Source organism: Streptococcus sp. k-402 (assembly GCF_013277515.1).
Classification (GTDB): domain Bacteria; phylum Bacillota; class Bacilli; order Lactobacillales; family Streptococcaceae; genus Streptococcus.
The window spans coordinates 17,239-74,909 of record NZ_VMNB01000008.1 but is presented as its reverse complement, the minus strand read 5'-3'; the positions used below and the strand labels follow the sequence as shown (position 1 = coordinate 74,909).

56 protein-coding genes and 3 pseudogenes (1 of these 59 running past the window's edge) are annotated in these 57,671 nt (G+C 36.4%); 53 read left to right on the top strand and 6 right to left on the bottom strand.

Going from position 1 to position 57,671, the window contains the following annotated elements:
* From HT724_RS06430 to HT724_RS06185, 48 genes and pseudogenes are all read left to right on the top strand, one after another.
* Positions 1 to 109, top strand: the 3' end of a protein-coding gene (locus HT724_RS06430; protein WP_001007670.1) for a phage terminase small subunit P27 family. Its footprint begins 365 nt before the window's first position; 109 of the gene's 474 nt are visible here — the last part of the coding sequence; its start codon lies off the left edge, out of view; it ends in the stop codon at positions 107 to 109.
* Positions 106 to 1,698, top strand: a complete 1,593-nt coding sequence (locus HT724_RS06425) for a terminase TerL endonuclease subunit (protein ID WP_173276744.1) — start codon at positions 106 to 108, stop codon at positions 1,696 to 1,698. The genes HT724_RS06430 and HT724_RS06425 overlap by 4 nt, the downstream gene beginning before the upstream one ends.
* A gap of 65 nt (positions 1,699 to 1,763) precedes the next feature.
* Positions 1,764 to 2,057, top strand: coding sequence for an antitoxin (locus tag HT724_RS06420; RefSeq protein WP_045615998.1), 294 nt, complete (start codon positions 1,764 to 1,766; stop codon positions 2,055 to 2,057).
* Positions 2,050 to 2,388, top strand: a complete 339-nt coding sequence (locus HT724_RS06415; RefSeq protein WP_173276745.1) for a type II toxin-antitoxin system RelE/ParE family toxin — start codon at positions 2,050 to 2,052, stop codon at positions 2,386 to 2,388. The genes HT724_RS06420 and HT724_RS06415 overlap by 8 nt, the downstream gene beginning before the upstream one ends.
* Positions 2,389 to 2,457: 69 nt before the next feature.
* Positions 2,458 to 3,744, top strand: coding sequence for a phage portal protein (locus tag HT724_RS06410; protein ID WP_000505994.1), 1,287 nt, complete (start codon positions 2,458 to 2,460; stop codon positions 3,742 to 3,744).
* On the top strand, positions 3,737 to 4,435 hold the full coding sequence (locus HT724_RS06405) for a head maturation protease, ClpP-related (protein ID WP_173276746.1): 699 nt from the start codon (positions 3,737 to 3,739) through the stop codon (positions 4,433 to 4,435). The genes HT724_RS06410 and HT724_RS06405 overlap by 8 nt, the downstream gene beginning before the upstream one ends.
* Before the next feature lie 18 nt (positions 4,436 to 4,453).
* The gene (locus HT724_RS06400) at positions 4,454 to 5,659 is read left to right on the top strand and encodes a phage major capsid protein (protein ID WP_173276747.1); all 1,206 of its coding nucleotides are present in this window, start codon (positions 4,454 to 4,456) and stop codon (positions 5,657 to 5,659) included.
* A gap of 2 nt (positions 5,660 to 5,661) precedes the next feature.
* The gene (locus HT724_RS06395) at positions 5,662 to 5,919 is read left to right on the top strand and encodes a head-tail connector protein (protein WP_006153583.1); all 258 of its coding nucleotides are present in this window, start codon (positions 5,662 to 5,664) and stop codon (positions 5,917 to 5,919) included.
* Positions 5,919 to 6,272, top strand: coding sequence for a head-tail adaptor protein (locus HT724_RS06390; protein WP_173276748.1), 354 nt, complete (start codon positions 5,919 to 5,921; stop codon positions 6,270 to 6,272). Before HT724_RS06395 ends, HT724_RS06390 begins: the two co-directional genes overlap by 1 nt.
* Complete coding sequence (locus tag HT724_RS06385; RefSeq protein WP_173276749.1) at positions 6,250 to 6,618, top strand: HK97 gp10 family phage protein; 369 nt, start codon at positions 6,250 to 6,252, stop codon at positions 6,616 to 6,618. The genes HT724_RS06390 and HT724_RS06385 overlap by 23 nt, the downstream gene beginning before the upstream one ends.
* A gap of 7 nt (positions 6,619 to 6,625) precedes the next feature.
* Positions 6,626 to 6,952, top strand: a complete 327-nt coding sequence (locus HT724_RS06380) for a hypothetical protein (protein WP_173276750.1) — start codon at positions 6,626 to 6,628, stop codon at positions 6,950 to 6,952.
* Positions 6,953 to 6,954: 2 nt separating this feature from the next.
* On the top strand, positions 6,955 to 7,524 hold the full coding sequence (locus HT724_RS06375) for a major tail protein (RefSeq protein ID WP_045616007.1): 570 nt from the start codon (positions 6,955 to 6,957) through the stop codon (positions 7,522 to 7,524).
* A gap of 11 nt (positions 7,525 to 7,535) precedes the next feature.
* A complete protein-coding gene (locus HT724_RS06370) occupies positions 7,536 to 7,955 on the top strand; it encodes a hypothetical protein (protein ID WP_173276751.1) in 420 nt (139 codons plus the stop codon).
* Between the two features lie 182 nt (positions 7,956 to 8,137).
* Positions 8,138 to 11,191 carry a phage tail tape measure protein gene (locus HT724_RS06365; RefSeq protein WP_173276752.1) on the top strand — a complete coding sequence of 1,018 codons (3,054 nt, stop codon included), beginning with the start codon at positions 8,138 to 8,140 and terminating at the stop codon, positions 11,189 to 11,191.
* Positions 11,188 to 11,910, top strand: coding sequence for a phage tail protein (locus HT724_RS06360; RefSeq protein WP_173276753.1), 723 nt, complete (start codon positions 11,188 to 11,190; stop codon positions 11,908 to 11,910). Before HT724_RS06365 ends, HT724_RS06360 begins: the two co-directional genes overlap by 4 nt.
* Positions 11,911 to 16,245, top strand: coding sequence for a phage tail spike protein (locus HT724_RS10245; protein ID WP_240156727.1), 4,335 nt, complete (start codon positions 11,911 to 11,913; stop codon positions 16,243 to 16,245).
* Positions 16,211 to 16,417, top strand: coding sequence for a hypothetical protein (locus tag HT724_RS06345; protein WP_049520298.1), 207 nt, complete (start codon positions 16,211 to 16,213; stop codon positions 16,415 to 16,417). Before HT724_RS10245 ends, HT724_RS06345 begins: the two co-directional genes overlap by 35 nt.
* A complete protein-coding gene (locus HT724_RS06340) occupies positions 16,417 to 16,668 on the top strand; it encodes a hypothetical protein (protein ID WP_001162702.1) in 252 nt (83 codons plus the stop codon). The genes HT724_RS06345 and HT724_RS06340 overlap by 1 nt, the downstream gene beginning before the upstream one ends.
* Positions 16,669 to 16,680: 12 nt before the next feature.
* Positions 16,681 to 17,109 carry a phage holin family protein gene (locus HT724_RS06335; RefSeq protein ID WP_045616014.1) on the top strand — a complete coding sequence of 143 codons (429 nt, stop codon included), beginning with the start codon at positions 16,681 to 16,683 and terminating at the stop codon, positions 17,107 to 17,109.
* Positions 17,099 to 18,043 carry an N-acetylmuramoyl-L-alanine amidase family protein gene (locus tag HT724_RS06330; protein ID WP_000451462.1) on the top strand — a complete coding sequence of 315 codons (945 nt, stop codon included), beginning with the start codon at positions 17,099 to 17,101 and terminating at the stop codon, positions 18,041 to 18,043. Before HT724_RS06335 ends, HT724_RS06330 begins: the two co-directional genes overlap by 11 nt.
* 153 nt (positions 18,044 to 18,196) lie before the next feature.
* A complete protein-coding gene (locus tag HT724_RS06325) occupies positions 18,197 to 18,325 on the top strand; it encodes a putative holin-like toxin (protein ID WP_173276792.1) in 129 nt (42 codons plus the stop codon).
* A 344-nt stretch (positions 18,326 to 18,669) separates the two neighbouring features.
* Positions 18,670 to 19,911: a recombinase family protein gene (locus tag HT724_RS06320; protein WP_173276754.1), complete on the top strand. Its 1,242-nt coding sequence runs from the start codon at positions 18,670 to 18,672 to the stop codon at positions 19,909 to 19,911.
* Entirely contained in the window at positions 19,874 to 21,166 is a 1,293-nt protein-coding gene (locus HT724_RS06315; RefSeq protein WP_345890311.1) for a recombinase family protein, read from the top strand. Before HT724_RS06320 ends, HT724_RS06315 begins: the two co-directional genes overlap by 38 nt.
* Before the next feature lie 81 nt (positions 21,167 to 21,247).
* A complete protein-coding gene (locus HT724_RS06310) occupies positions 21,248 to 22,981 on the top strand; it encodes a DUF262 domain-containing protein (protein WP_173276755.1) in 1,734 nt (577 codons plus the stop codon).
* A gap of 26 nt (positions 22,982 to 23,007) precedes the next feature.
* Positions 23,008 to 23,781 (top strand): hypothetical protein, encoded by a 774-nt coding sequence (locus HT724_RS06305; protein WP_173276756.1) that lies wholly within the window; start codon positions 23,008 to 23,010, stop codon positions 23,779 to 23,781.
* A gap of 343 nt (positions 23,782 to 24,124) precedes the next feature.
* Positions 24,125 to 24,292 (top strand): hypothetical protein, encoded by a 168-nt coding sequence (locus HT724_RS06300; protein ID WP_006153932.1) that lies wholly within the window; start codon positions 24,125 to 24,127, stop codon positions 24,290 to 24,292.
* An 81-nt stretch (positions 24,293 to 24,373) separates the two neighbouring features.
* A complete protein-coding gene (locus HT724_RS06295; protein WP_173276757.1) occupies positions 24,374 to 26,080 on the top strand; it encodes a kinase in 1,707 nt (568 codons plus the stop codon).
* 151 nt (positions 26,081 to 26,231) lie between these two features.
* The gene (locus tag HT724_RS06290) at positions 26,232 to 26,576 is read left to right on the top strand and encodes a hypothetical protein (RefSeq protein ID WP_173276758.1); all 345 of its coding nucleotides are present in this window, start codon (positions 26,232 to 26,234) and stop codon (positions 26,574 to 26,576) included.
* Between the two features lie 75 nt (positions 26,577 to 26,651).
* Positions 26,652 to 27,935 carry a cellulose synthase gene (locus tag HT724_RS06285; RefSeq protein ID WP_173276759.1) on the top strand — a complete coding sequence of 428 codons (1,284 nt, stop codon included), beginning with the start codon at positions 26,652 to 26,654 and terminating at the stop codon, positions 27,933 to 27,935.
* Between the two features lie 51 nt (positions 27,936 to 27,986).
* Positions 27,987 to 28,757: a hypothetical protein gene (locus HT724_RS06280; protein WP_173276760.1), complete on the top strand. Its 771-nt coding sequence runs from the start codon at positions 27,987 to 27,989 to the stop codon at positions 28,755 to 28,757.
* 28 nt (positions 28,758 to 28,785) lie between these two features.
* The gene (locus HT724_RS06275) at positions 28,786 to 29,403 is read left to right on the top strand and encodes a DNA alkylation repair protein (protein WP_173276761.1); all 618 of its coding nucleotides are present in this window, start codon (positions 28,786 to 28,788) and stop codon (positions 29,401 to 29,403) included.
* 378 nt (positions 29,404 to 29,781) lie between these two features.
* Positions 29,782 to 30,348, top strand: coding sequence for a hypothetical protein (locus HT724_RS06270; RefSeq protein ID WP_173276762.1), 567 nt, complete (start codon positions 29,782 to 29,784; stop codon positions 30,346 to 30,348).
* Positions 30,349 to 30,381: 33 nt separating this feature from the next.
* A pseudogene (locus HT724_RS06265) lies at positions 30,382 to 31,236 on the top strand (ADP-ribosylglycohydrolase family protein).
* 110 nt (positions 31,237 to 31,346) lie between these two features.
* Positions 31,347 to 32,231 (top strand): diacylglycerol kinase family protein, encoded by an 885-nt coding sequence (locus HT724_RS06260; RefSeq protein WP_173276763.1) that lies wholly within the window; start codon positions 31,347 to 31,349, stop codon positions 32,229 to 32,231.
* 162 nt (positions 32,232 to 32,393) lie between these two features.
* Positions 32,394 to 34,139, top strand: a complete 1,746-nt coding sequence (locus HT724_RS06255) for a glycoside hydrolase family 13 protein (protein WP_173276764.1) — start codon at positions 32,394 to 32,396, stop codon at positions 34,137 to 34,139.
* Between the two features lie 78 nt (positions 34,140 to 34,217).
* Complete coding sequence (locus HT724_RS06250; protein WP_173276765.1) at positions 34,218 to 35,090, top strand: DUF4300 family protein; 873 nt, start codon at positions 34,218 to 34,220, stop codon at positions 35,088 to 35,090.
* Positions 35,091 to 35,102: 12 nt separating this feature from the next.
* Entirely contained in the window at positions 35,103 to 35,282 is a 180-nt protein-coding gene (locus HT724_RS06245) for a hypothetical protein (RefSeq protein WP_173276766.1), read from the top strand.
* Between the two features lie 112 nt (positions 35,283 to 35,394).
* The gene (locus HT724_RS06240) at positions 35,395 to 35,706 is read left to right on the top strand and encodes a hypothetical protein (RefSeq protein WP_173276767.1); all 312 of its coding nucleotides are present in this window, start codon (positions 35,395 to 35,397) and stop codon (positions 35,704 to 35,706) included.
* A 3-nt stretch (positions 35,707 to 35,709) separates the two neighbouring features.
* On the top strand, positions 35,710 to 36,438 hold the full coding sequence (locus HT724_RS06235) for an alpha/beta hydrolase (protein ID WP_173276768.1): 729 nt from the start codon (positions 35,710 to 35,712) through the stop codon (positions 36,436 to 36,438).
* Between the two features lie 478 nt (positions 36,439 to 36,916).
* Entirely contained in the window at positions 36,917 to 37,768 is an 852-nt protein-coding gene (gene ylqF, locus HT724_RS06230; RefSeq protein ID WP_173276769.1) for a ribosome biogenesis GTPase YlqF, read from the top strand.
* Entirely contained in the window at positions 37,755 to 38,534 is a 780-nt protein-coding gene (locus HT724_RS06225) for a ribonuclease HII (RefSeq protein WP_173276794.1), read from the top strand. The genes ylqF and HT724_RS06225 overlap by 14 nt, the downstream gene beginning before the upstream one ends.
* A 15-nt stretch (positions 38,535 to 38,549) precedes the next feature.
* Positions 38,550 to 40,100, top strand: a complete 1,551-nt coding sequence (locus HT724_RS06220) for a ClC family H(+)/Cl(-) exchange transporter (protein ID WP_173276770.1) — start codon at positions 38,550 to 38,552, stop codon at positions 40,098 to 40,100.
* 166 nt (positions 40,101 to 40,266) lie between these two features.
* Positions 40,267 to 41,658 carry a peptidoglycan-N-acetylglucosamine deacetylase PgdA gene (gene pgdA / locus HT724_RS06215; protein ID WP_173276771.1) on the top strand — a complete coding sequence of 464 codons (1,392 nt, stop codon included), beginning with the start codon at positions 40,267 to 40,269 and terminating at the stop codon, positions 41,656 to 41,658.
* 265 nt (positions 41,659 to 41,923) lie between these two features.
* On the top strand, positions 41,924 to 42,766 hold the full coding sequence (locus HT724_RS06205) for an aldo/keto reductase (RefSeq protein ID WP_173276773.1): 843 nt from the start codon (positions 41,924 to 41,926) through the stop codon (positions 42,764 to 42,766).
* 271 nt (positions 42,767 to 43,037) lie between these two features.
* Positions 43,038 to 43,805, top strand: a complete 768-nt coding sequence (locus HT724_RS06200; RefSeq protein ID WP_173276774.1) for an elongation factor Tu — start codon at positions 43,038 to 43,040, stop codon at positions 43,803 to 43,805.
* A gap of 192 nt (positions 43,806 to 43,997) precedes the next feature.
* Positions 43,998 to 44,915, top strand: coding sequence for a glycine--tRNA ligase subunit alpha (glyQ, locus tag HT724_RS06195; protein WP_000038736.1), 918 nt, complete (start codon positions 43,998 to 44,000; stop codon positions 44,913 to 44,915).
* Between the two features lie 211 nt (positions 44,916 to 45,126).
* Complete coding sequence (glyS, locus tag HT724_RS06190; protein WP_173276775.1) at positions 45,127 to 47,163, top strand: glycine--tRNA ligase subunit beta; 2,037 nt, start codon at positions 45,127 to 45,129, stop codon at positions 47,161 to 47,163.
* A gap of 41 nt (positions 47,164 to 47,204) precedes the next feature.
* Positions 47,205 to 47,462: a DUF896 family protein gene (locus HT724_RS06185; RefSeq protein ID WP_173253493.1), complete on the top strand. Its 258-nt coding sequence runs from the start codon at positions 47,205 to 47,207 to the stop codon at positions 47,460 to 47,462.
* 311 nt (positions 47,463 to 47,773) lie between these two features.
* Here HT724_RS06185 and HT724_RS10240 read toward each other — a convergent pair.
* The 5 genes and pseudogenes from HT724_RS10240 to HT724_RS10405 form a co-directional block, all read right to left on the bottom strand.
* Positions 47,774 to 48,620, bottom strand: a pseudogene (locus HT724_RS10240) (IS630 family transposase).
* A 35-nt stretch (positions 48,621 to 48,655) separates the two neighbouring features.
* Entirely contained in the window at positions 48,656 to 48,820 is a 165-nt protein-coding gene (locus tag HT724_RS06175; RefSeq protein ID WP_173227177.1) for a hypothetical protein, read from the bottom strand.
* A gap of 248 nt (positions 48,821 to 49,068) precedes the next feature.
* Positions 49,069 to 49,884, bottom strand: coding sequence for a TIGR03943 family protein (locus HT724_RS06170; protein WP_173212279.1), 816 nt, complete (start codon positions 49,882 to 49,884; stop codon positions 49,069 to 49,071).
* Complete coding sequence (locus HT724_RS06165) at positions 49,881 to 50,786, bottom strand: permease (protein ID WP_173276776.1); 906 nt, start codon at positions 50,784 to 50,786, stop codon at positions 49,881 to 49,883. The genes HT724_RS06170 and HT724_RS06165 overlap by 4 nt, the downstream gene beginning before the upstream one ends.
* Positions 50,787 to 50,918 (bottom strand): SPJ_0845 family protein, encoded by a 132-nt coding sequence (locus HT724_RS10405; protein ID WP_049511209.1) that lies wholly within the window; start codon positions 50,916 to 50,918, stop codon positions 50,787 to 50,789.
* Between the two features lie 263 nt (positions 50,919 to 51,181).
* On the opposite strand from HT724_RS10405, the gene HT724_RS06160 reads away from it, so the two are divergent.
* The 3 genes from HT724_RS06160 to HT724_RS06150 are packed head-to-tail and all read left to right on the top strand — an operon-like array spanning position 51,182 to position 54,078.
* Positions 51,182 to 53,311, top strand: a complete 2,130-nt coding sequence (locus HT724_RS06160) for a Tex family protein (RefSeq protein ID WP_173276777.1) — start codon at positions 51,182 to 51,184, stop codon at positions 53,309 to 53,311.
* A complete protein-coding gene (locus HT724_RS06155) occupies positions 53,298 to 53,747 on the top strand; it encodes a SprT family protein (protein ID WP_173276778.1) in 450 nt (149 codons plus the stop codon). The genes HT724_RS06160 and HT724_RS06155 overlap by 14 nt, the downstream gene beginning before the upstream one ends.
* A gap of 58 nt (positions 53,748 to 53,805) precedes the next feature.
* Positions 53,806 to 54,078: a PspC domain-containing protein gene (locus HT724_RS06150; protein WP_033685104.1), complete on the top strand. Its 273-nt coding sequence runs from the start codon at positions 53,806 to 53,808 to the stop codon at positions 54,076 to 54,078.
* A gap of 152 nt (positions 54,079 to 54,230) precedes the next feature.
* Here HT724_RS06150 and HT724_RS10235 read toward each other — a convergent pair.
* Positions 54,231 to 54,414 (bottom strand): annotated as a pseudogene (locus tag HT724_RS10235) (hypothetical protein).
* Between the two features lie 426 nt (positions 54,415 to 54,840).
* On the opposite strand from HT724_RS10235, the gene HT724_RS06145 reads away from it, so the two are divergent.
* Positions 54,841 to 55,599, top strand: a complete 759-nt coding sequence (locus tag HT724_RS06145; protein ID WP_000173372.1) for an ABC transporter ATP-binding protein — start codon at positions 54,841 to 54,843, stop codon at positions 55,597 to 55,599.
* 1 nt (position 55,600) lies between these two features.
* Positions 55,601 to 57,589, top strand: coding sequence for an ABC transporter permease (locus HT724_RS06140; protein ID WP_173276779.1), 1,989 nt, complete (start codon positions 55,601 to 55,603; stop codon positions 57,587 to 57,589).
* The last annotated feature ends 82 nt before the right edge of the window (positions 57,590 to 57,671 follow it).

Sequence of the window (57,671 nt, the reverse complement as noted above, 5' to 3'; positions counted from 1 at the left end):
TTGTGAACAATTTGGTCTAACCCCATCCGCTAGGAATCGTTTAGCTACTATGGATTCAGAGGTTGGTAACGGTGACGAAATGGAAGATTTGTTGGGAGGTTTACTATGACTTTTCATTATGAACCAACTCCTTTTATGCTAGCTACATCACATTATGATAAAAGTAAAGCTGATAGAGCAGTGACTTTTATTCAAAACCTTTGTCATACTAAAGGAAAATGGGCAGGTCAGAAGTTTATGCTTTTACCTTGGCAGGAACAGATAGTACGAGATCTATTTGGGATTGTTAAAGAAGATGGGAATAGACAATTTCTAACTGCTTATATTGAAATTCCAAAAAAGAATGGAAAGAGTGAACTAGCAGCAGCAATCGCTCTTTATCTCCTTTATGCAGATAATGAAGCTAGTGCAGAAGTTTATGGTGCTGCATGTGACCGAAATCAAGCTTCTATTGTATTCGATGTAGCAAAACAAATGGTACTAATGAGTCGACCTTTAGAGAAACGTTCAAAAATAATGGGTGCTACGAAACGAATTGTTAACTACTCTAATGCAGGTTTCTATCAAGTTTTGTCCGCTGAGACTGGTACAAAACATGGCCTCAACGTTTCAGGACTCGTGTTTGACGAAATTCATGCGCAACCCAATCGCCACCTCTATGATGTCTTAACCAAAGGTTCAGGGGATGCACGAGAACAACCGCTATTCTTTATCATTACTACTGCAGGAACAGATAAGAATTCAATTTGTTACGAGTTACATACAAAAGCACTTGATATTTTAAACGGCAGAAAGAAAGATACATCTTTTTATCCTGTCGTTTATGGTTTATCTGATGAAGAGGACTGGAATGACGAAAGTAACTGGTTAAAAGCAAATCCGTCATTAGGTCATACCATTGGCTTAGACCGTGTCAGAGAAGCTTATAAACAAGCACTTGATAATCCTGCTGAAGAAAATGTATTCAAACAACTACGGCTAAATATGTGGACAAATTCTACGGTTGCTTGGATTCCTGAACATGTATACAACAAAGGGGATGCACCAATCAATTTTGAAAGTTTGAAAGGTCGTGAATGTTATGCAGGACTAGACTTGTCTAGTACCTCTGATATCACAGCCTTTGTTTTAGTTTTTCCACCTAGGAGTGAACTAGAAAATTACATCATCCTACCCTATTTCTGGCTACCAAAAGATACTCTTGAACTTCGTTGCCGTAGAGATCATGTTTTGTACGATGTATGGGAAAGGCAAGGTTATCTAAAGACGACAGAAGGTAATGTTGTTCATTATGGCTTTATTGAGAAGTTCATTGAGGAATTATCAAAGCTATACAATATAAAAGAAATCGCCTATGATAGATGGAATGCAACACAAATGGTGCAGAATCTAGAAGATATGGGAATGACGATGATTCCTTTTGGTCAGGGATACAAGGATATGAGTCCACCGTCAAAGGAATTATTCAAACTCATGATGGAAGGTCGTATCCAACACGGAGGACAACCAGTTCTAAAATGGATGTCGCAAAACGTAGTCATGCGTCAAGACCCTGCAGGCAATATTAAACCAGATAAGGAGAAATCAACTGAAAAAATCGATGGAATTGTTGCTCTTATAATGGGGATTGATAGATGTATTCGACACCAAAATAATGATAGTAGTATTTATGACGAGCGAGGGATATTGAGCTTTTAGTTGAATTTTAAATCTAAAGATGATACAATGTATTTACAAATCATCTTTACAAAGAGGTATTAATCATGGCAAGTACTCAACCTGTTAATTTTAGAGCAGATTCGACTTTTTACCAACAAACAAAAGAAATCTTAGCTGATGAAAAGTTAACCCTGTCAGATATTTTTAATGCTGCACTTCGTAAAATTGCGACAGGTGCGGTTGACCCCAAAGAGTTCGTATTTAGTGATTCACAAGAGACTCAATATCAGGTTGCTTTTGAAGATTTGAAAAAGGAAATCTTGTTGGGACATCAAGAAATTGAGCAAGGTAAACTAACGTCTTTAGCAGATGTAAGAAAGGAATTTGGACTTGAGTAATCATAAACGTTACCATGTTTCTCTTACGGATCAAGCTAAGAAAGACTTGAGAGAAATACATGATTATATTGTACTGAATTTTTACAGCCAACAATCTGCCGATGGTAAACTAGACCTTATTCTAACGGCACTAGAAACTTTGGAAACCTTTCCAGAAGCATGCCCTTTGGTGTCGAGTCGAGGTTACGGTGAATTAACAGATGACGGAAAACGTTATCGATATATGCCAATTGAAAATTACTTAGCTTTTTATTATATCGACAAATATGAGGTTTATGTCTCCAGAATTTTAAATTCCAAGCAGAATTGGGCTAAGTTATTCAATAAATAAATTCAATTATAATTCATAGAGCATCTCATAAATGAGGTGCTTTTATTGTACTCAAAAATGGAGGATTAGATGGGATTCTTAGATTTCATTGGAAGAAAAAGATCACGAGATAAACCGCATAATAGCTATGAGGGACAGGACTTTTCCTATCTCTTTGGACGAACTTCTAGTGGTGAAAATGTAGATGAATTTAAAGCGATGCAGACTACAGCTGTTTATGCTTGTGTGCGAATATTAGCCGAAGCTGTCGCCTCTCTACCCATTCACATTTACGAAAGAACATCTAATGGGAGAGAGAAAAAATTTGAACACCCACTATATTTCTTACTTCATGATGAACCAAATCCAGAGATGTCATCTTTTGTCTTTCGTGAAACTTTGATGACTCATCTTTTGATATGGGGAAATGCCTATATTCAAATCATAAGGGATAAGAGCGGTCAGGTTATCAGTTTGTATCCCTTGCTACCGGATAAAATGTCAGTACACCGTGATGAAAATGGGAAACTTTACTACAAATATCAACGTCAGACCGAAGAAAATCCAAATTTCAAGGATAAAGGCAGTGTTATTTTAAAACAAGAAGATGTCCTTCACATTCCAGGACTTGGTTTTGATGGACTAATTGGATATTCTCCCATCGCATTAGCAAAGAATGCAATTGGGATGACTTTGGCTACAGAGAATTACGGAGCATCATTTTTTAAAAATGGTGCAAATCCAGGTGGTGTATTGGAACATCCAGGGATTTTGAAGGATCCAAAAAGAGTACGTGATTCTTGGAACGCTGTTTATAACGGAGTCACAAATGCACATAAAGTCGCAGTCCTAGAAGAAGGGATGAAGTACACTCAAATAGGTATTCCTCCAGAAGAAGCGCAATTCTTACAGACTCGAAAGTTTCAAATCAATGAGATTGCACGTCTGTATAGGATACCACCACATATGATTGGTGATTTAGAAAAATCTTCATTTTCAAATATCGAGCAACAATCACTAGAGTTTGTTAAATACACATTAGACCCTTGGGTAGTTCGTTTAGAACAGGCCTTCAAGAGGTCTCTTTTTTTACCTGAAGAAAAGAAGAAATACTTTGTTAAGTTCAATGTAGATGGTTTATTACGTGGAGATTATCAAAGTCGTATGAGTGGGTATGCTATTGCAAGACAGAATGGCTGGCTATCTACAAATGATATTCGAGAACTTGAAGATTTAAATCTTTTAACAGATGAAGAAGGAGGAAACCTTTATTTGATTAACGGAAATATGACTAAATTAAAAGATGCTGGTGGTTTTATGACAAAACAGGTAATTGAACAACCTCAAGAAAAACCAAAGGAGGAAGAAGATGCGTAAATTTTGGAGTTTTTCAGACGAAGGGAATTTTCGCACTCTTCGTATTGAAGGACAGATTGCTGATGAAACTTGGTTTGGAGATGAAGTTACTCCACAACTCTTTAAAAATGATTTAAATGCAGGAAAAGGTGATATCACCCTCTGGATTAATAGTCCAGGGGGTGATGTTTTTGCTGCAGCCCAAATCTATAACATGCTGATGGATTACAAGGGAAATGTGCATGTCATTATTGATGGCCTTGCTGCTAGTGCTGCCAGTGTCATTGCCATGGCTGGAACAACAGTATCCATGAGTCCTGTTGCAATGATGATGATTCACAATCCATGGACAATTGCACAAGGTAAAGCAAAGGATATGGAAAAGATTATTGAAATGTTGGGGGAAATCAAAGAGTCCATTGTGAATGCCTATGAGTTAAGAACAGGATTATCTAGGGCAAAAATCTCACATTTAATGGATTCTGAATCATGGTTTAATGCGAGAAAAGCAGTTGAACTTGGCTTTGCGGACAAGATTTTATTCGGTAAAGATGAACCTAAAGAAGAGCTAGAACTTAGCAGTTATTCATTTAGCAGAGCCACTGCGGATCATAACCTTGTTGTTAAACTTCAAGCCAAAATAGATAGCTACAAACCTTTATCAACAACTCCTCTTAATCAGTTAAGAAAACGATTAGATTTATTGAAATAATGAAAGGAAAACTAACCTATGTCTAAATTACTTGAATTAAAAGAAAAACGAAATCAAGCTTGGGAACAAGCAAAAACTTTCCTTGACTCAGTGCGAACTGAAGATGGTTTAGTCTCAGAAGAAGATTCTCAACGCTATGATGAAATGGAAAGTAAAATCAATCGCTATAATCAAGAAATCGCTCGCTTAGAACGACAAGAAAAGATTGATCTAGAACTTGCTCAACCAACTTCTCAGGCTTTGACAAGACAGCCTACCACTGTCTTAAAAGATAGTGAGGTAGAAGATGAGAAGAAGGGAACTAAGTCTGATATCTATTCCAAAACCTTTTGGACGAATGTCCGTAAGCGTAACTTCTTTGATGTTAAGGATGTTCTTCGTGTTGGAGAAGATACAGAGGGCGGCCATTTAGTACCTGATGAGTATGAGAAAAAACTAGTACAAGGTCTTCAAGAAGAGAATTTCTTCCGAAGTCTAGCAACCGTCATTAAAACATCAAGTGGAGAGCGGAAGATTCCAGTTGTTACAGGGCATGGAACTGCGTCATGGATGGATGAAAATGGACTTTATCCTGAAACTGATGAGACATTTGGTCAAGTAACACTTGATTCACATAAGATTGGAACAGCTATTCGAATCTCAGAAGAATTATTAAATGACTCAGTATTTGATTTAGAATCCTATATGACTAGTGAGTTTGCTCGACGTATTGGTACAGAAGAAGAGAAATCATTCCTTATTGGAGATGGCTCAAAGAAACCAACAGGAATCTTTACGCAAGCAAATGTTACTGGTCCTACAACAACGACTAAAGACATTACGTTTGATGACATGATTGAATTGTATCACTCACTCCCTGCTCCGTATCGTAAAAATGCAGTATGGATTCTTCATGATACAACTGTCAAAGCAATCCGTAAACTGAAAGACAATAACGGAAATTACATTTGGCAACCATCTACACAAGCTGGACAACCAGATTTAATTCTTAACCGTCCATACTATACATCTACCTTTGCACCTCTACCTGAACAGGGGAATAAAGCCATCGCATTTGGTGATTTCTCTTATTACTGGATTGCAGACCGCCAAGGACGTACATTTAAACGTCTTAATGAACTTTATGCTAATAATGGTCAAATTGGTTTTCTTGCATCTCAACGTGTTGATGGGAAATTAGTATTACCAGAAGCAGTGAAAATTTTAACTGTGAAAGCAAAATAATCATGATAAGTCTAGAAGAAGCAAAACTTTACCTTAAGGTAGAAAACACTGATGAAGATGATTTGATTACGCAATTGATTGATACGAGTAAAAAACTCTGTGAAGAAACATTAAGGCAGAATACTTACAGTGAGGTTCTAAGAATGGCAATCCTGTATGGGGTTGCCTATCTTTATGAACACCGTGAAACAGCTAATTATAAAGAGTTAAAACAAATGTTATATCACCTACTATTAGCTGATAGGAAGGATATCTTTTGATGAAAATTGCTCCGTTACGTGACCGTCTTACATTTGAAGTGCGTAAAATTGTGGTTGATGAAATTGGAAATGAATCTTCAGTTTGGAGCACAGTTTTCCAAAGATGGTGTTCTAGTCGGCCATTGACTTTAACAGAAAATGAGGGGAGCGTGTCTAAACTCCTTTATAACAAAATCCAATTTACACTAAGGTACGACAAAACGGTACTAAATCTAAGTTCATTAAAAGCTAGGATAAAGTACAGAGACGCCTACTTTACGATAGATTCAATTGATGGTGATAGCGTTCCTAGGCAATTGATTTATATTGTAGCAACTAAGGAGAATGACTATGAACAGGATAGGAATGGATGAGTTGGAAAAAGTAATTGATCAAGAGTTGGGTGATTACATTAAAGAGACGACATCTACAATGCGAGAGGTAGTGGAAGAAGTAACAGACAGTGCTGTAGATACTTTAAAACTCTTATCTCCACGAAAAACTGGTAAGTATGCACGAGGTTGGAAAAGCAAGATCACAAGTGATAGTTCTACAGGCTTAACAAAGTCTATTCACAACCGAACACCAGGCTTAACTCATCTCCTAGAAAATGGTCACGCTAAACAAAATGGTGGACGAGTAGAAGGGCAAAAACATATTGAAATCGTTGAAAAAAGTGCTGTTAAGTCACTTGAAGATAAGCTGAGACAAAGATTGTGAGGAGTTTATGACATTAAAAGAGTTCTATAACATTTTAATAAAATCAAAGTTGCCAGTAGCTTATCATCATTTTGAAGAAGGAAGAAGTCCAGCACCACCATTTATTGTATATCTTGTTAAGGACTCAGAAAATGCTGGAGCTGATAATTGGAGCTATCATAAGACTCTTAATCTTCAAGTGGAACTATATACCTTAAAGAAGGACTTAGAAATTGAAACTAAGATGGATGACTTATTTGATAGTCATTCAATTTTTTTTGACAAAGTAGAGACTTATATCTTAACAGAAAAACTCTATCAAATTACATATTACATTTCATTAAACGGAGGATAGTTATGACTGAAAAAAATAAAGTTACCTTTGGACTACAAGATGTTCATTGGGCAGAAGTTACGACTGAAGCTTCAAATGGTGCATTGACTTATGGAACGGTTGAAAGATTACGAGGTGCAGCAGAACTAACCTTAGAACCGACTGGTGACAAAGGTTCATACAAGGCAGATAATATCAACTTTTATACTTCGGAATCAAATGATGGTTATGAGGGAACATTGAAGCTCGCCTTATTAACTCAAGAATTTTTAACTCGTGTGTTGGGAGAAAAATTGGATCCAACAACGAAAACAATTTCTGAAATCGCAAATGCTGAAAAGAAGAATTTTGCTCTGATGTTTCGTTTTGAAGGAGATAAGAAAGAAACGCTTCATGTTTTGTATTACTGTTACGCATCACGTCCATCAATGGGATCAAAAACAAAATCTGGTTCAGATATTAATGAGGTTGAGCTAAACTTTACGGCAAGTCCTCGTCCACTTGATAAGGTGGTTCGTCGCAAAACGACAGAAGAAACAAGTGATGAGATTCGTCAGAATTGGTTCAAGGAAGTCTTTGAACCTCGTGAATAAAGGAGTTACAGATGAGAGATAGTATTACAATTTCAGGAAAGACCTATGAATTGGCTACTAATGCGTATACACCCATTGCCTATAAAGAACAGTTTGGTAAAGATTATTTTCAAGACTTGTTTTCAATGGTGAGTTCGCAGTCAATTCTTGATAAGATTGAGCACCTAAATGAGGAAGAAAATCTTGAGACTGGTGATATTGATTTGTCCATCCTGACTAATTTTGATATGACTTTTTTTCACAGAATTTTTTGGGTGTTTGCGAAATCTGCTAATCCAAAAATTAAACCATTCAAAGAATTCTTTATGGAGATGGAGGAGTTTCCGGTTCAAGAAGTAGCAACTATCTTAATGAACATGCTTAATCAAGGGATGAATACAAGAAAAAAGCAGATCAAACAGAAACAGCAAGTGAAGAAATCTTTACGGTAGAAAGCTATCTATTTTGTTGTAAGGAAACTGGTTTATCCATAGATGACTTAAAGCATATTTCAATTGGGATGGCTCTTGATTATCAAACTGACTATGTAAACTTGCGGACAAATGAAACAAGCAACACAAGAAAAGCGAATCAAAGTGATTTTGATAATTTTTAATAGAAAGGAGATGTGAACATGGCTGGGAATATAAAAGGCATCACAATAGAAATTGGTGGTGACACACAACCCTTGCAAAATGCCTTAAAAGGGGTAAATAAACAAGCCGCTGAATCAACTAAAGAATTGAAACAAATTGATAAGGCTCTTAAGTTTGATACAGGAAATGTCACACTCCTTACTCAAAAACAAGAAGTGCTTGCTAAACAAGTTGAAACTACTAAAGAAAAGTTAGCTACCTTAAGGCAGGCACAAGCTCAAGTTGAAGCTCAATTTAAGTCAGGTAATATTGGGGCGGAACAATATCGAGCCTTTCAAAGGGAAGTAGAAACTACTCAGACAGTACTGAAAAGTTATGAAAGCAAACTAGAGGGTGTCAATCAAGCCTTATCGGAAAATGGAAATCGACTAAGTAGTACTAAAAGTCAATGGGATAGCTTGAAACAAGAACAAGCTCGTCTAGCTTCTGAGAGTGAAAAATTAACGAGTCAATTTAAATTACAAGAAAGTGAACTTTCTTCAAATGCTAGTGAATCTGAAAAGCTAGCTTTAGCTCAGAGAAAAGTAAATGAAAGTTCCTCTTTACTAGAAAAACAGATTCAGAATTTAGAGAAACAGCTAGAACTAACAAAATCTCAGTATGGCGAAAATTCGATTGAAGCCAATAAACTGGAACAGACTCTAAATAATACCAAAACGGCCTATAATCATCTTCAAAATGAGATGGAAGAGATGGGCACTAGTTCAACAAGTGCGAAGGATAATCTATCAGAAATCAATCATCTCTTAAAGGCAGATATCCTAATGGAATTCAGTGACCGTTTAGCAGAATTATCACAAAAATTGATTGATTTTGGAAAACAGTCGCTTGAAGCTTTTAGTGAAGTTGATGAAGGGATGGATATCATTGTCACTAAAACTGGAGCAACTGGCCAAGCTTTAGAAGAAATGACAACTATCGCAAAGAACCTTGCTACAGAAATTCCTACAGACTTTAACACTGCTGGAAGTGCAGTCGGAGAATTGAACACTCAGTTTGGTTTAACCGGTGATCGTTTAAAATCAGCTTCAAGTTATCTCATCCAATTCGCATCCATAAATGGGAGTGATGTTACCTCATCAGCTATTTCAGCTAAAAAAGCTATAGAAGCCTATGGCTTACAGGCAACGGATTTGTCTAGTGTACTTGATACGGTGACCTTTACCAGTCAAGCTACTGGGGTTGGAGTTCAAGATTTGATGGATAAGGTTGTTTCTGGAGCACCACAAATTAAGGCATTAGGACTTTCATTTGATGAGGGTGTTGCCTTAATGGGGAAATTTGAAAAGGCTGGTGTGGATTCATCAGCCTCTTTATCATCCTTATCAAAAGCATCTGTGAAGTATGCGGCATCTGGAAAGACCCTACAACAAGGTTTAGCTGAAACCATCGAAAAAATTAGAAATTCAACTAGTGAAACTGAAAAGTTAACCCTCGCTTCAGATATATTTGGAACTAAGGGTGGTCCACGAATGGTGGATGCTATTAGTCGTGGAGCTTTATCTTTCGATGACTTAGCTGAAACAGCAAAGAAAGCGTCAGGAACAGTCGGCTCAACTTATGAAGCGACACTAGATCCAATTGATAAATTTACAACTACTCAAAATGAAGCTAAGTTAGCATTAGCTGAAGTAGGAGATGCTATAGCTGTCACTTTTGCACCAATACTAGAGATTCTAGCTGATTTGCTACGTTCAGTTGCTGAGTGGTTCTCTGGTTTATCAACGCCAGTCAAACAATTTATTGTTATTGTGGGTAGCCTTATTGCTGGATTAGGCTTATTACTCCCTATATTTTTAGCGCTTCAAGCAGCTGCCTTAGCAATGGGTGTCACAATTGGTGGCTTAATAGCAAGTGTAGCACCAGTTATTGCTATAGTCTTAGGAATTATAGCTGTTCTTGCTTTGTTAATTGTAGGAATAAAAGAACTTTGGGAACATAACGAGGGATTTAGAACAGCAGTAACGGATATTTGGAATGCTATTTATTCTTTTATATCTACTATCATTCAAGAAATATCAGACTTTATTTTAAGTATCTGGGGAACACTGACTTCGTGGTGGAGTGAAAACCAAGAATTAATTCTTGCAGCTGCAACCACAGTTTGGAATGCAATATCAACAGTTATAACTACCGTTATGTCTATTCTAGAACCTTATATTCAGGCAGCATGGGAAAACATAAAACTAATCATCAGCACAGCTTGGGAAATCATCAAACAAGTAGTTGAAACGGCAATCAATCTAGTCTTAGGCATTATTAAAGCAGTAATGCAAATTATTACAGGAGATTGGTCTGGTGCATGGGAAACAATAAAGGCAGTTATTTCAACAGTATGGGAATCCATCAAGTCAATTGTAAGCTTAGTTCTAAGTACTATTAGTCAACTTATATCAAACACCTGGAATGGGATTAAGAATACAATTAGTAATCTCTTATCAGCAATTAGTAACGTTGTCAGTACAATTTGGAATAGTATCAGTTCAACTATTTCAGGTATTTTAAATGGAATTTCAAGCACAGTGGCCAATGTTTGGAACGGTGTAAAAAACACAATTTCGAATGCAATTAACACTGCCAAAAATGCAGTTTCAACTGCTATAACTGCTATCAAAAATCTCTTTAATTTCAGATTTCAGTGGCCACACATTCCTTTACCTCATTTTAGTGTGTCAGGATCTGCAAACCCTCTGGATTGGTTAAAGGGACAAATTCCTAGAATCGGAGTTGAGTGGTATGCAAAAGGGGGAATTTTAACCAAACCAACTGCCTTCGGAACAATAGGGAATTCCCTAATGGTAGGAGGAGAAGCAGGAAACGAAGCGGTACTCCCTTTAAATGAATCTACTCTTGGGGCAATCGGAAGAGGTATTTCAAGAACGATGGATTTAAGAATGCCAGACATCAACATTTCGATTACTGGAAATATTATCCGAGAACAGGCAGATATTGAAAAAATAGCAAATGAAGTAGCAAGTCGAATCGCAGAAGAATTAGCACGTCAAAAACAATTGAGAGGAGCCACTATATGATTAAAAGAAACGAGTTAGTCATAGATGGAATTGGAACTTCTAGTTTTCCTTTTAAGGTGATTGTCCACGAATCGCCTTCTGTTATTCTAGCGGAGAGTAAAACGAGTTTATTAGAACATAAAGGAATGAGTGGCGCTCTTTCGCAAACAAATCAGCACCGTGATTTAATTGAAAAATCATATACGATTTACATTGTTAAGCCCTCAGAAGAACAACTCCATCAATTTATGGGTCTATTTATCAAGGAGCAGTTTTGGCTTGAGAGTGAACGGATGAAAACCACACGTCTTTGGTGTTACCGAGTAAAATGTACTGAGGTAAAACAAGAGAGAGATGGTGTGTATGCGACAAAAGCTACCTTTATTTGTCATCCTACAAAGTTTTTTAAATCAATAGATAGACAAACTTTGACATCAAACGGAGTGCTAAGAGTTCAAGGTACGTCTCTAGCATTTCCTAAAATAACAATAATGGGAAATTCTACAACTGAGACGCAGTTTACGATTGGTGATCAGGTTATTAAAATTGAAAAACTTACAGAACCTCTAGTGATGGTAAACGAACCAAAAAGTCCAAGTTTTTTAACGACTAGCAAAAAGTACATCAAATGGTCTGGTGATTTTATCACTATTGATCCAAGCGCTAAAAAAGAAGTAGGTGTTGTTCTTGGTAGAGGTATTACTTCTTTAAGCTTTGAAACAAATTGGGGGTGGGCTTAAATGTTATTTTTGTTGAACAAAGATATTAGAACTGCAAAGTGGAATGGATTACCTCTTCATGAAACTAGCACTGCTATTGTAAAAGAAACCCTGAACGGTGATTTCACCTTATCTATTCGCTATCCAATTACCGATTCTGGTATCTATAAACAAATAAAAGAGGATATGCTTATCAAGGCTCCTGTGCCTGTCTTAGGATTTCAGTTATTTCGTATTAAAAAGCCAATTGAAAACGATGATAGTTTGGATATAACCGCCTACCATATTTCAGATGATATTATGCAACGGTCTATCGAACCAATTAGTGTTGCTAATCTTACATGTGGTATGGCCTTATCCCAAATGGTTCAAAATACTAAGACCAATCTTGGTGATTTTTCATTTACGAGTGATGTTACAGATCGCCGTACTTTCAATACAAATGAAGCAAAGACACTCTATGCTGTCTTAATGGATGGTGCTCATTCTATTATAGGAACTTGGGAAGGGGAGTTGATTCGTGACAATTTGGCTCTGACAATCAAGAAGAATAGAGGTGAAAATAGGGGTGTTGTCATAACAACACATAAGAATCTAAAGTCTTACAAGAGAACCAAATCAACTCAATCAATCATTACTCGTATTCATGCAAAATCAACATTTAAACCGGATGGTAAAGATAAAGACCAGACAATTAAAATTACTGTCGATAGTCCTCTAATCACTTACTATCCATATATCAATGAAAAAGAGTACGAAAATAATACTCTTAAAAGCATTGAGGAGTTAAGGAAGTGGGCTGAGGCTAAGTTTAAGAATGAAGGAATTGATAAGTTATCGGATGCTATTACGATTGAAGCCTATGAACTCGATGGGCAGGTAGTACATTTAGGTGATACCGTATATATCAAGAGTTTGAAACATGAGATTGATATTCCAAAAAAGGCAGTCGCTTATGAATTTGACGCACTGACACAAGAATATATCTCGATTACTTTTGATGATAAACCAATGGTAGGTAGTTCAACTTCGAATAGTGGAATTTCAACTGTTGCAAATGCAATTTTAGACTCTGGTTTCACATTACAAGAAGTAGCAATTAAAAAAGCTTTGAAAAATGCGAACACAGCCTTTGATGCCGAATTCACTAAACAAAAAGAATCACTCCTTGATGATATTGAAAAAGTCAAAGCGAGTGCCGAAGTCTACGCAGATGGTATTCGTCAAGAGATTGAAGGAAAGATCGCTGATGTTGGTTCTAAAGTTCTATCTAATGAATCACTTAATGAAAATAGATACAACGATGTATTGGCTAAAGCAAATAGTAGTAGAGATTTAGCTAATCATGCCTTAGAGGTCAGTAAAGAAGTTAAAGAAACTACTAATACAGTACTAACAGATACCTTAAACTATAAAAAAGAAGCTATTGCTGAAGCAAATCGGTTAGTTGAACTCAGCAAGAATAGCTTATTGAATCAAATTACGACAGTAGAATCTTCAATTGATAAGCTTAAGGGGGTTATTACTAACAAGGTTTCAAAGACAGACTTCGATGCTATCAAAAATACCGTAGAGCAACAACGAACAGAAATATCACAAGCCAAGGATAAAATAAATCTAAAAGCTGAAAAGACCTATGTAGAAAATATTAAACAAACAGCTAGTGAAGCACTCCAAAGAATATCAGAGAACACATTAGCAATATCTAAAACTAAAGCTGATTTACAAGTTGCTGCAGATGCTATAAAGACTAAAGTATCACAAACAGATTTTAATCAAACGACAAATCGACTTGCTAGTACTGAAACAACAATTAAAATTCAAGCAGGTGAAATAGCCAAACGATTGACCAGTAGTCAGGTAGAGTCCGTAATAAATTTAAAAGGATTTCAAACTAAATCAGATGTTGATAAAAATATTTTAGATAGAGGTTATGTAACGAACTCTAGCGTGCAAAACTTAGTTAGAGAAACATCTAATAGTTTCACTCGGACTATTAGTGAAACTAAAGCTTTAATACCAACTAGTGTTTCTCATCGAAACTTAGCATCTGGTTCCAGTGATAGTTGGACTTCATACAAAGAAATAAACTCGAAACTCAATTGGATTCAAACATTAGGAAAAATTCCTTATGGTGATTCGACTGGCATTTATTCAGGGACAAAAATCAATCTATTTGTTTATATTTCTGTCGATAATGTTGTATTAGATTCAACTGTTACTCCTAGAATTATCTTACAAGGTCCAGGCTATAAAAAATCAGATAATAGTGCTGTATGGAGTGTTCATTCTAATCCCTTTCATACCTCTTGGTCTACTACATTAAAAACTGGTACAAACTACCATATTATTAAGATTTCTCGAATCGTAACAGATGAGATGTTCAATAATTTTAAAAACTTTGAATTACAATTTCGTATTGATGGAGCGAGTTCAGGTAAGTTTCATTGGAGAGCTTTAATGATTACTACTGGAGATATCTTCCCAAATTATTGGACTAAACCTATCGAAGATTTAACAACTGTAACGGCTTTTAACGAAGTAAAAGATACTCTAAGTAGTCATACAAGAACTATTAGTGAACAAGGCAAAACAATTAGTCAGGTTGTACAAACATCCGAAGGACTGATTACAAGAGTCAGTGATTTAATTGATAACCAAAACTTAGTATACGATCCAACCAATTTTAGTAAATATAGAGAACGTGAACCGAATTCGAATTTAGTTATGACTGGAACTAATGAATACAAGCTGCTAAGAATTGCACAAAGTGGTAGGACAACAAATGGTTGGCGTGGTTTCCAAATGCCTCTTCATAGTCAAAAATTTGTTGCTGGTGAGAAACTTTCTTATAGGGTCAATTTATGGATAGATGTACTACCTGATGGAAAAGTTGGTTTTGAAATCAAATCAGGTAACTCAATAGGAGGTTTCACCATCAGTCCGACTAGAACGGGCGCAGCTCAAATTTTTACAGGAACTTTTACGATAAATAAAACCGTGACAAAAACAGATGATTTTGGGCTTCATATTTGGCTAGAAAAGAACGGCACTGTGGCAGTTGGCCAAATTTCAATTGTTCGAGGTAGTCAGCCACCTAAAAACTTTGTAGATAGTACATCCTTTCAACAAATTGCAACAGAAAGTCTTGTTCAGCAACATCAAGGTTCCTATTCGATTCAAAATTTAACTAATGCAGGCTCTTTAATTTCAGGTATTAATCTAGGCGCAAATGGAATTAATAGAATCATTGGTAAGGCAACTCATATCACTGGGGATACTTTAATTGATAGAGCAGTCATTAAATCAGGAATGATTGATAAATTAAAGACATCAAACTTTGAATCTGGGTCTGTAACTACTATGGTATTAGCGTCAAATTCAGTAACTGCAGATAAAATTGTCGTGGATCAAGCGTTTTTTAATAAGTTAGTTGCAAATGAAGCTTATTTACGACAGCTGTTTGCTAAGAATGCTTTTATCAATAGTGTACAAAGTGTTAGGATTGATGCTAGTCAAATAAAGTCAGGCTTACTAAGTGGTGACAGAATTCAGGGTGGCACAATAACTGGAACCACAATTTCTGGTGGATTATTAACTGGAGAAACAAAAATTAAGTTAGGTGCTTATGGTTCATTTGACGCTATCAACGGTGGATTACAGATTAATGTTCCTCGTCAGTTTAATTCTAAAGATGGTTTAGGCGTACAATTTATAGGTTCTTATGGCCGAGGGGACAATGTTCCTTACGGCTTATTTATTTACAAAGATTCAGATTTTACTACTGGAAACACTGCAAGTGATAGTGATGATTTTCTATTGACGGTCGAAGGATACATTAAGGCAAAAGGAATTGGCTGGTTAAAGTACGGCAAAAGTAGCATTAATGGCTCAACTACAGGAACTATTAGTTATTGGAATTCTAATAATGTGTCTCTAGACTTTGGTGGATCAGGAAATGATATTTACTACTCATATAACGGAAATGCTTATAGCTTATGGCAAATTGTTAACCAACATTTTTCTGATAAAAACTTAAAAGAGAATATAGGCTTATCTAACTATAAAGCACTCGATTTTATCAAAAGATTTCAATTTAAAGAGTATGACTGGAAGAAAATAGGGAATCGTATTCAAAAGGCTCATACCAAAATTGGACTCATCGCTCAAGATGTTCAACAAATTGATTCGTCACTGGTGTATGAAAATGGTGGTTTTCTGAATCTTGATAATACAAGATTAACGAATATCGCTTTAAAAGGGATTCAAGAGTTAATACTTGATATTCGAAAATTAAATAAACGATTGGAGATGTTAGAAGATGAACACAGATTTAATCCATCAATTAGCAGTTGACTCATTGACTAAAAAGTTGGCGCAAGCTGAAAGTCAAGCATCTCAGAGCGAGGCACTTTACTTAGTTGCTGCGAGTGAACTACAGTTGATGAAAGATGTATTAGATTATGACTCAGACCTCAAGGATTTATTTGAGGAAGTAAAAACTAAAAGAGAGAAAGGAGAAAGTTAATGGCGTTAGAAATTACTAAAACAACACGTTTGGTTGGAAATTTGAAGATTGGTGATGAAGTAGTTAAGCAGTATACTGTTGATGTTGATGAACATGGTGTTTCTACAGTATCTGAGTTTCTCTATCATTCAGAGCTCTATGCGGAGCATCGTCTCGAAATGAGAAACCAAGAAAAATTGTTCCGAGATAAACGATATGAATTAGAAGATGCTGTTTTAGCTGAAATTGAGTCAAATAAAAAAGAACAATAGGGAGTATTAAAAATGGATATTGAATTGTTTAATTTTTTAAGAAAGCTCATCGAAACAGAAGATGGGCTTATTTTGTATGCGTTAGCGTTAATTGTCATCATGGAAATTGTAGACTTTGCATCAGGCACATTTGCTGCAATTGTAAATCCTGATGTTGAGTATAAGAGTAGAATTGGAATCAATGGATTAATTCGAAAAGTCTTAGGGATTTTTATGTTACTGTTATTGATTCCGATGTCTGTTTTGTTGCCTGAAAAAACTGGATTTATGTTTCTGTATTCGATTTATATCGGATACCTAGTTTTTACTTTCCAATCACTAATTGAGAACTATCAAAAAGTAAAAGGGAATATTCTACTTTTTAAACCAATTTTAAAAGCTTTTGAACATCTAACTGAAGGAAAGTCTAACGATGATAAGGAGGATAATCATGGAAGTTGATAAAAGTAGATTACGAACAAATCTTCCTCAAATCGGTGAGCAACCCTATCGACAAGTTCATGCTCACTCTACAGGTAATCCTAACTCAACAGCACAAAATGAAGCGGATTACCATTTGCGTCGTCCAGTTGAGTCAGGATTTTTCTCCCATGTGGTAGGGAATGGTCGTATCATGCAAACTTGGTTAGTAGACCGAGGTGCTTATGATGTTGGTGGCGGATGGAATGTTGAAGGTTACGCTCAAGTTGAACTAATAGAAAGTCATGAATCTAAAGAAGAATTCATGAGGGATTATCGACTTTATGTCAAGCTATTACGTGAGTTAGCTGACGAGGCTGGAATCCCTAAAACTCTAGATTCTAGTAGTCTTGCTGGGATTAAAACTCATCAATTTTGTACTTACAACCAACCAAATAATGGAAGTGATCATGTAGATCCCTATCCATACCTTGCAAAATGGGGCATTAGTAGAGAACAGTTTAAGAAAGATATTGAATCTGGTCTAACTGAAGGAAACTGGAAACGAAACGAAGTTGGTTGGTGGTGGGAAGAAGCAGATGGCTCTTATCCAAAATCTCAATGGAAAAATATCAAAGGAGAATGGTTCTACTTTGATAATAGAGGCTACTGTTTCATCAATAAATGGTTCAATGATGGCAAGGATTGGTTTTATTTAGATAAGCGTGGTGCCATGGTTACTGGTTGGATGCATATCGATCATCGTTGGTACTATTTTAAGTCGGATGGTAGAATGGCTAAAGGTTGGGTAAAATATCGTGAAACTTGGTATTACTTGGATGAAAAAGATGGGGATATGAAATCTAAGCAATTTATTAAATCAGGAAACGGATGGTACTATCTCAAGTCTGATGGTTCGTTATCAGTAAAACCAGAATTTACGATTGAACCTGATGGTTTGATTACTACTAACTAAGATTTTGTAGATACTACTCTTAAAATAAATCTTTAAACAAAATAAACCACCGAAGTTGGTGGTTCATGTGGTATAATATCTATTGTAGAAAAGTGAAGACGGTGGCTCCTTATACCGAAAGAGAGGTGATGCCTATGGGCAGTTCATCAAAATCTGACGGAAAGGAGGGGCACTCTTTTGACCGCATTTGAAGTTGTACAGACAATACTTGGTTTTGGTAGTTTTGCCATTACTTTGATTGGCTTGTGCTATAAAATCTTCAAAGACAAGGACAAAAAATAATCCGTCCCCACTTTTGAGCGAGTAGGACGGATTAAATCTGTTATACGAGCTACCGTCTTTTTAACGGTTCTACATTGGAGTTGAGTTGGTAGCTCAGCTCCTTTTTCTATGTTTATTATAACATATTGCGATTAAATTTCAAATAAAAAATCTAAGCCTGGTGAAGTACATCAGGCTTTTTCTTTTTGATTTTTTCTTAAAACCGGAAAAATCTATCTTGAAAGTACCTATTTAGGTAAGAGGACAATAAAGACATTTTGTTAAAGTACAGGGTTGCTGATTACTTGACTAATATTGCGTTTAGAGGGATATATAGTGTGTAAAAACTTCTTGTAGGAGGAAAAATGAATATAAGAAAAATTGAAGCAAAGAATAACAATAGAAAAAAGAGAATTTGTGCATATGTTCGAGTTTCTACAACCAACGGAAGTCAACTTGATTCGCTAGAGAATCAAAAAGTCTATTTTGAAAAGTTGTATGCTGAACGTGATGATGTTGAGTTTTTGGGTGTTTTTTGTGACAAAGGGATTTCAGGTTCAAAGTATGATAGACCTGATTTTCAAACTATGCTAGATGCTTGTAGAAAAGGACAAATTGACGTTATCCATACTAAGTCAATATCAAGGTTTGCAAGAGATTTCATCAATGTTCTTGAAATAAGTCGAGAATTAAAAACTCTTGGTATTGATATCTTTTTTGAAGAGCAGAATATCCACACTTTATCCAATGAAGGTGAAGTCGTCTTGACTGTGTTAGCAATTTTGGCTGAGGAAGAGTTACAAAGCATGAGCGGAAACCAACGATGGAGTTTTCGTAGAAAGTTCCAGAAGGGAGAATTACTCATTAATGCTAAACAGTTTTTAGGGTATGATTTAAACGAAAAAGGTGAACTTGTTATAAACAAAGCAGAAGCCCAAATAGTAAGAACCATCTTTTATAGTTATTTAGAAGGGATGGGTACACATAGGATTGCTAAAAAACTTAATGAGGGCAAGGTTCCAACTGTAGCAGGAAAGAAATGGTATGACAGCACAATTCGTAATATCTTAAAAAACGAAAAATACAAAGGATCTTTACTACTTCAAAAATACTTTCATGACGGTGTAAACGGTCCAAAGAAATTAAATCAAGGACAGGTTGAACAATACTATATCGAAGATAATCATGAAGGAATTGTTTCTAAGGAAATATGGGAGAAGGTTCAGGTAAAAATGAAAAGCCGTTCTCGGATCCAAGGTACAAATAAAACCTATAAATTTTCCAGAATGCTAAAATGCCAATATTGTGGTTCAACATTAAAAAGACAGGTATCTTATAAGAAAAAGATTGTTTGGTGTTGTTCCAAATATATCAAAGAAGGAAAAAATTCATGTAAAGGGATGAGAGTCCCTGAAAGGGATATTGAAGATTGGAAACTAAGTTTACCAGTAATTGTGTTAGAAAGGATAGAAGATGGAGAAAAACATTACGGTTATACCGGCCAAAAACCCTCAGCAAACGGTCATATCTCAAACTCGGAAAAAAATCAGAGTAGCCGCTTATTGTCGAGTGTCTACAGACCAAGACGAACAGCTATCAAGTTATGAGAATCAGGTTAATTATTACCGTGAATACATCTTAAAACATGAAGATTATGAGTTAGTAGACATCTATGCGGATGAAGGGATCTCCGCAACTAATACAAAAAAACGTGACGCTTTTAACCGCCTAATACAAGATTGTAGAGGTGGTAAGGTGGATAGAATTTTAGTTAAATCTATTAGTAGATTTGCCAGAAATACATTGGACTGCATCAAATATGTAAGAGAACTGAAAGAACTAGGCATTGGAGTAACGTTTGAAAAAGAGAATATTGATAGTCTAGATTCAAAAGGAGAAGTACTACTTACCATTCTATCATCACTCGCACAGGATGAATCGAGATCCATTTCAGAAAACTCAACTTGGGGAATTCGTAAGAAATTCGAGCGTGGTGTGGTTCAGGTAAATACTACAAACTTTATGGGATATGACAAAGATGAAAAAGGAAATCTTATTATAAACCATGAACAAGCAAAGGTCGTAAGGTATATATTTGATAGATTTCTAGAAGGATACAGTCCAGAATTTATTTCCAAAGAGTTAAGAGAACTGGAAATACCAGGTTGCACAGGTAAAGCAAAGTGGTGCCCTAGTGCTATATGGAAAATGCTTCAAAATGAAAAATACAAGGGTGATGCTTTGCTTCAGAAAACCTATACCGTTGATTTCCTGACGAAGAAACGAATTTATAATGATGGACAAGTTAATCAATACTATATCGAGAACAATCATGAACCAATCTTAGATAGAGAAAAGTGGGAGATTGTTCAGTTAGAAATAGCAAGAAGAAAGAAATTTAGAGAACAACATAAGCTCCAATTTTATATCATGCAGAAAGAAAACAATTCCTTTACAACAAAAGTATTTTGTGCCGAATGTGGATCAGCATTTGGTAGGAAAAATTGGACTACAAGTCGAGGTAAACGTAAGGTGTGGCAGTGTAATAATCGATATAGGATTAAAGGCCAGGTTGGATGTTTAAACAATCATATTGATGAAGAAATGCTTGAGAAAGCTGTTATGATGGCTGTAAGTATTCTTAAGGAAAATAGAGAACTTCTTCAAAGTAAATGGAACAAACTTATAGAAACTGATAGTCGTTTAAAACAGTATTACAGTAATCGACTTAGAGACATAGTTTCTAGAAAAAAATGGAATTTTAATGGGGTTGAAATGTGCCGGATTTTAGATAGTATCACCATTTCAGAAAAAGGGGAGATTAGTATTAAATTTCTTGAAGGTACAGAAGTAAATTTGTGAGTAACTGTAACTAGTAAGTTGCAGTTTTTTATTTTGAATAATGATATAATAGTATAAAGTAATATTCAAGGGGATGTTAATATGCCAAAGGGTTTTCAAACTCCTATAACCATTAAAGAAGCTATTGATAAAATTGATGAAAATAAATATGTTTTGCCAGGGATTCAACGACGTTTTGTTTGGGGAAAAAATCAAATTGAACTACTTTTCGACAGTATTATGAGAGATTACCCTTTTAATTCATTGATGTTGTGGGAAATAAATTCTCCTCAAATAAAAAATAATTATAACTATTATTCTTTTTTGAGAAAGTATAAACAAAGATTTGAAGTTGAAAATGAAATGATTAATAAAACAGCTTCCGATGATGATTTTTTTGCTGTTATTGATGGGCAACAAAGACTAAATAGCTTATACCTTGGTTTAAAAGGAAGCTATACAATGAAAAAACCTCATAGACCTTGGGTAGATAAATCTGATTACTTTGAAGAACAGTTTTTATATTTAGATATTACTTCGGAATACCAAAGTGAATCAGATATCGACAGAGCATATAATTTCAGATTTTTGCCGAAATCTGAGGCTGAGAATAGTAAAGATAAAACTTGGTATAAAGTCGGTGATATTCTTCAAATAAATCCTGATGACATATTTGAAGAAATTAGTGATTTTGTTGAACAACAAATAAATATAAAAGATAAAAAATACGCACGTAATACACTAAGAAAATTAAATAAAGTAATTAGGGAAGATAAAATTCTTAATTACTACTTGGAAACCGAACAAGATCTTGATAAAGTATTAGATATATTTATACGCACAAACGACGGTGGGACTAAATTAACATTTTCAGATTTGTTAATGTCAGTTTTAACAACTCATTGGAAAGAGAGTAGGGATGAGTTCGATGAATTGATTAAAGATGTCCGTAGCTTTGGTGATTTTAATATTAGTTCGGATTTAATAATTAAATCTATTTTAATGTTGTTTTCTAATGATATTAAAAATAGAGTAAAAAATTTTGATGAAGAATTATTAAATTCTGTAATTAAAAATTGGTCTAGAATAAAATTAAGCATTTCCAATACTTTCCAAATGTTTTACAGGATGGGATTTAATTCTCAAACTTTTCCAGCACTAAATGCTGCAATTCCCATTATTTATTATGTTTATAAAAATAACTTAGAAGAAGAGATTATTAAGGTTAGATTCTTTGGTAGCACAAATCATAAATTGATTAAACATTGGCTTATTTTATCTTTCCTGAAGAGAATATTTGGTGGTCAATCCGATACTGTTCTTGTTGATCTTAGAAAGATTATTAATGAGAATAGCAGTCCTAGTTTTCCTTTGCAAGTTATTATTGATAAAGCTAAATCAAATCCAACAAAAAACTATAACTTCGACACTGAATTTATTGAAGATTTGTTTGAACGGACATATGGTGGAGATGTATTTTTTGTACTATCATTATTCTATCCTGATTTAGATTACTTTAACCAAAATTTCCATGTTGATCATATTCATCCTCAAACACTATTCAAAAGAAAAAATAGCCCTTATAGTGCCATGATTAAAAGAGTTGGTAAAAATTGGAATAAATTGGGTAATTTGCAACTATTAAATAGTGAACTTAATACAGCAAAAAGTGATAACGATTTACCTATCTGGGTTAAAAATAATGGTATTTCTAAAAAACGATTATTTATTGATGAGTCAGTAAGCTTGGATTTTTCTGATTTTGAAGAGTTTTATACAAACAGAGTTCTTAATATGAAAGCACATTTGAGAACTATTTTAAATGATAAGTGGTAATATAAAAATAAGCTTGGAGAAATCACATGAGCATAGATAAAATATGTTTAAAAGAACAATTTAATTACGACGATATATCAGAATCTGAATTAAAAATTATTTTTGAAAAAAGACTAGAAGAAGCAATAGAAAAATCAGTCTTTGAACCTTTCTGTATACCATACAGTCATAGTAATTTTAAAGAGGATATTATTCTTAATGATGAGGTTGTTCATAACAAATATTTTACTTTTAAAATTCGTTCAGAAAGTGAACTAGTAGAAGATGCGTTAAAGCATCGAAATAACAGCCAATTACATATCAATTCTATGTCAGATTTGTGGCTGGATGAATATCCAGCACCAAATGAATCAGGTCGTATATTTATGGTATCCACTAATGGACGGCATCGTAGTTTAGTTTTTAAATGCTTAGGTTTGAAATTTATAGAGGCCAACATTCAATATCTAAATAAAAAGAGAGGTAGTTGGAGATATTACTTTTATAGACCAAATAGCTTTATGATAAAGTTATTAAATTGGATGATTTTTAACAAAAGGATTGAGGTTGAGTATTTAGATAGTCAAACTTATTTGATAACAGATTCTTCGAATCTAATTCCATGGATTTTACCAAATTCAGAAATTTTTAAACCATCAGATATTCGAAAAGATATCTTGAAACGATTAAACTTAGTAGAAAAATCATTCGGAAAACAAGATTTTGATGATGGTTCTATACGAAAATCATTCTTTTTGTGGTATGTAAATATTCTAATAATAAATTTTATTATGTATCTAAAAAAAGATAATTTGTATTAATTTTACTTTGGATCAGAATCTGTATGCTATGCTACTAGTATCAGATTAATACTTTTTACTGTCTATTCAAAAACTTAGACTCGTTAGTTTTCAGTTAAATGATTAACAGGTTTAAGAATAAGACCTTAGTGGTTTCTTATTCTCTTAAATTGATTTAATATATTTTCCACGATTTAAATATACTCTGTTTCATTACCAATTTTAGTGTATTACGCTTTAAAAACATTGACAGATTTAAATCTCTAAAGTATACTAAAGTAGTCCAGTGGCAACATTGGATAGGGCGACAATATACCCACCTATATATATTTTTGGCTTTAAAGCCTGAAAGGAGGTGTGTGTTATGAACTTAACTGTCTTAATTGACTGGAAGTTCGTTGTTGCCCTTGGCACAGCTGCGGTTGGAACCATTTTCGCTTTGAATATGGATTCTTCAGCAGCTGAGCGTGTTTCAATCCATGCGATTGAAGCTACTAAGGAGTTTGCAGTTGCTACTAAAAGCAACTGTTAACTCCTATATACTTGGAGAAGCACATAATCTTAGGATTTTATGCTTTTTTTGTTTCATAAAATATTCAAGGATAGAAAAATAATGAAAAAAATTGACTGTTCATTTATCTATAAAGAAGAAATTAATAAAAATTTAAACATGCTAAAGCATTTCATAGAAGCGTGGGTGAAATCCCAGTCTATTCGGAATGAAGAACTTTTTCAATTAGCTGATGATGATTTCTATTTTTATCGTTTCGCAGTAGAAAGACAGGAAAAAGCTGCTAAAATATTACTAACTAACATCCTTTGGCGAGTACTGAAGGAGTATAATATACATGTAGAATATTCACATGATGCTCCATTTATTTTTATATTTAAAGAAAACCATGAACGAATAGGATATAGGTTAGCAGATTTCCTTGAAGATGAAGATATCAATAGTATTCTTAAATCTAATCATGTCGATAAAGCGATTATCCTTAGAACTTCAAAAGGTAAGCAAACAAATAAATTAATTGAGCTAGAGAATCAACAATATAAAGATGCAAATGTAAATATAAGAGCATTATCTATTCATGAATTTTATTTAAAACAATTTGGTGAAGAAGAATATAAAGAGTTTATTGATTCTATTGATAATTACCTAAAAGTTACAAAGGAAATCACAGGTTATAAATCTGTTAAATTTCTTTCTAAAATGAACCTGGCTTCAATAAAAATTTTTGAACAGAAAAAGCTTAGAGATTGGGATTATTTGAATTACAGGTATCAGATTATTAATGCAAGTGATAAGAAAGTCCAGAACTATTTATATCTCACTCAAAAAGATATTATTTTTGAAAATCTGGATGATATGCATAAATCATATATTTTCGATAAATTATATGAAACAATGGTAAGTTCGAACGAATATGCTACAAGTTTTATAACATCGGAATGGCTTTATGATTCGTTTAAGGGTAAAAAGAACTTTGATTACACCTCTGTCGTAAGTGGATACTTAAAGTCTATTGAACAGTTATTGTATAAGATTGTTATGCTCAATATTGATAACGATTGTAAAATAGCAATGAAACGAGATATGTTGAAAAAAGCTTTCAGACAGAATATCCCAGTTTTTAAGCTGATTGATAACAAATTTAATAAAGTTCCCGGAAACAATTATAGGTTCACAAACTATCCATATATCGAATTTACGGAACATCAAAAAGAATTCATGGATAGTTCTATTGGAACTTTTGAGTATTTTTTAAGATGTAATAAGCATATTTTTTCAAATCCGGATAATGCAAAAACAGTTACTGACATGATTAGTTGTTTTAGAATTGAATGTCGAAACGGTTTCTTTCATACTCATAATTTAAATGATTGGGATTTAGTAGAAAAAATACGTAGAAATGCAATCTACCTTTATTTCGTTTTATTGGGATCATGTATTATTCCAGAAGAGAGGAAACATGAGTTAAATCTTATTCACCATGATCAATTTGATGAACTTTGTAAAAAAATCCGAGAATTCAAGAAGTATAATATATATTTTGAATTTGAATATGACGATGGTATAAAACAAAATCTAGTATATGATATTCATAATAACACTATTGAATTTAATGATGATGGTGTAGAACATTATGATGGCCTTTTATTCTATAAAGTAGACGAATTTCAAGATTCTCTTAAAAAGATTGATAAAGGTGAATTAGAAGATAAAAAGTTTTATTTAACTAGAGATAATTTACCGAAAAAGATTTTTGGAATCCATAGAAAACATCGTAACTATGAATCCGAGGAGATTAGTTTTGATTGATAGTAATTTTTAATTGAATAGATTATTAGCCTTCGGAGTACTATGTGCCACATATTAATTTTATAGTTAAGGAAAGCACTATACAGCATTCTATCAAGATATTTTTACATAGATGATATTGCATTTTGAATTATAACAAAGGAGAACTAACATGCCGAAATATACCGACGAAGATATTAGAAAATTAAATAAAATCACATTAAAAATTGCTGGTGATTATTTAGGTATAAGTTCACAGGCAGTTGCTATAGGTCTTAGAAATAATCTTCTTCCAATTGGTTTTGCTATTCATAACGAAGAAAGAGATAGACGTTTCACTGAGAGTTGGTCATATCATATTATCGCTGAAAGACTGATTTCTTACAACCACGGAAAACTATCAGAGATCCGTGTTGAGAATATTGAAACTAGTTTAGATAAAATTATAGAGGAATTTAACGCTTTAAAACAAGATTTACTTTTTATATTAAGCGAAAATGCAGAAGTGAAGAATTAGAAATTTTTGAATTTGCGTTTTCGCTTGGTAAATATAAAAACGGTGATGTAAAGTATAAGGGTAAAGGTGTTTCAAATGAAGATGATAAAGACCTTCTCTAGAGAAGAACTCTATGAAGAAATCTGGGAGATAAGTGCAAAACAAGTTTCATTGAAATATGATTTAAGCTATTCAGACTTACTTAGGAAATGCAAAGAATTTGAAATTCCAATTCCAAATGGTAGTTATTGGTATCGTAAGAATACTGGACAAGATTTAAGTGAGCTTATTGTTCCATTACCACAAAATGACGTAAATGAAGTACATATTGATAGAAAAAGTCTAAAGAACAATAGAATAAAACCTGCTAAACATAAAGAAGAGAGTTCGGAAGATAAAAATAAAGATATTTTTAAACTTGATACAACTAGTATAAGAAGTTCATTATCATTTTTAGAGGACGATAAAATAGAGCTTATTATCGAAGCCGTTTCAAACCTAAACCAGTCTCCAAATAAGAGATTACATAAATCTGTAGCTAATCTAAGAGATAAAATCGCAGAGTGGAATAAGAGGGAAAAAGCTGCTTCCTATCCTTACTTTGATTCTAGACACAGATATAATAATTTAAAAGAACCTAAGTTTGTAAAAAATATTTCACCAAATTCTCTACCACGTTTATATCGCTTTTTAGATACACTAGTTACTGTAATTGAAAGAATCGGTGATAATGTAACTTCAAATTGGGATATTCAAATTGATAAGGATATTGTTCGTTTTGAAGTTATAGAATCAACAGACAAAGTTAGTCATGAATTAACAAAAGAAGAAGCTAAAGAACTAGCAGAGTACAATGATAGCGTTAAGTTTAATAGATATGTTTTTAAACCAAGAATAAAGAAGTATGACTATATACCAAACGGAAAATTTCGATTTAAGATAATAGATGGTAAATACATTAAAGATACAAAAGAATTCACACTTGAACAATCAATCCCAGAAATAATTGTTTTAATTTACCAAGAGTATTATAAAGTTAAGAACTTGCGACTTGAACGTGAAGAGAGAGAAAGACTATACGAAGAAGAACAAGAGCGAAAAAGAAAATTACAAAATAGAATCGAAGAAGAGAAGAAGCGGACAATGTCTCTTCTGAATATGCTGGAAGATTTTCAAACAGCAAATGATTTAAGACTGATGGCTGATAAACTGGAGATAACGGGGAAGCATAGTAAAGAGGAAATTGATTGGATTAGATCCAAAGCTGACTGGATCGACCCAATAGTTTCTTCAACAGATGAATTACTAGGAATTAGAAATCATGAAAATTCTAGAGAACAAAAAGAACAATATCTAAGTGAGAAAAGGTACTACTGGTAACTTTATTTTTCTTATGTTTTTAAGACAATTGTAAATAAAGGAGTTTTAATTATGACAACTAGTCTAGAAAATAATGAGTTTATAGATAAAACAAAAGTTGGTTTAGATTTAGATGAAGATGATCCAAGACTTGGAGTTAGAGGCTTTGAATTTGATAACTCAACATCTGAAAAAGATTGTGTTTTGGTTATTGGTCTAAATCCTGCAGGAAATGATGACGATGCAAACAATGAGAAAAATAACAGGACATATCTGTATAGTTTGAAAAACAGCATTAAAAGTAATTATGTTTATAATAAATACTATAAACCTATTTATGATTTAATGAATGATATTTTTGATAATAAAGCTAAATGGCATTGGTGTAATAAATCATGGGATGTTTTGAGTAAAGAAATAGAACATTCTGAGGACAAAGTTTTTTTAGATATGATACATGAAGAGTATTTAAATCACCAAAATAGTAAAGTAACAATCTATATTGGAGATATGTTCTACTATCATCAAACAAGTTCTAAAAAACTTCCACTAATAAAATCAAAATCTTACCTTGAATACTGCAAAGAAATGTTAGAACTTCACATTAAGTATCTTATAGAAGCTGATAAAAATATAAAATTTGTATACATAAATAATTCACAAGTCTCTCAATGGTTGTGTGATAGTGGTATAAAGACATTTACAGTCTTCGGGGACAGGGATATTCCTGTTTTCTTTGGTGGAATGGTTTCAGGTGGTAGAATGGATTTATTTTCAAAGAAAAGATTAGTTCATGAGATAAAAAATTATTTAAATAAACTTGAATCAAAAATAGAAAAATAATTAAAATTCAGTCATTGGGTCAAGTTACATGAAAGAATATATTTTAAATTTAGAAAAAGAATTCTCTTTAATAGAAAATGGATTTAAAGAAGAAGAGAAAAGAGCTCTTGCTGACTATCTATCAAACGATAATGCGTATACCAAAGAATTAGCATTTTTAGCCTTTAAATCCAATGTATATCAAGTTAGAATGTATAGTGTATTTCTCTTTGGTCATTTGTCATCGTATGAAGAAATTTTGATCTTCATGAGGGATGAGGTTTCAAAAGATGAAAATTGGAGAGTTCAAGAAGTATTAGCAAAAGCATTTGATGAATTTTGTAAGCAAATAGGTTATGAAAAATCTCTTCCGGTTATTGACGAATGGTTACAAAACAGTAATCCAAATGTTAGAAGAGCTGTTACAGAAGGTTTGAGAATTTGGACGAGTAGACCATATTTCAAAGAGAATCCATATGAAGCGGTTAGACGTATTGCAGCATTAAAAGAAGATTCCAGTGAATATGTTAGAAAATCAGTTGGGAATGCTTTGAGGGACATTAGCAAAAAATTCCCAGAGTTGATTAAAGAAGAACTTGATAGCTGGAAATTAGAAAGTAAAGAGATAAAACAAGTTTACAAGTTAGCAAGTAAATTTATTAAGTGATAATTATCAGCTATAAAGTTGAAAAATGGTAACTATAAAATATTTTCATTCTAAAGTTTAATTTTAAACAACAATTCAGTCACTTTCATTCTATAATATAGAAGTTTGCTAACACCACACGTCGAGTGTGTAAGTTTGTTAGAGAAACGTAGTTAATCCTCAAAAGGTTCATTGAACCTTTTGAGTCCGCCAATGGGATAGCTGTCGTAGAGTAAGAAGTTTACGACGAAACGATAGGGTAACAGAGAACCGCCGAGTATGTAGCCTTTAAATGATGTTTTAAGAAGGTGGAAAAAAGAATTTGCTATATTCTAAGGGTAACTAATCAGTATTATATTCTGAAAAATCAATCTACGGATAATTGAGATGAGGTTATAAATGATTATATTAGAGTTATATCAAAATAATTATTCTAAAGATTTAGTTTCGTTTGATTCCATAGAAGATGGGAAAACTTTTGTAGTTCAAATCCCTGGATATACATTAGAAACAGAAGATGGATTTGAAGTAGAGTTTTTTAATCCTACAAACCTACCGGACTATATGGAAATTATCTATAACGGCAACATAGTTCCTTTGTCTAAATTTATGTTTGATCCTGAGGAAAATGTAGACATTATTTGGAAAGAGATTTCGAATTTATCCCTCAAAAACGATAGAGTGATCGAAGGATATTCAAAAATCGATGCATATGTTGTTAACAACGATGAAGTTAAAACCTATGTCGAAGAGAGAGAAGTGAACTATCGCCAGGCAAAAGACTTTCTAGAAGGCAGTGGATATGAAGTAGACAGAAGCTTTTTCGGAAGTGAAGACGGCGAAGCGATTCTCTACAGAAAAAAAGGGAGCAAAGATTGGCACTTCTTATGTCATTTAGACCCAATGTTTATAGAAATTGAAGATGTAGAAGAATATGTTAAAGAAGAGGTGGGAGGATTGATGTAAGGAATTGAAGAATACTATAAAAGGAGGAGTCGGATGCTCGGAGCAATTATTGGAGATATTGTCGGTTCTGTTTACGAATGGAACAATATCAAAACGAAGGACTTTCCTTTATTTAGTGAGGATTGTTTTTTCACTGATGATACGGTTATGACCTGTGCTGTTGCAGAAGCGATTATGAATGGGGGACAAAAAGACGACTTCATTGACGCGATGAAGAAATATGCCAGACTGTATCCGAATGCTGATTACGGTGCTCGGTTTAATGCATGGCTAAACAGCGATAACCGTGAGCCTTATAATAGCTTTGGGAATGGATCAGCTATGCGTGTTTCTCCATGTGCTTGGGTCATGGACTGTGGTTTTTATGAGAGAACCGGAATGTGGCCATCATCTAGAGAACTTGCGTGTCTTTCTGCATAGGTAACCCATAATCATCCAGAAGGTGTCAAAGGTGCAATGGCTACAGCTGATGCTATCTTTCTGTGTCGTTTTTACTTTGGTGGTCATTGTAGAGAATACGAGCAACCAATTAATGACAATCATACAGAGTGTAAAAGACGGATTAAGGATTATATAGAGAAGACATATGGCTACAATCTATCTCAAACTTTAGATGAAATCCGCCCTAACTATCATTTTAACGAAACATGTCAAGAAACTGTCCCTCAAGCCATTATCGCCTTTCTTGAGAGTACAGATTTCGAAGATGCGATAAGGAATGCCATTTCTCTTGGTGGTGATAGTGATACACTTGCTGCAATAACTGGTAGCATTGCCGAGGCAGCTTATGGTATTCCTGATTGGATAAAGGATAAGGCCTATTCTTACTTAGATGACCCCTTAAAGGATATAGTCATTAGATGGGAAAATAGAATAAAAGCGTATTAATCTCCAGTACGTCAGATTTCTCTTTTCTGTATTTTCATTGTATAATAGGGATACATTTAGTTTCATATAATGAAATATAAAGATTTCTAACGAGTATTAAGGAGAAATTAATGAAAAAAGCAATGTTAATTATCAACCCTACTTCTGGTGGCGAGAAGGCTTTGGATTACAAAGATAAGCTGGAAAATAAAGCAAAAGAATACTTTGAGCACGTGGAAACCAAAATTACCGAAAAGGCGCTGGATGCAACAAATTTTGCTGAAGAAGCGTCTCGTGAGCAGTACGATGCAGTGGTTGTTTTTGGTGGAGATGGGACTGTCAACGAAGTCATTTCTGGTATTGCTGAGAGAGACTACATTCCTAAGTTAGGTATTATCCCTGGTGGTACGGGTAACCTCATTACAAAACTGTTGGAAATCAATCAAGACATCGATGGCGCAATTGATGAACTCGATTTTAACTTAACCAATAAGATTGATATCGGAAAAGCGAATGACAATTATTTTGGTTATATCTTTAGTATCGGTTCTCTGCCAGAAGCGATTCACAATGTTGAAATTGAAGATAAGACAAAATTTGGTATTCTTGCCTATGCTGTAAATACCATGAAGTCCGTTATGACGGATCAGGTCTTTAACATTAAGGTTGAGACAGAAAATGGAAATTATGTTGGTGAAGCGAGCCATGTTTTGGTTCTCTTGACAAATTACTTCGCTGATAAGAAAATCTTTGAAGAAAACAAGGACGGCTATGCTAACATTTTGATTCTGAAAGATGCTTCTATATTCTCTAAATTATCCGTCATTCCTGATTTACTAAAAGGAGATGTTGTGGGCAATGATAATATTGAGTATATCAGAGCGCGTAATATTAAGATCTCTTCAGATAGTGAATTGGAGTCAGATGTTGACGGCGATAAATCGGATAACCTGCCTGTAGAAATCAAGGTACTGGGCCAACATATTGAAGTCTTTTCAAAACCGAAAGAGGAATAGTATAGAGACAAAGCCTTTTTTAAGGCTTTTTGTATACTTTAAAATATAGTTCTTTTAAGAACGGACATTCCTTGCAAATAGTTTACAAAAATAGTATACTGGATTTATTGATTTTGAAAACGTTTACGTAAAATTTGAATTAAAACTTTAGGAGACAACTTGATGGAATTAAGTGCTATTTACCATAGGACTGAGTCGGAGTTTGCCTATCTTTATATGGATAAGAAACTTCATATTCGGATTCGAACTAAGAAAGGGGATATTGAAAGCATCAACTTGCATTATGGTGACCCTTTTATCTTTATGGAGGAATTTTATCAGGATATAAAAGAAATGGTCAAGATAGCTTCTGACGTCTTATTTGATTATTGGCAGGTTGAAGTGTCCGTTGACTTTGCACGTATCCAGTATCTCTTTGAACTCAAGGATACAGAAGGTCAAAGCATTTTGTATGGCGATAAAGGGTGCGTTGAAAATTCTTTAGAAAATCTTCATACTATTGGGAATGGATTTAAGTTGCCCTATCTTCATGAGATTGATGCCTGCAAGGTTCCTGACTGGGTTTCAAATACGGTATGGTATCAGATATTTCCTGAAAGGTTTGCCAATGGAAATGCTCTATTAAACCCAGAAGGAACTTTAGACTGGGATTCATCTGTCACACCTAAGAGTGATGATTTCTTTGGTGGTGATTTACAGGGGATTATTGACCATCTGGATTACTTGCAAGACTTGGGAATTACTGGACTTTATCTTTGTCCTATCTTTGAATCTACGAGCAATCATAAGTACAATACGACAGATTACTTTGAAATTGACCGTCATTTTGGAGACAAGGAAACCTTTCGGGAACTTATCGAGCAAGCTCATCGACGTGTCATGAAAATCATGTTGGATGCGGTATTTAACCATATTGGTTCGCAATCTCCTCAATGGCAAGATGTTGTCAAAAATGGTGAACAGTCTGCTTATAAGGATTGGTTCCATATTCAACAATTCCCAGTGACAACTGAAAAGCTAGTTAATAAAAGAGACTTACCCTATCATGCTTTTGGTTTCGAGGACTATATGCCTAAGCTAAATACAGCCAATCCAGAGGTCAAGAAGTATCTTTTAAAGGTTGCGACTTATTGGATTGAAGAGTTTGATATTGATGCTTGGCGTTTGGATGTAGCTAATGAGATTGACCATCTGTTTTGGAAGGATTTTCGCAAGGCAGTTCTAGCTAAAAGGTCTGATCTTTATATCCTTGGAGAAGTTTGGCATAGGTCTCAGCCTTGGCTAAATGGAGATGAGTTCCATGCGGTCATGAATTATCCTTTATCTGATAGCATCAAGGACTATTTCTTACGAGGTGTTAAGAAGACAGACCAATTCATTGATGAAATCAATGGACAGTCTATGTATTACAAACAGCAGATTTCAGATGTTATGTTTAATCTCTTGGATTCGCATGATACAGAACGAATCTTGTGGACGGCCAATGAGGATGTGCAACTGGTTAAATCAGCCCTAGCCTTTCTCTTTTTACAAAAAGGAACACCCTGCATCTACTACGGAACCGAGCTTGCCTTGACCGGAGGGTCAGATCCAGATTGCCGTCGTTGTATGCCTTGGGAACGCGTATCAAGTGACAATGATATGCTGAATTTTATGAAGAAGCTGATTAATATTAGAAAATATGCGTCAGAAATCATTTCGCATGGTAAGTATAACCTAAAAAAAATCAAACAAGATGTAGTTGCCTTGGAGTGGAAATATGAAGGACAGTTCCTTAAAGCTATCTTTAACCAATCAACAGAAGATTGTATTGTAGAGAAAAAAGCAGTAGCACTAGCAAGCAATTGCCAGGAATTAGAGAATCAGCTTGTCATCTCTCCAAAAGGATTTGTGATTTTCAAAAACTAGTTGATGAAGATGTTGGTCCATTTCACAACTTATATAGTATAATAAGGCTAGTTACTAAACCTGTAAAAGGAGAAAAAGATGAAGAAATCAAGAAAATTAGCCACATTAGGACTCTGTTCAGCCTTGTTTTTAGGCTTGGCTGCTTGTCAACAAGATGCTACAATTTCGAATGGGACGAGTCAAAGGCAAAGTAGTTCAACGAAAGTGCCATGGAAAGCTTCATACACCAACCTAAACAACCAGGTAAGTACAGAAGAGGTCAAATCTCTCTTATCAGCCCATTTGGATCCAAATAGTGTTGATGCATTTTTTAATCTCGTTAATGATTACAATACCATTGTCGGATCAACTGGCTTATCGGGAGATTTTACTTCCTTTACTCACACCGAATACGATGTTGAGAAAATTAGTAACCTTTGGAATCAAAAGAAGGGCGATTTCGTTGGGACCAACTGCCGTATCAATAGTTATTGTCTTTTGAAAAATTCAGTCACCATTCCCAAGCTTGAAAAGAATGACCAATTGCTTTTCCTAGATAATGATGCGATTGATAAGGGAAAGGTCTTTGATTCACAAGATAAGGAAGAGTTTGATATTCTATTTTCGAGAGTTCCAACTGAGGCAACTACAGATGTCAATGTTCACGCTGAAAAGATGGAAACATTCTTCTCCCAGTTTCAATTTAACGACAAAGCTCGAATGCTATCTGTAGTCTTGCACGACAATCTGGATGGTGAGTATCTGTTTGTAGGCCACGTTGGAGTCTTAGTGCCTGCTGATGATGGATTTTTATTTGTAGAGAAATTGACTTTCGAAGAGCCCTACCAAGCTATTAAATTTGCCAGCAAGGAAGATTGTTACAAGTATTTAGGCACCAAGTATGCGGATTATACAGGCGAGGGACTGGCTAAGCCTTTTATCATGGATAATGATAAGTGGGTTAATATCTAGAGGTAATCTAACATGGATATACTATTAGGCATTTTATGTTTATTCTTGATAGGTATATGGGTGAGTACGATAATTAACAATCGAAAACCAGGAAAAAATGAAAGATTTATAGGTTATATTCAAAGATACGATATTGATGGGGAAGGCTATCAATCAGAAGTATGGGAAGTGACTGAGGAGGAAGATTTATAATTAAAGAACAGAATCTTCTTTACAGTATTGCACCTATTTCCAGACAGTCCATTTGTAGTTTTATCCAGATTGGTATATAATTTAACTTAGAGAAAATAGGAGGACTAATCGAATGGAATTAAAAGATTTTACAGAAAAAGAACAGGAAATGATTAAGAAGGGGCTGACGACGTCTAAGATTAGTGACAAGGAAACTGCTGAGAAGATTCTTGCGCTTGTCCCACAAGACTTGATTAAGCAAATCCCATTTTTCGTCAGAAAACATGCTACAACACGTACGATTAAACGCATTTCAATTGAATACCCTGAACTCTACGCTGCAGCTCAAACAAGTGGTGAAATCCCAGAAAAAGAACGCGAAGAATTGCGTCAAATTATCACGACGATCTTTGAACAAAAGATGAATAAGCATAGTATTAAGTAGGGAATGAAAAAATATTTTATTGGCGGTTTGGGAAGCAATGTCTATCATAGCAAGGATTTTCTTCAAGAACTAGATTCGCAGGTCTATTTTCTAAATCCATATGAAAAGCATTTTCGAGATGAAACAGAATTGAAATCATGGTTTAAAAATGAGATTGTAGAGGAAGAATCTATCTGTCTGATAGGCCATTCTCTTGGAGGAGATTTAGCTCGTTATCTCGCATCGGAATTTTATGAAGTGACAAAACTGATTCTTTTGGATGGTGGCTATCTAGATTTAGATAAGATTTTACTTTTAGATACAGAGTTAGAGGAAACTAAAAATTATATTGAATCTCAAGTCGTCTCGGACTTAAATCTTCTTATTTCTAAAGAAAAATCTGAAGCAAAGCATTGGTCAGAAAATATGGAGAAAGCCGTAAGGCAGTCCTATCACTGGAATGTTGAGTATAATAGATATGAGTTGGCTATAAATTATGAAAATATAGAAGCGATCCTCCGCCTACGGAGGAAAATACAAGCTTTTAAGAGAGAAGTGGGAGATACCTTGTTTATTAGTCCTCGCTATCTTAATGAAACTACATGGAGAGAGGACGCCCTAAAAGAATTGCCATACTATTTTGATACTATTCTTCTAGAGAACTTTGGTCATGAGCTTTATACTCAAGCACCTAAAGAAATCGCTAGTCTAATTAATGAGTGGCTCTCTTATTCTCACTGGGTCATTGAATAAATTGTCATAGTTAATATATAGTTTTTGGAATAAGATATGAACAAATTGATTAGGAATATCAAATTAATTTTAGTTCTTTGTCAACTGTAGTGGGTTGAAGGAAAGCTAAGATCTAGAAAGGACACATTTCGTCCTTTCTTTTTTGATATTTGATTCTTTGATATCGAGTGGTTTTGTGATAAAAAGTAATGATTCCATATGATTTTTTCTATGGAACTTTTTCTACACAAAATAGACTCCATAATATCCATAGGGGATTTACCCACTACAAATATTATAGAGTCGCTTTTTCTATTCAGGGCGCTTAAAGGGCTATCATCGGACAAAATAGAGAAGGCATGATATAATATAAAGTAGATTTCTATGTCATAAAACAAAAAACTGTTTGAACATCATTCATTTGAGAACCCTTTATGTTCAAACGATAGTAAAATAAAATAGGGTATCTAAACCCTTGCTACGAAAGGAAAAAAACTCAATGGCTACTATTCAATGGTTTCCTGGTCACATGTCTAAGGCGCGTCGACAGGTGCAGGAAAATTTAAAATTTGTTGATTTTGTGACGATTTTGGTGGATGCACGTTTACCGCTATCTAGTCAAAATCCTATGTTGACCAAGATTGTTGGTGACAAACCAAAACTCTTGATTTTAAACAAGGCGGACTTGGCTGATCCAGCAATGACCAAGGAATGGCGTCAGCATTTTGAATCACAGGGAATTCAGACGCTGGCTATCAACTCCAAAGAGCAAGTGACTGTAAAAATTGTAACAGATGCGGCCAAGAAGCTCATGGCTGATAAGATTGCTCGCCAGAAAGAACGTGGGATTCAGATTGAAACCTTGCGTACCATGATTATCGGGATTCCAAACGCTGGTAAATCAACTCTTATGAACCGTTTGGCTGGTAAGAAAATTGCCGTTGTCGGCAATAAACCAGGTGTTACCAAGGGGCAACAATGGCTCAAAACAAATAAAGACTTGGAAATCTTGGATACGCCGGGGATTCTCTGGCCTAAGTTTGAAGATGAAACTGTTGCTCTTAAACTAGCCTTGACTGGAGCTATTAAAGACCAGTTGCTTCCTATGGATGAGGTAACTATTTTTGGCCTCAATTATTTCAAAGAACATTATCCAGAAAAGCTAGCCGAACGCTTCAAGCAAATGAAAATTGAAGAAGAAGCGCCTGTGATTATTATGGACATGACACGTGCCTTCGGTTTTCGTGATGACTATGACCGCTTTTACAGTCTCTTCGTGAAGGAAGTCCGCGACGGCAAACTCGGTAACTATACCTTAGATACATTGGATGACCTCGATAGTGACGATTAAAGAAATCAAAGAACTCCTTGCTACAGTCAAGAATCTAGATAGCCCTGTTTTTTTAGAACTTGAAAAAGATGGTCGCTCTGGAGTTCAAAAGGAAATCAGCAAGCGTAAAAAGGCCATTCAAGCTGAATTGGATGAAAATTTGCGTTTGGAATCCATGCTTTCTTATGAAAAAGAACTTTATAAGCAAGGATTGACCTTAATTGCAGGTGTTGATGAGGTCGGCCGGGGTCCTCTTGCTGGTCCTGTAGTCGCTGCAACCGTTATTTTACCTAAAAATTGTAAGATTAAAGGTCTCAACGACAGCAAGAAAATTCCTAAAAAGAAACATCTGGAGATTTTCCAAGCAGTTCAAGACCAAGCCCTATCAATCGGTATTGGTATCATGGATAATCAGGTCATCGACCAAGTCAATATCTATGAAGCAACCAAACTAGCCATGCAGGAAGCAATCTCCCAGCTCAGTCCTCAACCTGAGCACCTTTTGATAGATGCCATGAAACTGGAGTTGCCCATTTCACAAACCTCCATCATCAAAGGAGATTCTAATTCCCTCTCGATCGCAGCAGCTTCCATAGTAGCCAAGGTAACCCGTGATAAATTGATGAAGGACTACGATCAGCAGTTTCCTGGCTATGATTTCGCTACTAATGCAGGTTATGGAACTGCTAAACACCTAGAAGGACTAGAAAAACTAGGAGTTACCCCAATTCACCGAACCAGCTTTGAACCCGTTAAATCACTGGTTTTAGGTAAAAAAGAAAGTTAATTGAAAGGAAATACCATGGAGGAACAATCGGAAATAGTCCGTTCTAAGAAAGAATTCGCCTTTGCATCCAGCACTATACTATCCCAAGTTGGTCGAGGAATCATTGTCGGCCTCATCGTTGGAATTATCGTCGGATCCTTTCGTTTCTTAATTGAAAAAGGCTTCCACCTGATACAAGGACTTTATCAAGATCAAGGGCGCCTATTTGTTAATTTATTTATTATCGCCCTGTTTTATCTAATCATCTGCTGGCTCAGTGCCAAACTGACACGCTCTGAAAAAGATATCAAAGGCTCAGGAATTCCCCAAGTCGAAGCCGAATTGAAAGGTCTCATGACCCTCAACTGGTGGGGTGTTCTCTGGAAAAAATATATTCTAGGAATTCTAGCTATTGCCAGTGGACTCATGCTGGGGCGTGAAGGGCCCAGTATCCAACTTGGAGCAGTCGGTGGTAAAGGTATTGCCAAATGGCTCAAATCCAGTCCAGTGGAGGAACGTTCCTTGATTGCCAGTGGAGCTGCAGCAGGATTAGCCGCAGCCTTTAATGCACCAATAGCAGGACTTCTCTTTGTGGTAGAAGAAGTCTATCATCACTTTTCACGCTTTTTCTGGGTCTCAACTCTAGCAGCCAGCATCGTAGCAAACTTTATCTCTTTACTCATATTTGGCCTAACACCCGTACTGGATATGCCAGATAATATCCCGCTCATGACCCTAGACCAGTATTGGATTTATCTCGTCATGGGAATTTTTCTAGGATTTTCTGGTTTTCTCTATGAGAAAGCTGTACTCAATGTTGGTCGAGTTTATGACTTGATTGGTCAAAAAATCCGTTTGGATAGAGCATATTATCCAATTCTTGCTTTTATTCTCATCCTACCAGTCGGCATCTTCTTACCCCAGATTCTTGGAGGTGGAAATCAGCTGGTTCTTTCCTTAACTGAGCAAGATTTTAGTTTTCAAGTTCTATTAGCTTACTTTTTAATTCGCTTTATCTGGAGCATGATTAGTTATGGAAGTGGTCTTCCAGGAGGAATTTTCCTACCTATTTTGGCTCTCGGTTCCTTACTTGGTGCCCTAGTTGGTGTTATCTGTGTCAATCTTGGACTTGTCAGTCAAGAGCAATTCCCTATATTTGTTATTCTGGGAATGAGTGGCTATTTTGGAGCAATATCCAAGGCTCCCTTAACTGCTATGATTCTGGTAACCGAAATGGTAGGAGATATTCGCAATCTCATGCCACTCGGACTTGTGACCCTAGTTGCCTACATCATTATGGATCTTCTCAAAGGTGCGCCAGTCTATGAGGCTATGTTGGAAAAAATGCTACCAGAAGAAGCCACAGATGAAGGAGAAGTCACACTTATTGAAATCCCTATTTCAGATAAAATAGCAGGAAAACAAGTACATGAACTTAACCTACCACATAACGTACTCATCACCACCCAAGTCCATAATGGCAAGAGCCAAACAGTTAATGGTTCAACCAGAATGTATCTCGGAGATATGATTCACCTAGTTATTCCAAAAAGTGAAATTGGGAAAGTCAAAGATTTACTGTTATAAACTCTGTTTACATAATTTTTATTATGTAATAATATTTCTTAATTAAATACATTAGAAAGCCGATTCTCAGCAATGAAATCGGTTATTTTTTACTGAGGATCTTTTTTAATATACGCTTCGCTCCAAAATCATTGAAATTATTGCTCAAATTTGTTATGATATAAATATGAATAAAAGTAGACTGGGACGTGGCAGACACGGGAAAAAGAGACATGTATTATTGGCTTTGATTGGTATTTTAGCAATTTCTATTTGCTTATTAGGCGGATTTATTGCTTTTAAAATGTATCAGCAAAAAAGTTTTGAGCAAAAGATTGAATCGCTCAAAAAAGAGAAAGACGATCAATTGAGTGAGGGAAATCAGAGGGAGCATTTTCGTAAGGGACAAACCGAAGTGATTGCCTATTATCCTCTCCAAGGGGAGCAAGTGATTTCGTCTGCTAAGGAGCTGATAAATCAAGATGTTAAGGACAAGCTAGAAAGTAAGGACAATCTTGTTTTCTACTATACAGAGCAAGAAGAGTCAGGTTTAAAGGGAGTCGTCAATCGTAATGTGACCAAACAAATCTATGATTTAGTTGCTTTTAAGGTTGAAGAGACTGAAAAGACCAGTCTAGGAAAGGTTCACTTAACAGAAGATGGGCAACCTTTTACACTTGACAAACTGTTTTCAGATGCTAGTAAGGCTAAGGAACAGCTGATAAAAGAATTGACCTCCGTCCTAGAGGATAAGAAAATAGAGCAAGACCAGAGTAATCAGATTGTAAAAAGCTTCTCTGACCAAGACTTATCTGCATGGAATTTTGATTACAAGGATAGTCAGATTATCCTTTATCCAAGTTCTGTGGTTGAAAATTTAGAAGAGATAGCCTTGCCAGTATCTGCTTTCTTTGATGTTATCCAATCTTCGTACTTACTCGAAAAAGATGCGGCCTTGTACCAGTCTTACTTTGATAAGAAACATCAAAAAGTTGTCGCTCTAACCTTTGATGATGGTCCAAATCCAGCAACGACCCCACAGGCATTAGAGACTCTAGCTAAATATGGTATTAAAGCCACTTTCTTTGTGCTTGGGAAAAATGTTTCTGGGAATGAGGACTTGGTGAAGAGGATAAAATCTGAAGGTCATGTTGTTGGAAACCATAGTTGGAGCCATCCGATTCTCTCGCAACTCTCTCTTGATGAAGCTAAAAAGCAGATTACTGATACTGAGGATGTGCTAACTAAAGTGCTGGGTTCTAGTTCCAAACTCATGCGTCCGCCTTATGGAGCCATTACAGATGATATTCGCAATAGCCTCGATTTGAGCTTTATCATGTGGGATGTGGATAGTCTGGACTGGAAGAGTAAAAATGAAGCGGCTATTTTGACGGAAATTCAGCATCAAGTAGCTAACGGCTCTATCGTTTTGATGCATGATATTCACAGTCCGACAGTCAATGCTTTGCCAAGGGTCATTGAGTATTTGAAAAATCAAGGTTATACCTTTGTGACCATACCAGAGATGCTCAATACTCGCCTAAAACCTCATGAGCTGTATTATAGTCGTGATGAATAAGCAATAAAAAATAGGTCTGTCAGATATGTGATAGACTTATTTTTTACAAAAGATAGTACTACTTAAAAAATGTTTTATGCTATAATTAATGAATAATACTCAATGAAAATCAAAGAGCAAACTAGGAAACTAGCCCCAGGTTGCTCAAAACATTGTTTTGAGGTTGCAGATAGAACTGACGAAGTTAGTAACCATATCTACGGCAAGGCGACGTTGACGTGGTTTGAAGAGATTTTCGAAGAGTATAAAATAGAAGGAGAAGCATATGAATACCTATCAATTAAATAATGGAGTAGAAATTCCAGTTCTAGGATTTGGAACCTGGAAAGCTGAAAATGGAGAGATTGCTTATCAAGCTGTCCTAGAGGCTTTAAAGGCAGGCTATCGCCATATCGATACGGCAGCTATTTATAAAAATGAAGAAAGCGTTGGTCGTGCCATTCAAGATAGTGGCGTTCCGCGTGAGGAAATTTTTGTAACCAGTAAACTCTGGAATACAAATCACAACTATGAGCAAACTCGTCAGGCTTTTGAAGAGTCTTTAGAGAAACTGGGCTTGGATTATTTGGATCTGTATTTGATTCATTGGCCAAATCCAAAACCACTCAGAGAAAATAACCACTGGAAAATCCGAAATTCAGAAGTTTGGAGAGCGATGGAGGATCTTTACCTAGAAGGTAAAATCCGTGCTATCGGAGTTAGTAATTTCCTTCCCCATCATTTGGATGCCTTGCTTGAAACAGCAAAAATTCTTCCAGCGGTCAATCAAGTTCGTTTGGCTCCAGGTGTGTATCAAGAGGAAGTCGTAGATTACTGTCGACAAAAAGGAATCTTATTGGAAGCTTGGGGCCCTTTTGGTCAGGGAGAACTGTTTGATAGCAAGCAAGTGCAAGAAATCGCGGTAAATCACGGAAAATCAGTTGCCCAGATAGCCTTAGCCTGGAGCTTGGCAGAAGGATTTTTACCACTTCCAAAATCTGTCACAGCCTCTCGTATTCAGGCTAATCTTGATTGCTTTGGAATCGAATTGAGTCATGAGGAGCGAGAAACCTTAAAAACCATAGCGGTTCAGTCGGGTGCTCCACGAGTTGATGATGTGGATTTTTAGAAAATCATAAAAAGAATTGTACATTGTTCTAATTTTTGATATAATAGTCAGCAGGAAAGAAAGTCTTATGGCGTTCTTCAAGCGAGCTTGGGATAGTGGGAGCCAAGTAGGGCAAGATAATGAGCTGGCGCTTTCTGTCGTATTTTAAAAACAATGAAGTAATAAATTAGGGTGGAACCGCGTTTCTGACGCCCCTAGGTTAAATCAACCTAGGATTGTCAGACGCGGTTCTTTTGCTTATTCAGTCTATTGTGTGAAAGAAAGGAGAGACGTGGAAAACCTATATCTTGTAAAAGACGATAGTCAACTAGCTGCATTTCGTGATTTTGTAGTAAGAAATACTGAAAAGTTGAAAGATTATCAATCTTTTTTAAAGAATGAACTTGCAGTCTGTGATTTACCGCAAGCCGTTATTTGGTCAGATTTTAATGCTGCTACACAGATTATTAGGGAAAGCGCTGTTCCAGCCTATACAAATAATAGACGAATGGTTATGACGCCTGATTTAGCTGTTTGGAAAGAGTTGTATTTGTATCAGTTGATGGACTACGAGTGTTCTGAGCAAACTCAAGCAATAGAAAGTCACTATCATTCTTTATCTGAAAATGAAAATTTTCTCTTACAGATTGTAGGACATGAGCTAGCTCATTGGTCGGAGCATTTTTTAGATGATTTTGATGGTTACGACTCTTATATCTGGTTCGAAGAGGGGATGGTTGAATATATTAGTCGCAAGTATTTCTTGACAGAAGAGGAATTTCAAGCGGAAAAAATTTGTAATCAGTCTCTTGTAGAACTTTTTCAGAAGAAATATGGTTGGCATTCATTGAATGATTTTGGTTCTTCGACTTATGATAAGAATTATGCAAGTATTTTTTACGAATACTGGCGCAGTTTTTTGACAGTAGATAAGTTGGTAGAAAATCTAGGTAGTGTACAAGAGGTCTTCGATTCTTATCATTTATGGGCAAATACAGATAAAACTCTTCCCTTGTTAAATTGGTTTGTTCAGCAGAAGTTAATTGAAAAAGAAATATAAAAACTAAAGGAGTAAACAATGTCTAAAAAATTGACTTTCCACTGCGTCAGTGGCAGAGACCTCCTTACAGTCGGGCTACCCCACGCTCAGCACTAGAGTGCCTGAGCTAGACGCAGTACTAACTCGTCTTGCCTCGTATGATCGACGAGGCAGACTCGTGTCGCAAGTAATCTATATAAAAAGGAGTAAACAATGTCTAAAAAATTAACATTTCAAGAAATTATTTTGACTTTGCAACAATTTTGGAATGACCAAGGTTGTATGCTTATGCAGGCTTATGATAATGAAAAAGGTGCGGGGACAATGAGTCCTTACACTTTCCTTCGTGCTATTGGTCCTGAGCCATGGAATGCAGCTTATGTAGAGCCATCACGTCGTCCTGCTGACGGTCGTTACGGAGAAAATCCTAACCGTCTTTACCAACACCACCAATTCCAGGTGGTCATGAAGCCATCTCCATCAAACATCCAAGAACTTTACCTTGAGTCTTTGGAAAAATTGGGAATCAATCCTTTGGAACACGATATTCGTTTCGTTGAGGACAACTGGGAAAACCCATCAACTGGTTCAGCTGGTCTTGGTTGGGAAGTTTGGCTTGACGGTATGGAAATCACTCAGTTCACTTATTTCCAACAAGTTGGTGGATTGGCAACTGGCCCTGTGACTGCGGAAGTTACCTATGGTTTGGAACGCTTGGCTTCTTACATTCAAGAAGTAGATTCTGTCTATGATATCGAATGGGCTGATGGTGTAAAATACGGAGAAATCTTCATCCAGCCTGAGTACGAGCATTCAAAATATTCATTTGAAATTTCGGATCAAGAAATGTTGCTTGAAAACTTTGATAAGTTTGAAAAAGAAGCTGGTCGTGCTTTGGAAGAAGGATTGGTGCACCCTGCCTATGACTATGTTCTCAAATGTTCACATACCTTTAACCTGCTTGATGCGCGTGGTGCAGTATCTGTAACAGAGCGTGCAGGCTATATCGCTCGTATCCGTAACTTGGCCCGCGTCGTAGCCAAAACCTTTGTCGCAGAACGTAAACGCCTAGGCTACCCACTTTTGGATGAAGAAACACGAGCTAAACTCTTAGCAGAAGACGCAGAATAAAGAGAATGACAAATTACGAAAATGGGCGAACAGAGTGAGCCCTGAGCCAGTTGCCGCAGTGATGAAGGTATCCTTAGTGAAACTAAGGATACTAGGCAAAATTGGAGACTTTTGGCTCCAATTTTAGCAATGAAACAACGAAGTTGGTTGCTTGCGTGCCCATCACATAAGGCAAACTGGAAAATAAAAAGATACTTTTCGGAGAAAAAACATGACAAAAAACTTATTAGTAGAACTCGGTCTTGAAGAATTACCAGCCTATGTTGTTACGCCAAGTGAAAAACAACTAGGCGAAAAAATGGCAGCCTTCCTCAAGGAAAACCGCCTGTCTTTTGAAGCTGTTCAAACCTTCTCAACACCACGTCGTTTGGCTGTTCGTGTAACTGGTCTTGCAGACAAACAGTCTGATTTGACAGAAGATTTTAAGGGGCCAGCAAAGAAAATTGCCTTGGATAGAGATGGAAATTTCACCAAAGCAGCTCAAGGATTTGTCCGAGGAAAAGGCTTGACTGTTGAAGATATCGAATTTCGTGAAATTAAGGGTGAAGAATATGTCTATGTCACTAAGGAAGAAATTGGTCAAGCAGTTGAAGCCATTGTTCCTGGTGTTGTAGATGTCTTGAAGTCCTTGACTTTCCCTGTCAGCATGCACTGGGCTAACAACACCTTTGAATATATCCGCCCTGTTCACACTTTAACTGTTCTTTTAGATGAAGAAGAGTTTGATTTGGATTTCCTTGATATCAAGGGAGATCGTGTCAGCCGTGGTCATCGTTTCTTGGGACAAGAAACTAAGATTCAGTCAGCATTGAGCTACGAAGAAGACCTTCGTAAGCAGTTTGTAATCGCGGATCCTCGTGAACGTGAGCAAATGATTGTTGACCAAATCAAAGCAATCGAAGCTGAGAATGGTGTACATATCGAAATTGATGCGGACTTGCTGAATGAAGTCTTGAACTTGGTTGAATACCCAACTGCCTTTATGGGAAGTTTTGATGCCAAATACCTTGAAGTTCCAGAAGAAGTTTTGGTGACTTCGATGAAAGAACACCAACGTTACTTTGTTGTTCGTGATCAAAACGGCAAACTCTTGCCAAATTTCATTTCAGTCCGTAACGGAAACGCAGAGCATTTGGAAAATGTCATTAAAGGAAATGAAAAAGTCTTGGTAGCTCGTTTGGAAGACGGAGAATTCTTCTGGCGTGAAGACCAAAAATTGGTCATTTCAGATCTTGTTGAAAAATTAAACAATGTGACTTTCCATGAGAAAATTGGTTCCCTTCGTGAACACATGATTCGTACGGGTCAGATTGCTATTCTCTTGGCAGAAAAAGCAGGCTTGTCAGCGAATGAAACGATTGACCTAGCCCGTGCAGCAGCCATTTACAAGTTTGACTTGTTAACAGGTATGGTTGGTGAATTTGACGAACTCCAAGGAATTATGGGGGAAAAATATGCCCTTCTTGCTGGAGAAACTCCAGCAGTGGCAGCTGCTATTCGTGAGCACTACATGCCTACATCAGCTGAAGGAGAACTTCCAGAGAGCAAGGTCGGTGCAGTTCTAGCCATTGCAGACAAATTGGATACGATTTTGAGTTTCTTCTCAGTAGGCTTGATTCCATCAGGTTCTAATGACCCTTATGCCCTTCGTCGTGCAACTCAAGGTGTGGTTCGTATCTTGGATGCCTTTGGTTGGCATATTGCTATGGATGAGTTGATTGATAGCCTTTATGCTTTGAAATTTGACAGCTTGACTTATGAAAATAAGACAGAGGTTATGGACTTTATCAAGGCTCGTGTCGATAAGATGATGGGCTCTACTCCAAAAGACATTAAGGAAGCCGTTCTTGCAGGATCAAACTTTGTTGTGGCGGATATGTTGGAAGCAGCAAGTGCTCTCGTAGAAGCAAGCAAGGAAGAAGACTTCAAACCATCTGTCGAATCCCTCTCTCGTGCCTTTAACTTGGCTGAGAAGGCAGAAGGGGTTGCTACAGTTGATTCAGCTCTCTTTGAAAATGAAGAAGAGAAAGCCTTGGCAGAAGCAGTAGAATCACTTGTTTTGTCAGGGACTGCAAGTCAACAATTGAAACAGCTCTTTGCGCTTAGTCCAGTTATTGATGCTTTCTTTGAAAATACTATGGTTATGGCCGAAGATCAGGCTGTCCGTCAAAATCGTTTGGCAATCTTGTCTCATTTAACTCAAAAAGCAGCTAAGCTTGCTCGTTTTAACCAAATCAATACTAAATAAACTCAGTCAAACGGAGTTTATCTTATCATAAAGGAGAAGAAATGGATCCGAAAAAAATTGCTCGTATTAACGAGCTTGCCAAAAAGAAAAAAACAGAAGGCTTGACCCCAGAAGAAAAAGTAGAACAAGCCAAACTACGTGAGGAGTACATCGAAGGTTATCGTCGCACTGTTCGTCACCACATTGAGGGAATCAAAATTGTAGACGAAGAAGGGAACGATGTTACACCAGAAAAACTACGCCAAGCCCAACGTGAAAAAGGGTTACATGGCCGTAGTCTTGATGACCCAAATTCATAATGAATATTCTTTCTTTTGACAAGGATAGATGAAATAATACCAAAAGACTATCATACATAAATGGGCTGCACCTCAAAAGTTAGAGCTAGAAAATCTAACTTTTGAGGTGTTTTTATTATGAAATTGAGTTATATAGTGAATTGAAATAAGATGTGAACAAAAAGATTAGTGAATTCAAATTAATTTCTATACAGGTTTTAGAATTATGGGTATACTATTCTATGTTCAATCCACTATAAATATATGCTCTAAAATGATGGTCGTTGAGTCTTCTATCGTCAAGAAAAATCATCAAATCCCTCGTATTATAGTCATTTAGTTTTAAAAAAGCACTTCAAATATTCAAAAATATTTGGGACTTTCCTTAATAAATCCGTCACTTTCTTTTTCAAGATAGCCCAAGCTTGCTCAATAGGATTCAAATCTGGTGAATAAGCTGGTAGAGGTAAGAAAAAGTGTTTATCTTTAATGTAAAGTTCATCCAAGATATGCTTGGGATGAAAACTAGCATTGTCCATGACAATGACGTGAGGTGTCTTCAAAGCAGGCAAGAGCTGCGTTTTGAACCACTCCACAAAGAAGTCTCTCGTCATACTTTCCTTGTAAATCATGGGAGCTATAAACTCTCCGTCTACTTGTCCTGCAACAATTGAAGTCAGCTCAAAACGCCGTCCGCTAATCTTGTTATAGACTTTCTCCCTTCTAGGAGCCCGTGCATAAGGACGATAGAGCTAGCGGTCGTTTCCCGTTTCGTCAATATATACGACTGGTAAATCTTTTAGGTTATCCAAAATATCAAGAAACTCAGCGACTTTCTCTGGATCTTGTTCCTTAGAGCTAGTTGTCTTTTTTTTTAAAAGTGATATGAATTGCTTTAAAGCTGTCCATACTGAAGGAACAGCACAATCAAAATGTGCCGCAATTTCCCGTTAAAAAGCGTCTGGATGAGCCTTTACAAAGACTTTCAACTCCTCTAAAGGGATTTCCCGCTTTTTGACGACTCACTTTTTCCGCTCTAAGTGTCCTTGTTCACGTCTTTCTTTTCCCACGTGAAGAAAGTTCTGACGCCTACATCAAAAACTTTGACCGCCTCGACATGGCTGTGTCCTCTTTGATGTAATCTAAGGCTCCTTGTTTAAAATCTGTACTATATGCCATAGCTTTATTATAGATGCTTGTTTAAAACTAAGCATCTATACCATCCAATCTAAAGCATTGTGAAGAGCTACAGTAGTTGTTCCAAATTTCTTCTGAATTTTCTTTGGTTTATTGCTATCTAGTGAACCATCTAGAATACAACAAACAATGGATTTTGGATGGACATCAATACCACAACACGTTTCGATCATAGCTTCCATTATAAAAACCTCCTGTTAACTATTTGAACAATAGAACAAGAGGCTACTAGTAATATGTTTTCATGCTCCAAGCATATTTGAGTTTTCTCATGACTCTTGTTCATCCAGTTTTTTAAACAGGCTAGGAAAAGCCCTATTAAACACCACGGATTGGTATTGTTCATCTTCATTATAAGCTAAACTTCTTTTTCTGTCACGAGTTAGCAGGCTCTTCCTGCTTAGAGTTTTTTATGAACTTGGTTTGCTTTTTAAAAAGCTCGATAAACATAGGGATTTTCTGGTTTATCGACTTTGGTAAAGCTTTCGATTTCCAAGGTTGGAAGGTTTTGTTTGAGTTCTTTATGGTAGTGATTGACCAGTTTTCCTTTGGCTGTTATCCAAGTATTATTTTCATATTGACGGGTATTTCCCTTGGTCAGTAATCCATAGACACCAGAATCTGCGATACAGTGAATAATGCCGAAGCGGAACAGAAATTGACTATTGGCATGACTGGGGTCATTATAGACAAAGCCTGTGAATTGGACCGTCTTGCCCTCAAACTCATCTGGATAGTCATAGATAGCCTCCATGACTTCCATATAGTTCTCATTCGTGATCTGAATGCTATCCTGGGACAAGTATTTATCCGCCGCCGTTCGCATTTCCTTTTCATAGGCTGATTTTGAAAAATAAGAACTGGTATCTGGTTTCAAATATTGGCTTGTTGTCCCTTCGCTTGTCTGAATGGCCAGATCCGTTCCTTCCGATAGGGGGAAATGATAGCCTTTGGCAGAAACGGTCTGAGAATCCAAGCTAACAGTTGGGAAAGTTAAGCCGATGACAAGTGGAATAGCCAGAAGAGAAATACTCGTCATCTTGGCCAATCGGCTGTTCAGATGACTGTGGGTTTTGACTTGCTTCATCCAGATATACAGTTGAACAATTGCCAAAATAAAGGAAAGCACCATGGAGATATAGGCCAGATAGGAATAGTGCATGTTGATGTACTGGTTTAATTTGCCTGACAAATGGAGGTAAATAGTCAGTTCAAAATAGCCAGCTAAAACTAAAAATCGAATCATAGGATGACTCCAATCAAGAGAGAATAGACTAAGACGACAAGAGTTACAATCGTTATGAAGTGACTGATAAATCGTGCTTTCAAGTAATTTTTCATCATGAGAATATTTTTAATATCCAGCATTGGGCCAATAACCAGAAAGGCCATAACTGGTGCCAATCCGAAACTCGAAAGAAGAGAAGCACCGATAAAGGCATCCGCCTCACTACAGAGAGAAAGAAGAAAGGCCAAAAGCATTAAGAGCAGGATGGCAAAAAGAGGGGTCGCACTGATAGAGGTCAGAATCCGTGTCGGAACATAGACCTGTATTATAGAAGCAAAGAGACAGCCAAATACCAAATAACGCCCCGTATCAAAAAACTCATCAATGGCTTGCACAAAGACCTGAAAACCTTTTTTTACAGGATTTAAGTGAGAAAAATCATGCTCATGACAGGCCAGACGATTTTCTTTCTGAATTGGTTCTTGCCAGAAAAATCCTAGAAAAATTCCTAGTATTACAGCCACAACGATGGAACCCAGAGCTCGTAACAGGGCGATATGGAAGGAGTTGCCAAAGGCAGAATAGGTCGCAAAGAGAACAATGGGATTGATAACAGGTGCTGTCACAAGAAAGGGAACGGCCGTGTAACTGGGAACCTTTTTTTCCAGAAAACGATTGATAATGGGGACAATCCCACATTCACAAGAGGGGAAAAGCATCCCGACGAAAGTGCCAAAAAAGATTCTTCCCCAACGATTTCGAGGGAGAAAATGATAAACCTTGTCAGGTGTGATATAAACCTCAATCAGCCCAGAGACAATACTTCCTATCAGAACGAAAGGGAGTGCTTCAATAATTATAGAGAGAAAAATAGCTCCAGTTTGAAGTACACTAGATGGGAGTTGTTGGAAAGTAGTCATCTAGTTTTTCTTTTCTGTTTTGGCTTTTTTCTCTTTGTCATCAGGGAAAGTAACTTGCTTCAAATCTGGGAGTTTAGCAAACTCTTCAAACATCTTGTCCAAGTCGTCTCGTTTTGTAAATTTTACAGCCATAGGTATACCTCGATTCTAAATTCTACCTCTATTATACTATTATTTTGAGGAAAAGGGAGTTTTTTAATTTGTTTTCGATAGTTGATACTCTTCGAAAATCTCTTCAAACCACGTCAGCTTCGCCTTGCCGTATATATGTGACTGACNNAACCTCAAAACAGTATTTTGAGCAGCCTGCGGCTATCTTCCTAGTTTGCTTTTTGATTTTCATTGAGTATGAAAAGGATTGGAGCAAGCCTTCCAGCTTGTGGTATAATAGATTCATGGATAAAAAATATGAAAAAATCTCCCAGGATTTGGGAGTGACGCTAAAGCAAATTGATACTGTTCTAAGTTTGACAGCTGAAGGGGCGACTATTCCCTTTATCGCGCGTTATCGCAAGGACATGACTGGTAGTCTGGATGAGGTGGCGATTAAGGCCATTATTGACTTGGATAAAAGTCTGACCAATCTCAACGACCGTAAAGAAGTTGTTTTGGCTAAGATTCAAGAGCAAGGTAAGTTGACCAAGGAATTGGAAGAAGCTATCTTAGCTGCCGAAAAATTAGCAGACGTAGAAGAACTCTATCTTCCATACAAGGAAAAACGTCGGACCAAGGCAATCATTGCCCGTGAAGCTGGACTCTTTCCTCTTGCTCGCCTGATTTTGCAGAATGTAGCTGACTTAGAGAAAGAAGCTGAGAAGTTTGTCTGTGAAGGATTTGTGACTGGTAAGGAAGCTTTAGCTGGTGCAGTTGATATCTTGGTTGAAGCCTTATCGGAAGATGTGACCTTGCGTTCCATGACTTATCAGGAGGTGCTGAGACACTCCAAACTTACTTCTCAAGTCAAGGATGAAAGTCTTGATGAAAAACATGTTTTTCAGATTTATTATGATTTTTCTGAGACAGTTGGAACTATGCAAGGCTATCGTACCTTGGCCCTCAATCGTGGGGAGAAACTTGGTGTCTTAAAGATCGGTTTTGAACATGCGACGGACCGAATTCTTTCCTTCTTTGCAACTCGTTTCAAGGTAAAAAATGCCTATATAGATGAAGTAGTTCAGCAGTCGGTTAAGAAAAAGGTCTTGCCTGCTATCGAACGTCGTATTCGGACAGAATTGACTGAAAAAGCAGAAGAAGGGGCTATCCAACTCTTTTCTGACAACCTACGCAATCTCCTCTTGGTTGCTCCACTGAAAGGGCGCGTGGTTCTTGGATTTGACCCAGCCTTTCGTACAGGTGCCAAGCTGGCTGTCGTGGATGCAACAGGAAAAATGCTGACAACTCAGGTCATTTATCCTGTCAAACCAGCCTCTGCTCGTCAAATCGAAGAAGCTAAGAAAAAGCTGGCAGATTTGATTGGTCAATACGGTGTAGAGATTATTGCCATCGGAAATGGAACTGCCAGTCGGGAAAGTGAAGCCTTTGTGGCGGAAGTTCTTAAAGATTTTCCAGAAGTCAGCTATGTTATCGTCAATGAAAGTGGTGCCTCGGTCTACTCTGCCAGCGAACTTGCTCGTCAGGAGTTTCCAGACTTGACTGTTGAAAAACGCTCTGCTATTTCTATCGCCCGTCGTTTGCAAGATCCCCTTGCTGAATTGGTCAAAATCGATCCTAAATCAATTGGCGTTGGTCAGTACCAGCACGATGTCAGCCAGAAGAAGCTGTCTGAAAGTTTGGACTTTGTCGTGGATACGGTGGTGAACCAAGTCGGTGTTAATATTAATACGGCCAGCCCAGCTCTTCTTTCTCACGTGGCTGGACTCAATAAAACCATTTCTGAAAATATTGTCAAATACCGCGAGGAAGAAGGAAAAATCACTTCACGCGCCCAAATCAAGAAAGTTCCTCGTCTGGGTGCCAAAGCCTTTGAACAGGCAGCTGGTTTCCTTCGTATTCCTGAAAGTAGCAATATCCTTGATAATACAGGAGTTCACCCAGAAAATTACGCTGCCATTAAGGAACTCTTCAAACGTTTAGATATTAAAGACTTAAACGAACAAGCCCAAGGCAAACTCAAGTCGCTTTCAGTCAAGGAAATGGCGCCAGAGCTAGGCCTTGGTCCAGAAACCCTTAAAGATATCATTGCAGATCTTCTCAAACCAGGTCGAGATTTCCGTGATTCCTTTGATGCACCTGTGCTTCGCCAAGATGTCCTAGATATTAAGGACCTTGTGGTCGGACAGAAGCTAGAAGGTGTGGTGCGTAATGTCGTTGACTTCGGTGCCTTCGTTGATATCGGGATTCATGAGGACGGTCTGATTCATATTTCCCATATGAGTCGCAAATTTATCAAACACCCAAGCCAAGTGGTGTCCGTCGGAGATTTGGTAACAGTTTGGGTTAAGAAAATCGATACTGAACGTGAAAAAGTCAATCTGTCGCTCCTCGCTCCAAATGAAACTGACTGATTACGTTAAGCAGGTTTCACTAGAAGACTTCGGCAGACCTTTTATCCATCATGTCCAGTGGAATAGGCGTCTACGTTCGACAGGTGGGCGATTTTTCCCCAAAGATGGGCATTTGGATTTTAATCCTAAGGTTTATCAGGAACTGGGTTTAGACGTTTTTAGGAAAATTGTTCGCCATGAACTCTGTCACTATCACCTCTATTTTCAAGGAAAGGGCTATCAACACAAGGATCGGGATTTTAAGGACCTTTTGAAAGCAGTGGATGGATTACGCTTTGTACCATCCTTGCCCAATAGTAACTCCAAGCCAATCAAGCTCTATCGTTGCCAATCCTGCCAGCAAAGGTATCAGCGCAAGCGAAGAATTGATACCAAACGCTATCGCTGTGGACTTTGTAGAGGTAAATTGCTACTAGTAAATCAGCCTGAGGACTGATGAAAGCCGAGCCTACCCGTGATATACTATGTCTAACCTAGCAGAAAGAGGAAATATCATGAACAGTAAATTTTATAAAATGAGACGAAATCGCATGATTTCAGGAGTTTTGGCAGGTCTGTCAGACAAGTGGAACTTTGATGTTACCCTTGTACGTTTTTTGTTTGCCATTTTTACAGTCGCAAATTTTGGACTTGGCGTGATTATCTATATCATCCTAGCTTCTATCATGCCTACCAAGGAAGAAATTGAAGCAGAAATGTATGGAACAGGCCCACGCAAACGAAAAGAAGCCCAAGCTATTGAAGAAAATGATGGATGGTTTTGGTGAGGTTCTTCAAAAGATTTGAAATAAGAAAAAAGCTTTAAATCAATAGTCTAAACTGCTTGATTTAAAGCTTTTTTACTTTTAATAATATTTCGCCAGCTTCATCCACAAACTAAAAGCAGTAATTTAAACTCAGTTTTTTAATCTTTGTTTTGCTACTGAGAGAAAACTGTTTTTGATAAATGATGGATGCTGATAACAACTGATAGCCAGCAAATAGCATAAGCTGTAGCTGTAAATTGTGTACCGATAAAGTATGTTTTTTTCAACTAAGAGCTGACCGATGAATGGAGAGAGCAGATAGAGAAGTCCGATGAGTATATGTTCTTTGTGTTTCATTAAAGCGCACCTTCTTTCCTGATACTTAGAACGACTTACAAGTGTTCAATTTAATGGTATGTTATCTAGGTAAGCTTACTCAAATGATAGTTCCCGCTTCCTCCTTTCCAAAGTAAGCCTTTTCACACTTATATTTTAAAATTTTAAAAATAGAAAATCAAATTATTTTCTAAGTAATTTTGCTTACATTCCCCCAATCTTACAAAAATGTAAGATTAAAGTCTCTTTTGTAAGGTTAGGTTATGGCAAGAGGTCTTTTTTTGATGTAAACTAGACTCATAAAGAACAAAGGAGTAACATCATGAAACAAATCTTACAGAAGAAAACAAGAAAACCAAGCCACAAAGAAATCGAGCGCGTTCAGCTGGGATGCGCTATGATGCAAGCAACATTTCATTTGATGGGATATTAAGAAAGGAGATTCTCATGACACTTTTAGATGTAAAACACGTTCAAAAAATTTATAAAACTCGTTTTCAGGGCAACCAAGTAGAGGCCCTCAAGGATATTCACTTTACCGTGGAAAAAGGTGACTACGTTGCCATCATGGGTGAGTCTGGTTCTGGTAAATCAACTCTTCTCAATATTCTAGCTATGCTGGATAAACCAACTCGTGGGCAGGTTTACTTGAATGGAACTGACACCGCAACCATTAAAAATTCACAGGCCTCTAGTTTCCGTCGTGAAAAGCTAGGATTTGTCTTCCAAGACTTTAATTTGTTAGATACTCTCTCTGTAAAAGATAATATCTTGCTTCCGCTTGTCTTGTCAAGAAGACCCATTACGGAGATGATGAAGAAATTGGTGGTGACTGCTGAGAATCTAGGTATCAACCAATTGCAAGAGAAATACCCTTACGAGATTTCAGGTGGGCAAAAACAGCGTGTAGCAGTAGCTCGCGCCATCATCACTGAACCTGAAATTCTCCTTGCGGACGAGCCAACAGGAGCTCTTGACTCCAAGTCATCTGCAGCCTTACTTGATGTCTTTGATGAAATCAATGAGCGCGGCCAAACCATTCTCATGGTAACCCACTCAACAGCAGCAGCCAGCAGAGCTAAACGCGTGCTCTTTATCAAAGACGGCATTCTTTACAATCAAATCTACCGTGGAGAGAAGACAGAGCGTCAGATGTTCCAAGAAATTTCTGATACCTTGACTGTCATGGCAAGCGAGGTGAATTAGTATGTTTCGATTAACCAATAAGTTAGCGGTATCGAACTTGATTAAAAACCGCAAACTCTACTATCCTTTTGCGCTGGCTGTTCTCTTGGCAGTCACTGTCACCTATCTTTTTTACTCTCTAACCTTCAATCCCAAGATTTCGGAAATCCGTGGAGGGACAACCATTCAAGCTACTCTTGGATTTGGTATGTTTGTCGTCACACTTGCGTCAGCCATTATCGTCCTCTATGCCAATAGTTTTGTTATGAAAAACCGTTCCAAGGAACTGGGAATTTATGGCATGTTGGGCTTGGAGAAGCGTCATCTTATCAGTATGACCTTTAAGGAGTTAGTGCTATTTGGGATTCTAACTGTTGGAGCAGGAATCGGTATTGGATCCTTGTTTGACAAGTTGATTTTCGCTTTCCTACTCAAACTGATGAAATTAAAGGTAGAACTAGTCGCTACCTTCCAGATGAAAGTTGTCATTACAGTACTTGTTGTCTTCGGTTTGATTTTCATAGGTCTCATGTTCCTGAATGCTCTTCGAATCGCCCGTATGAATGCCCTCCAGCTCTCTCGTGAGAAAGCTAGTGGAGAGAAAAAAGGTCGTTTCCTACCTCTCCAAACGATTCTTGGTTCCATAAGTTTAGGGATTGGTTATTATCTTGCCCTTACGGTAAAAGATCCTCTTACAGCCTTAACAACCTTCTTCATAGCTGTTTTGCTGGTTATCTTTGGTACTTATCTTTTGTTCAATGCAGGGATTACAGTCTTCCTCCAAATCTTAAAGAAAAACAAGAAATACTATTACCAACCTAATAACCTCATATCTGTTTCCAACTTGATTTTCCGTATGAAGAAAAATGCGGTTGGACTAGCAACTATCGCTATCTTGTCAACAATGGTTTTGGTAACCATGTCAGCAGCGACAAGCATTTTCAATTCCGCAGAATCCTTAAAAAAAGTTCTAAATCCGCATGACTTTGGAATTACTGGAAAAAATGTTGAAAAAGAAGATTTGGACAAACTCTTGAGCCAGTTTGCAAGTGACAAAGGTTATAGTGTCAAAGAGAAAGAAGTTCTTCGTTACAGTAACTTTGGTATTGCAAATCAAGAAGGAACCAAGTTAACTATTTTTGAAAAAGGACAAAACCGTGTCCAACCAAAAACAGTTTTCATGGTATTTGACCAAAAAGATTATGAAAATATGACTGGTCAAAAACTTTCTCTATCAGGAAATGAGGTCGGTCTCTTTGCCAAAAATGACGGACTGAAAGGACAGAAAGTACTAACTCTAAATGATCATCAATTTTCTGTCAAAGAAGAATTTAATAAAGATTTTATTGTCAACCATGTCCCAAATCAGTTTAATATTTTTACTACTGATTACAATTACCTTGTTGTACCTAATTTACAAGCCTTTTTGGATCAATTTCCAGATTCGGCTATCTATAATCAGCTTTACGGTGGTATGAATGTAAATATCAGTGAAGAAGAACAACTCAAGGTAGCTGAAGAATATGAAAACTACCTTAATCAGTTTAATGCTCAATTAAACACTGAAGGTAGCTATGTGTATGGTAGCAATCTAGCAGATGCTAGTGCTCAAATGAGTGCCCTCTTTGGTGGTGTCTTCTTTATTGGTATTTTCCTATCCATTATCTTTATGGTCGGAACCGTTCTGGTCATCTACTACAAACAAATTTCTGAAGGATATGAAGACCGTGAGCGCTTTATTATCTTGCAGAAAGTCGGTTTAGATCAAAAGCAAATCAAGCAAACCATCAACAAACAGGTTTTAACTGTTTTCTTCCTTCCTTTGCTTTTTGCCTTCCTACATCTAGCCTTTGCCTACCATATGCTTAGTCTGATTCTAAAAGTGATTGGTGTAATAGATACGAATATGATGTTGATTGTGACCTTGTCTATCTGCGCTATCTTCCTCATCGCCTATGTGCTGATTTTCATGATTACTTCAAGAAGTTATCGCAAGATTGTCCAAATGTAAAAAAAGATACCTCGACTTCAAAATCGAGGTATTTCTTGTATTTTATACTCAATGAAAATCAAAAAGCAAACTAGGAAGCTAG

Coding starts and splice junctions, on each gene's coding strand:
- HT724_RS06425 (WP_173276744.1), top strand. CDS start 106: ATGACTTTTCATTATGAACCAACTCCTTTTATGCTAGCTACATCACAT.
- HT724_RS06420 (WP_045615998.1), top strand. CDS start 1,764: ATGGCAAGTACTCAACCTGTTAATTTTAGAGCAGATTCGACTTTTTAC.
- HT724_RS06410 (WP_000505994.1), top strand. CDS start 2,458: ATGGGATTCTTAGATTTCATTGGAAGAAAAAGATCACGAGATAAACCG.
- HT724_RS06405 (WP_173276746.1), top strand. CDS start 3,737: ATGCGTAAATTTTGGAGTTTTTCAGACGAAGGGAATTTTCGCACTCTT.
- HT724_RS06400 (WP_173276747.1), top strand. CDS start 4,454: ATGTCTAAATTACTTGAATTAAAAGAAAAACGAAATCAAGCTTGGGAA.
- HT724_RS06395 (WP_006153583.1), top strand. CDS start 5,662: ATGATAAGTCTAGAAGAAGCAAAACTTTACCTTAAGGTAGAAAACACT.
- HT724_RS06390 (WP_173276748.1), top strand. CDS start 5,919: ATGAAAATTGCTCCGTTACGTGACCGTCTTACATTTGAAGTGCGTAAA.
- HT724_RS06385 (WP_173276749.1), top strand. CDS start 6,250: ATGAACAGGATAGGAATGGATGAGTTGGAAAAAGTAATTGATCAAGAG.
- HT724_RS06380 (WP_173276750.1), top strand. CDS start 6,626: ATGACATTAAAAGAGTTCTATAACATTTTAATAAAATCAAAGTTGCCA.
- HT724_RS06375 (WP_045616007.1), top strand. CDS start 6,955: ATGACTGAAAAAAATAAAGTTACCTTTGGACTACAAGATGTTCATTGG.
- HT724_RS06370 (WP_173276751.1), top strand. CDS start 7,536: ATGAGAGATAGTATTACAATTTCAGGAAAGACCTATGAATTGGCTACT.
- HT724_RS06365 (WP_173276752.1), top strand. CDS start 8,138: ATGGCTGGGAATATAAAAGGCATCACAATAGAAATTGGTGGTGACACA.
- HT724_RS06360 (WP_173276753.1), top strand. CDS start 11,188: ATGATTAAAAGAAACGAGTTAGTCATAGATGGAATTGGAACTTCTAGT.
- HT724_RS10245 (WP_240156727.1), top strand. CDS start 11,911: ATGTTATTTTTGTTGAACAAAGATATTAGAACTGCAAAGTGGAATGGA.
- HT724_RS06345 (WP_049520298.1), top strand. CDS start 16,211: ATGAACACAGATTTAATCCATCAATTAGCAGTTGACTCATTGACTAAA.
- HT724_RS06340 (WP_001162702.1), top strand. CDS start 16,417: ATGGCGTTAGAAATTACTAAAACAACACGTTTGGTTGGAAATTTGAAG.
- HT724_RS06335 (WP_045616014.1), top strand. CDS start 16,681: ATGGATATTGAATTGTTTAATTTTTTAAGAAAGCTCATCGAAACAGAA.
- HT724_RS06330 (WP_000451462.1), top strand. CDS start 17,099: ATGGAAGTTGATAAAAGTAGATTACGAACAAATCTTCCTCAAATCGGT.
- HT724_RS06320 (WP_173276754.1), top strand. CDS start 18,670: ATGAATATAAGAAAAATTGAAGCAAAGAATAACAATAGAAAAAAGAGA.
- HT724_RS06310 (WP_173276755.1), top strand. CDS start 21,248: ATGCCAAAGGGTTTTCAAACTCCTATAACCATTAAAGAAGCTATTGAT.
- HT724_RS06305 (WP_173276756.1), top strand. CDS start 23,008: ATGAGCATAGATAAAATATGTTTAAAAGAACAATTTAATTACGACGAT.
- HT724_RS06300 (WP_006153932.1), top strand. CDS start 24,125: ATGAACTTAACTGTCTTAATTGACTGGAAGTTCGTTGTTGCCCTTGGC.
- HT724_RS06295 (WP_173276757.1), top strand. CDS start 24,374: ATGAAAAAAATTGACTGTTCATTTATCTATAAAGAAGAAATTAATAAA.
- HT724_RS06290 (WP_173276758.1), top strand. CDS start 26,232: ATGCCGAAATATACCGACGAAGATATTAGAAAATTAAATAAAATCACA.
- HT724_RS06285 (WP_173276759.1), top strand. CDS start 26,652: ATGAAGATGATAAAGACCTTCTCTAGAGAAGAACTCTATGAAGAAATC.
- HT724_RS06280 (WP_173276760.1), top strand. CDS start 27,987: ATGACAACTAGTCTAGAAAATAATGAGTTTATAGATAAAACAAAAGTT.
- HT724_RS06275 (WP_173276761.1), top strand. CDS start 28,786: ATGAAAGAATATATTTTAAATTTAGAAAAAGAATTCTCTTTAATAGAA.
- HT724_RS06270 (WP_173276762.1), top strand. CDS start 29,782: ATGATTATATTAGAGTTATATCAAAATAATTATTCTAAAGATTTAGTT.
- HT724_RS06260 (WP_173276763.1), top strand. CDS start 31,347: ATGAAAAAAGCAATGTTAATTATCAACCCTACTTCTGGTGGCGAGAAG.
- HT724_RS06255 (WP_173276764.1), top strand. CDS start 32,394: ATGGAATTAAGTGCTATTTACCATAGGACTGAGTCGGAGTTTGCCTAT.
- HT724_RS06250 (WP_173276765.1), top strand. CDS start 34,218: ATGAAGAAATCAAGAAAATTAGCCACATTAGGACTCTGTTCAGCCTTG.
- HT724_RS06245 (WP_173276766.1), top strand. CDS start 35,103: ATGGATATACTATTAGGCATTTTATGTTTATTCTTGATAGGTATATGG.
- HT724_RS06240 (WP_173276767.1), top strand. CDS start 35,395: ATGGAATTAAAAGATTTTACAGAAAAAGAACAGGAAATGATTAAGAAG.
- HT724_RS06235 (WP_173276768.1), top strand. CDS start 35,710: ATGAAAAAATATTTTATTGGCGGTTTGGGAAGCAATGTCTATCATAGC.
- ylqF (WP_173276769.1), top strand. CDS start 36,917: ATGGCTACTATTCAATGGTTTCCTGGTCACATGTCTAAGGCGCGTCGA.
- HT724_RS06220 (WP_173276770.1), top strand. CDS start 38,550: ATGGAGGAACAATCGGAAATAGTCCGTTCTAAGAAAGAATTCGCCTTT.
- pgdA (WP_173276771.1), top strand. CDS start 40,267: ATGAATAAAAGTAGACTGGGACGTGGCAGACACGGGAAAAAGAGACAT.
- HT724_RS06205 (WP_173276773.1), top strand. CDS start 41,924: ATGAATACCTATCAATTAAATAATGGAGTAGAAATTCCAGTTCTAGGA.
- glyQ (WP_000038736.1), top strand. CDS start 43,998: ATGTCTAAAAAATTAACATTTCAAGAAATTATTTTGACTTTGCAACAA.
- glyS (WP_173276775.1), top strand. CDS start 45,127: ATGACAAAAAACTTATTAGTAGAACTCGGTCTTGAAGAATTACCAGCC.
- HT724_RS06185 (WP_173253493.1), top strand. CDS start 47,205: ATGGATCCGAAAAAAATTGCTCGTATTAACGAGCTTGCCAAAAAGAAA.
- HT724_RS06175 (WP_173227177.1), bottom strand. CDS start 48,820: ATGGAAGCTATGATCGAAACGTGTTGTGGTATTGATGTCCATCCAAAA.
- HT724_RS06170 (WP_173212279.1), bottom strand. CDS start 49,884: ATGATTCGATTTTTAGTTTTAGCTGGCTATTTTGAACTGACTATTTAC.
- HT724_RS06165 (WP_173276776.1), bottom strand. CDS start 50,786: ATGACTACTTTCCAACAACTCCCATCTAGTGTACTTCAAACTGGAGCT.
- HT724_RS10405 (WP_049511209.1), bottom strand. CDS start 50,918: ATGGCTGTAAAATTTACAAAACGAGACGACTTGGACAAGATGTTTGAA.
- HT724_RS06160 (WP_173276777.1), top strand. CDS start 51,182: ATGGATAAAAAATATGAAAAAATCTCCCAGGATTTGGGAGTGACGCTA.
- HT724_RS06155 (WP_173276778.1), top strand. CDS start 53,298: ATGAAACTGACTGATTACGTTAAGCAGGTTTCACTAGAAGACTTCGGC.
- HT724_RS06150 (WP_033685104.1), top strand. CDS start 53,806: ATGAACAGTAAATTTTATAAAATGAGACGAAATCGCATGATTTCAGGA.
- HT724_RS06145 (WP_000173372.1), top strand. CDS start 54,841: ATGACACTTTTAGATGTAAAACACGTTCAAAAAATTTATAAAACTCGT.
- HT724_RS06140 (WP_173276779.1), top strand. CDS start 55,601: ATGTTTCGATTAACCAATAAGTTAGCGGTATCGAACTTGATTAAAAAC.